This is a genomic window from Helicobacter vulpis (genome assembly GCF_003660395.1).
GTDB classification, from domain to species: Bacteria; Campylobacterota; Campylobacteria; order Campylobacterales; family Helicobacteraceae; genus Helicobacter; species Helicobacter vulpis.
Window position 1 is genome coordinate 1 of sequence record NZ_QXQT01000002.1, and the last position, 56,505, is coordinate 56,505.

Below are 56,505 nucleotides of genomic sequence, written 5' to 3' on the forward strand. Positions count from 1 at the left end.
AGGGGGGAGAGGGGTTTTAGGGGGGCTTGGGGCATGGGTGGGGTAGAGCGCGCAGAGGGGCTCTAGGGCATCTAGATCTGCGAGGCTAATTTGCTGGGTTTGGTATTGGAGATAGGGTTGTTGGCTGGTGTATCCTAGTTTGAGCCCCCATGACAATTCTTGCGTGCTCTCCACCACAAAACCCCCATAGTGGGGCCCAAAGAGGGTTTCTAAACTCAAGGTGGGCTCTAACACAACCCCAATGCGATTGCCCAAGGCCATTTTCCAAAGCGCGTGGGCCACCCCTTGCGCGTTGAGGGCGTAAGCAGATAGGACAACGCCCTGCACGATGTGCGCATGCAAGGTGTGAAAAATGGCTTCTAAATCGCAGGGCAATCCGTGCGCGTCCAATGGCGGGCTGATGAGATAGAGATGGTGCCCAGGGGCTTTGAACTCTGGGCTAATAAGATGGGTGCTCTCTTGGGCGCAAAAGGCAAAGCAGATAAAACTAGGCGGGACGCTCAAATCTTCAAAACTCCCACTCATCGAATCTTTGCCCCCAATGCAGGCGATCTGCAGCCTCTGCTGGGCCAAAAATGCCCCCAACAACACCCCGGCCACCTGACCCCATTTATGCGCCTGTGTACCCAAGGATTGAAAATACTCTTGAAAACTCAAGTAGATGTCTGCAAACTCAGCCCCGCACGCGATGAGTTTGCACACGCTCTCCACCACCGCCATATACCCCCCTTTGATAGGGTCTTGTGCGCATGTGAAGGGGTCAAATCCAAAGGCCACGAGCGAACAAGTAGAGGTCTCTTCAAAGGGGATGGTGTGCGCCATGGCCTGAATGGGCGTGGCTTGATAACGCCCTCCAAGGGGCATAAAGATCGTGTTACTCCCAATAGTGGAGTCAAATTTTTCTACCAAACCCCGTTGGGACCCGTGGTTTAAATCTGTGGCTAAACGCTTTAAATCCTGTATAAAATTATAATGGGGTTTGGGGGGGGTGGGGGGGGTGGGGATATGCGCTTTGGCAAAACGGCGCGCTCCATGGCTGTGCAATAAAGACATCGGAATGCGCGCCATAAGACGATCATCAAAATACATTTCTAAGTGCTGCGAGGAGGTGATTTGGGCAATGGGGGTACTAAGTACCCCCTCACTCTCACAATAGGCTTGAAAGGTGGCTAAATCCTTGGCCTCTATCAACATGGCCATGCGCTCTTGTGATTCGCTCAAGGCCAAATCAAAGGGGCTTAAACCCGTGTACTTAGTGGGCATGGCATGCAAGTGGATACGCACCCCATTAGGGGCTAGCTCAGGGATGGCCACACTCACCCCCCCCGCGCCAAAATCATTACAGCGTTTGATGAGTTGGCAAAATTTTGGGTGGCGTATGAGTCGTTGGAGTTTGCGCTCTTGAGGGGCATCTCCTTTTTGTACCTGTGCCCCGCAAATCTCTAAAGACTGGGCGTGGTGGGCTTGTGAAGATCCGCTTGCTCCCCCCAGCCCATCGCGCCCTGTACGCCCACCTACTAGCACGATCACATCGCCTTCTTGTGCCTCTGCATAGCGCACATGATCTTGGGGGGCACAGCCCACCACCGCCCCTAGTTCTAGGTGTTTTGCCTTGTAGCCTGGGTGGTAGAGCTCTGCTACAAGCCCAGTGGCGATCCCAATTTGATTGCCATAAGCGCTAAAGCCCTCTGAAGCCCCTAGGGCTATTTTGCGTTGGGGGAGCTTGCCTGCTAGGGTGTCAGAAATGGGCTCAAGAGGGTTAGCGCACCCAGAAATGCGTATCCCCGCATAAACAAATCCGCGCGCAGAGAGCGGGTCGCGAATCGCCCCCCCGATACAGGTAGAAGCCCCTCCATAGGGTTCGATCTCTGTGGGGTGGTTGTGGGTTTCGTTTTTGAAAAAGAGATAGTAGGGTTTTGGGCCCTGGGGGGTGTTGCATTGGATAGCCAGAGTGCAGGCGTTGTTCTCCGCCCCCACCACCCACGCGCGCGCGCGATTCTTGGCTTTGAGCGATTTGGCCATGAGGGTGGAGAGATCCATCAAACTAATGGGCTTGTCATGCTGGAGTTCTTGGCGGGTGGCCATGTAGCGCGCTAAAATCTCTTGGGCTAGGGGGTATTCTGCGCTGATCTCTAGCTCTGTATGAAAAGTCGTGTGGCGGCAGTGATCTGACCAAAAGGTGTCTAAGATTTTGAGTTCTAAGAAATTGGGCTTGGGGAGGGTAGCAGCGATGTGATCCAAATCCGCGCGACAGAGGGCTAGATGGTGTTGGGCGATAAAGGCCTCTTTATTGGGGATCGCCTTGAGATCAAAGATGTCTTGGGGGGGGGGTGTGGGGGTGAGCGCGCGCGCACGGGCTAGGGGCAGGGCGACTTGGTGATTTTCTAGAGGGTTGATGAGGTAGTCGCGCACGCGTTGGACATCTGCAGAATTCAAGCACCCATAGAGTTTATAAATGCTGGCATGTTCTACTAGGGGAGTGGGCACTTGGGGGTTGAGCATTTGCAAACAGATCATGGCCGCATGGCTTCTTGGGCAAAACTGCCCCTTGAGAGTTTGGATCGCAAAGTGCGCGCCACAATCGCTAAGATCCAGATCTTCTAAGAGATCGTCCACTTGGGGTTGGCTAAAGACAATGTCGCGCGCGCGCGCCAAATCCTCAGGGGTGATATTCTCCACCAAATAGGCGTTGATGATCGCCACGCGCTCTAATTGTGGGAGGGCCAAGTGCGCGCGCAACTGGGCGCATAAATTTTGGGCTAAAACATCAAAACCCGCTTTCTTTTGCACATAGATAATCATAATTGCCCAATATCGTGGCGGTAGTAGCCATTTTTTAGAGAAATTTGGGCAATACGCGTGTAGCTCAACGCGCGCGCCTGCTGCAAAGTAGGGGCACTGCTGGTAATAGAGAGGACGCGCCCGCCCGCATTGCACAACCCCTGTGCGCTGTGCTTGACCCCTGCAAAGCAAATATCCAATTCTTTAGGATAACTTAAAACATGCCCGATTTCAAAATCTTGAGGGTAACCCTCAGAGGCAAGCACCACACAGCAGGCATGCAAGGGAGCAAAGCGCACTTCTTGTTTGGCAAGTTCTTGCCTAGCGCATGCTTGCATGATCGCTAATAAATCGCTTTGGAGCAGGGGGAGCAAGGTCTGGGCTTCTGGGTCGCCAAAGCGGCAATTATACTCTATCACTTTGACCCCCTGGGCTGTGAGCATGAGTCCAAAGTACAAACAGCCTCTAAAATCTAGCTTTTCTGCTTGGATACCCCTAAGAGTGGGTTCAAAAATCTTTTCTTGACACTCTTTGGCGATTTGGGGGGTGAAATAGGGATTGGGCGCGATGCAGCCCATCCCCCCGGTGTTGAGCCCTTGATTGCCCTCTAGCGCTCTTTTATAGTCCATAGCCGAGAGCATAGGTTTGAGAGTCAAGCCATCGCAAAAGGCCAAGACAGAGGCCTCTTTGCCCTCTAAGCATTCTTCTATGAGCACCCGACACCCGCTCTCCCCAAAGAGGTGATCCACCATTAAAGCCTTGAGATAGGCTAACCCCTCTTCTAGCCCAGAGATCACGCGTACCCCCTTGCCAAAGGCTAGTCCATCTGCCTTGATCACTACGGGAAAATGGCTTTTGGCTAAGAACGCGCTGGCCTCTTGCAAATCCTCAAAGGCGCGATGAGGCGCGGTGGGGATATGGTGGCGTTGCATAAACTCTTTGGCAAAAATCTTGCTCCCCTCTAGCTGCGCCCCGCTTTTTCTAGGCCCAAAGCATGCAAACCCGGCGTCTTCTAGCACATCTACTAAACCGGCTACTAAGGGATTGTCTGGAGCGACAATGATAAAGTCTAATTGTGTTTGCCGGGCGAAGGCAACAATGCCCTTTGTGTCGCTCACATGGAGATTGACACAGTGCGCGTCCATGCCCGCGTTGCCCGGAATGGCAAAGAGTTGGTGCTCAGGGGAGGCAATTTTTTTCAAAATGGCGTGTTCACGCCCCCCCGCGCCGATAATGGCTATTTTCATGCAATCTCCTAATGGTGAAATAGACGCAAAGAGGTGAAGGCCATGACCAACCCCATCGCATCGCAGGCTTCAATCACGCTTGTATCCTGTTTGCTCCCCCCGCTTTGGGCGACATAGCTCACCCCGCTTTGGGCCGCGCGCACAAGGCTATCGCTAAAAGGGAAAAAGGCATCGCTCCCCAAACTCACGCCCTTGATGTCTTTTAAGTAATCTGTGCGCTCTTGTGGGCTCAGGGGTTCAATGGGGTGGTGCAAATGGGTTAAATCTTGCTGTGTGAGCCCGTGGGTCAAATAAGCGTAGATGAGATTGTCCTTAGTGGGGCGGCTCAAATTCTCTTTAAAGGGGAGGGCTAGGACTTTAGGATGCAAGCGCAAATGCCATAAATCGGCTTTGTCCGCGGCGATTTTGGTGCAGTGGATGCGCGATTGTTGCCCGGCCCCCACCCCGATGGCCTGCCCCTGATAGGCCAAACAAATGGAGTTAGACTGGGTGTATTTGAGGGTGATCAAAGAGAGCAACAAGTCTTGTTTAGCATGGGGGGGGAGGTCTTGATGGCGTGTCACGATGCGATCTAAGAGCGCGGGGGTGATGGGCGCGTGGTTGCGTTCTTGTTGCAACATGATCCCAAAGACTTCGCGCGTCTCTAGGGGTGGGGGGGTGTAGTGTGGATCGATTTGCAAGATGAGATATTGCCCCTTCTTTTTTTGTTGGAGCAGGGCTAGCGCGTCTTTGGCAAAGCCTGGGGCGATGATCCCATCTGAAACCTCTTGAGCGAGCATGCGCGCGCAGGTGAGATCGCAGGGGGTACTCAAAGCCACAAAATCCCCAAAAGCGCTCAGGCGATCCGCCCCTCTGGCGCGCGCGTAGGCCGTGGCGATGGGGGAGGCGTTGAGTTGGGGGATATTGTGCAAAAAATAGGCTTGGATACGCGCTTCTTCTAGGGGCTGGGCCCACGCGCTAGAAATGGGGCTGGCGTGTTTAAAAGAGGCGGCACAGGGTTGGTTGCTGATCTCTTGGAGCTCCTTGACCAATTGGTAGGCATTCAGCGCGTCTAAGAAATTGATATAGCTAGGCGTGCCATTGAGCAATTTCAAGGGCAGGGGATCGGCGCTGAGTTTGGCGTGGGCTTGGTGGGGGTTGGTGCCGTATTTAAGGGGGATAGAGGGCATTAGATGTCCTTAGCGTTGAAAATGAGGGTTTGGACTTCATGGGTGTATGCATGCAAGGATTGCACGCAGAGCGCGATTTTGTAGGCGGGGTCTAAATGCTCCCAAATCTGGGTGCCAAATTCTTCTAAGGTGGGTGGGATGGCGATCTCTTTGGGTTCGCCACAAAAAGAGGGCAGGGGGGTGGCGTCATGGGCATAGGTGTGCAACAAATGCCCTCTACCGGGTAGACTTTCATAATCGTAGAAAAAACGCCCGCATGCTAGAGTGTCTGCGCCCTTAAGGGCTTTGATCAAACTCATCTGGTAGCTAAAATGCGAATCTTTGGGTTGGATTAGCGCGCTGATTCTAGGGGTGAAATGGGGCATATCTGGTTCAAAACTTTGGGTGTGCAGGGCTTGGTAAAAACTCTGCCCTGCGCTCAAAGCTTTAGAGATCACTTGGGTTTGGCTGCCATTGCTGATAATGATATAGGGGTGTTGGTGGATGATGGGGGGATAGAAAATCAAAGAGGTGTCCCCGGCATTATGGGGGTCTATCAAGGCGATTTGGATATTCTTGCCCTCTTGAGTTAAGCGGCGGTTTTGACTCTGCGCGCTGCGTCCCATTAAGAAATAAGCTAAGAAGAGATGAATGCCCTTTGGGGCTGTGCCTATTAAGATCCCACGCCCTAAGTAGCGTTGCGCGCCTAATACATGAGCAATTAGCATAAATGTACCCCCGCGCCCTCTTGGACTGTGCCTAATAGGTAGGCTTTTTCTCCCTTGGCATGCAAGAGCGCGATCGCTTCTTGGGCATGGCTGGGGGATAGCACACAGACCATGCCAATGCCCATGTTAAACACACCAAAGGCCTCTTGGGGCTCTAAAGACGCTTGGGTACATAGAAAATCAAAAATAGGGGGGGTGGGGAAGCTAGAGCGCGCAATTTTGGCCCCTAGCCCCTGGGGCAAGGCGCGCGGGATATTCTCAAAAAACCCTCCCCCAGTGATGTGGGCGATGGATTTAAGGGGGATGTGCTTTAAGAGTTGCAAAAGGGGTTGGACATAAATTTTTGTGGGCGTGAGGAGTATTTGGGCGAGGTTTTGCCCCTCAAGGGTGTAGGTGAGTGGGTCAATGCGTCGATCGCTTAAGATTTTGCGCACTAGAGAAAACCCATTGGAGTGCAGCCCGCTAGAAGCCAGCCCGATCAACACATCGCCCGCGCGCACATTCTGTATATTGAGCATTTTAGACTCCTCTACCACTCCCACGCAAAAGCCGGCTAGATCGTATTCGTCCTTAGCATAGAATCCGGGCATTTCAGCCGTCTCTCCCCCTAAGAGTTCGCAGTGGGCTAGGATACAGCCTTGCGCGATGCCCTTTACAATGCTCTCCACCTTGCTAGGTTGGTTTTTATCTAGGGCGATGTAGTCTAAAAAGAACAGGGGTTTAGCCCCCACGCACACAATGTCGTTCACGCACATCGCCACGCAATCTATTCCAATGCTCTCATGTTGATCGAGCAAAAAGGCAAATTTGAGTTTTGTACCCACGCCATCGGCCCCACTCACCAGAACAGGACGCGCCATGCCCTGGGTGTCCAGCGCAAAAAGCCCCCCAAATCCGCCAATTTGGTTGAGGGGTTGGATCTTCGTGCGCGCGATGTGTTTTTTAATGCGCTCTGTGGATTGATAACCGGCTTGGACATCTACACCGGCGCTTTTATAAGAGGTGTGCATGGCTTTCCTTTAGATGTGGGTGGGGGCTTTTAAAGTCGTGGGTTCTGTGGGGGTGGGGGTGGGATAGCCCCCCCCAAAGCAGGCCGCGCAAAATTGATGCCCCTCTAGCATAAAGGCGATGCCCTCTAGGGGCAAATAGGCCAGAGAATCCAAGTCTAGAAGTTTGGTGATTTGGGCTAAATTGTGCTGGTGGGCGATGAGGTGCTCTTGAGAATCCACATCCGTGCCATAATAGCAGGGGTTAATAAAGGGGGGTGAAGAGACGCGCATATGGATTTCTTTAACCCCCACAGCGCGCAAGAGCTTGACAATGCGCCGCGTGGTGTTGCCCCGCACAATGGAGTCGTCAATGAGCACAATGCGTTTACCCCGAATATTGGGAATCACCACATTGAGTTTTAGGCGCAATTTCTCAATGCGTTCTTGTTCTGGGGCGATAAAGGTGCGTGTGATATAGCGATTTTTGATAAAACCCACTGCGTAGGGGATCCCAGATTCTTTAGAATACCCCAAAGCCGCATCGATCCCTGAATCGGGCACTCCCACCACGACATCAGCGTCTGCGGGGTGCATCTTGGCAAGATAGGCCCCCGCTCTCAAACGCGCTAGGTGTACACTCTTGCCCTCTAACATAGAATCCGCGCGGGCAAAATAGATGTATTCAAAAGAGCAGATTTTGCGCGCCGCGCTAGGGACTCGCATGGACTTAATCCCCTGTGGGCTAAAAACGAGTATCTCGCCCGGGGCAATGTCGCGCGTGAAGCTAGCCCCTAGCGCGTCCAGCGCGCAACTCTCTGAAGCGACAATGTCAATCCCTTGAGCGGTTTTGCCATAGCATAGGGGGCGAAACCCAAAGGGATCGCGCACGGCGACAAGCTTATTAGGGGCCATCACCACCAAGCAATAGGCTCCCTGCAAAGAGGGCATGCACGCCTGTATGGCTTCTTCTAGGGTTGCACTCTCAAGGCGGTGTTTGGCGATGAGATAGAGGATCACCTCCGTATCGCTAGAAGTGTGAAAAATACAGCCCTGCAATTCTAATTCACGGCGCAAGGGCAGCGCGTTCACCAAATTACCATTGTGGGCAATGGCTAGGGATTCTTTAATGTGGTTGATGAGCATGGGTTGGGTGTTGATGCGGTTGTTCTCCCCAGTGGTGCAGTAACGCACATGCCCGATACAAACCTCCCCCTTGCCCAGCAAGGCTAGAGTGGACGCGTCAAAAACCTCGTTCACCAAGCCCGTATTTTTGTGGTAGGTGAAATGCCCCCCACAAGAGAGGGCGATCCCACAGCCCTCTTGACCTCTGTGTTGTAGGGCGCATAGCGCGCTGTAAGCCAGCGGGGCGAGGTGAGAAGTTTGGGGCGCAAAGGCCCCAAATACCCCGCATTCTTCTCGAATTTCTTGCATGCTAGGACCTAGTGAGAAACTTTTTGCAAGATCGTCTCATAGGCTTGACACAGCCCTCCTAAATCCTCTCTAAAGCGATCCTTGTCCAATTTTTGGCGCGTTGTGGCGTCCCAAAACCGACAGGTGTCCGGAGAAACCTCATCGCCTAGCACAATTTGCCCCTGGGCATCCTTGCCAAATTCTAGTTTGAAATCCACCAAAATCACCCCCTTAGATTTGAAATAAGCCCCTAAGAGATCGTTGATCTGCAAAGCAAGGGCGCGCAGGGTCTGCAGCTCTGCATGGCTGGCTAGCTTCAGAGCTAGGGCGTGATCGTCATTGATCAGAGGATCGCCCAACGCATCGTTTTTATAGCAAAACTCTAATACCGGGGTTTCAAAGGGTAACCCCTCTTGCAAACCCAAGCGTTTGGCAATGGAGCCGGCCGCAAGATTGCGCACAATCACTTCTAGGGCGAACATGGTGAGCTTTTTGACCCGGGTTTGGGTGGGGCTGAGCTCTTGGAGAAAATGCGTGCTAATGCCCTGTGTTTGGAGATATTGCATCAAGTAGTTGCTAATGCGGTTATTCAACGCGCCCTTGCCCTCTATAGTAGCTTTTTTGAGGCCATTGAAGGCGCTTGCTGCGTCCTTATAATCCACGATGTAGTGCTGGGGATTGGAGGTGGCATAGATTTTCTTGGCCTTACCCTCATAGAGCAAATGGCATGGACTCTCAAGCATGGGATTCCTTATAAAATTGAGATGAAAGGGCGCGATCGTCTTGGAGGATTTTAGCCTCATTGTCGCGGCGCATTTGTTGTAATTTCTTGGCGAGTACGCCCTCATGCAGGGCTAAAATCTCTAGGGCAAGCAAAACGGCGTTTTGTGCGGCGTTGATCCCCACGCAGGCAACCGGTACCCCGCTTGGCATCTGTACGCTGGAGAGCAGAGAATCCAACCCGCCCAAATCCTTTGTGAGAATGGGCAGGGCGATCACGGGTAAAATACTCAAAGAGGCGATCACCCCGGCCAAATGCGCGGCTTTGCCTGCAGCCGCGATGAACACCCCAAAATCGCCATGGGACGCTTGCAAGACAAATTCATGGAGGGCGTGGGGGGTGCGGTGCGCTGAGAGTACATGGACTTCAAAGGGCGCTTGAAAATCCTGCAAGATCGCAATCCCGGGTCTAAGCACCTCTAAATCGCTAGAGCTTCCCATTAGCAGGGCAATTTTTTTCATCAAAGACCTTTAAACTGGTGTGTGTCGCCGCGCGCTCATGCGATGAGTCTTCCTACCAACATCCCCTCTTGATAAGTGTGGCAGATGGCGCGGTAATGTCCGTGTTGTACCTTGTCTAGCGCGCTCTCATTGATGAGAATCTCCCCATCAATTTCTAAACCCCATCGCCTATCGCGCGCGCGCAAAAAGAGCCCATCCTCACTCAAGCCCTCTACAATGACTTCAATGGGTTGGTGCAAGAGTTTTTGCATGGACGCTTGGACCTGCTTTTGCACGCAGGCGTTGATGGTGTCTAGGCGTTGGTTGACCACCCTATCAGGCAAAGAGGGCATGTGATAGGCGCGCGTGTTCTCTTCTGGGCTAAAGGCAAAGAGATTGATGCGATCAAAGCTAAAGCTTTCTAAAAACTCTTGCAAGATCGCCATGTCCTCTTCGCTCTCACCTGGATGCCCTAGCAATAGCGTGGTGCGCAAAAAGCTCTCCGGGATACTTTTCATGTGGGTCAAGAGTTTTAGATGGGCTTGGGTATTGGAGTTGCGGCGCATGGTTTTGAGCATGGCATTGGAGATATGCTGGATGGGCATGTCAAAGTAATTGGCAAAAATGCGCGAATGTGCGATGGTGTCTATGAGGGCTAGGGTGGTGGTGCTAGGATAGAGATAGAAGATGCGCGCGCTCTCTATGGCTTGCTGGGCATCAATGGCTTTAATGAGAGAAATGAGCCCGTCTTTAACCCCCTGATCGCGCAGATAAGAGCTCGAATCCTGGGCGATAAAGCTAATATCGCTAAAGCCCTGTTTGGCAAGATCTTCTACTTCTTTCAAAATCTGGGCAATTTGCTTGCTTTGCAAAGCTCCCTTGAAGCTAGGGATCGCACAAAAACTGCATTGTTGGTTACACCCCTCTGAGAGCTTGACATAGGCATGCACCTTAGAGCCCGTGATGACGCGCGCATTTTGCGCCCCTGCCAAAAACACGCTAGAAGAAAACGCGCTCTGCTTGGCTTTGATGAGTTGATCGATGCGATCATAATCCCCCACGCCTGTAAAAATGTCTATTTCGGGCAATTGCGCTTGCAACTCTTCTTGATAGCGTTGAGTCAAACACCCACTAGCCACCACCAACGCGCCCTCTTTGCGCGCGCTAATGGCTTCTAACAAAACCTGTATGCTCTCCTGTTTGGCAGAAGTGATAAACCCACAGGTGTTCACGATGATCACATCGGCTTGGCTAATCTCTTGGGTGAGCTCATAATGGGCTAGTTTGCCCAACATCACCTCACTATCCACCAAATTTTTAGAACAGCCCAAAGAGATCAAATAGAGTTTAGGGCGCAAGAGAACCTCCTTGTAAATCCACTTCCCAAAAAAAATCAATCCAAGAGCGCGCTTCTTTGAGCACGAAATCGGCTTGAAAACGCGCGCTTCTTTGAGCAAAGAGCACCGCGCTTTTAAAGCACACCTGCGGGTATTGTGCTTGCAAGACCTCCATCACGCCCTTAAAACTCTTCCCGCTGTCCACAATCTCATCTACAATGAGCACCTGTTGGTGCTGGGGTTTCAAGCAGGGTACATGCGCGATCTCTAGTGCGCCCTGTGTGCGCTCTGCGCTATAAGAACTCGCGTTGATCCCATAGACCGCCTTAATATCCCAATACAGCCCTAGAAAGTGCGCCAAAGTCATGCCCCCTCTTAAAATCGCGATAATGGCTTGGGGCTTGAATTGCTCTTCTACTTGTTTGGCTAGGGCTAACACATCTTGCTTAAAATCGCTATAGCCATAATACTGAGTCATGATCCTCCCTAGTAGTAATGCTGCATAAAGGCGCGCATTGCTTCGCCCTCAAAACGCGCCCGCAAGCCCAAATCCACCAAACTCTGTTCTAGGGCGTTGAGCACCCATGCGATCTCGTGTACGGCAATGATCCCCATATGGTTAATGCGCAAGAGCAAGTCTTTGAGATGATCCTGCCCCCCTGCCACCACCACGCCATAGGTTTTCAAGCGCTTTCTGATCTCTAGGGCGCGTTCATGGTAAATCGTGCTCATGCTCAATGCCGGATTCTTGGGGTAAATTGACAAGCCTAACGCTTTGAGCGCGTGCGCGCTAGCTAGCGCGCGCTGGGCGGTGTTGGCAAAGAGGGCTTTAAAGCCCCCCAATTCAGCAACGCATGTAAAGTAAGTTTGCAACGCCATCACATGCGAAATGCCTGCGGTAAAAGCGGTGGTGTTGTGTTGCTGTTTTTGCAATTCTAAGGCTAGGTTGAAATAATACCCATGGGGGCGCAGTTGGCAAAGAGCATGCGCGCTCAGACCCATAAAGCTCAAACCCACCGGCAACATAAACGCCTTTTGACTCCCCCCAATCAACACATCTACATGGGAGACTTCTAAGGGTTCTACGCCTAAGGCGGTGATCGCATCCACAATCACTAGAAAATTAGGATCATGCCCCTTGAGAGCCGCGCTAATCTCCTCAAAATCCAAACGCAAACCCCCAGAAGATTCGCACACCTGCAAGGCGATCGCCTCTAAACTGGGGTGCGCTTGCACGAAAGCCAACACCTCTTGGGCGCTAATGGGGGTGTCCCAAGGGCTTTTGATCTCTAGGTAGTTGATGTGGTGCGCCTGAGCGATTTTAACAAAGCGTTCTCCAAATTTGCCATTATTGAGCACTAAGAGCTTGGGTTCATGGCTATGGGCGCTCACAAAGGTACATAAACTCGCCTCCATCGCGCCCGTCCCGCTGCTCACCAAACTAACCACCTCTTGCATGCCCATCATCTCTTTGAGTTGCGCGCGCACTTGCCCAAAGGCTTGTTCAAATTCCTGAGTGCGGTGGTGTGGGGCGGGCTGGCTTAGAGTACGCGCAATTTGGGGCGCAATGGGGGTAGGGCCGGGGGTGAATAGTAGGGGTTGCAAAATGTCCTCTCGTGTCAAAATAAACCAAATTATACTACAAAAGGGTGTATAATGCGCCAAAAAGGCATGCCATGCGCGCTCTGTTCCTTGTTCTGTTGTTGGGCTCATGGGGCATGGGGGCTTCTTTACAAGAAATTAAGGACACGATTCACAAAATGGCGATTCACCAAGCGGACATGCACCGCAATATCGCCATTTTGAACGATCGGCTTGGTAACCTTGTCTTGGACATCCGCGCCCATAGGGCAAAGTTAGACCCCAATACCAGCGCGCAAGTGGTGGAGATTTTCAAAGAAAACGCAGTGTTATTTAGGGTCTTGCAAGATTATTACGCACACAACGATGCGCTATTTGACTACCTAGCGGGGGTGTTACAGGGCTATAGGAGCATCGCTGCAGACATGGCAGGTAGCACGCCCTTGCAAAAATTCATGCCCTTGATGAATCAAATTCTCTCCCAGCTCCAAACTATGGTGGTGTTGGAAAAACACTTGGATACCCTCACCAACTAGACTTAGGCCCTTGTTGTTGCAACATCTGTAGCAAGTTAGAAACCCCGCCCTTGGCGCTGAGTTTTTTGGCCAATTGGGCGGCTTGTTCAAAACGCTTTAAAATGCGGTTGATCTCAGCCACTTCCAAGCCCGCCCCCTGTGCGATGCGCTTTTTACGGCTGCCATTGAGCAAATGGGGGTCTTGGCGCTCTTTGGCGGTCATAGAAGAAAGCATGGCTTTAATCTTCTTAAGCTCGGTGGAGTTTTCTAAATCTGTCCCTTTGAGCGCGCTCGCCACATTGCCCAGCCCCGGGATCATAGAAACAAGCGCGCTGAGCGAGCCTAATTTCTTGATTTTCTCCACCTGTGCGACAAAGTCATTTAAGGTAAACTGCCCCTTTTTGAGCTTTTTAGACAAGTCCTTAGCTTCTTTGGGGTCTAGTACACTCGCGGTTTTCTCCGCTAAAGTGATAATATCCCCCGCTCCCATCAATCTATTGGTGATGCGCTCGGGCACAAAGACATCTAAATCCGGGATTTTCTCCCCATGCCCGATGAAGCGCAAGGGGAGTTTGAGCTGGTAGGCGATGCCTAAAGCGACCCCACCCTTGCTATCGCTATCAAATTTGCTCAAAATCACCCCGCTAATGCCTATCTGCTCGTGAAAAGTGCTTGCAGATCGCACTCCATCCTGCCCACTGAGCGCATCTGCGACATAGAAGACCTCATGGGGCTGGAGTAATTCTTTTAAGGCTTTGAGTTCCTCCATCAAGGGCTTATCAATGGCTAAACGCCCCGCGCTATCTACAATCATCACATCAAATTGCCCCTCTAGCGCACGCGCTAAGGCCCCCTTAGCAATATGCAACACCCCCCCCTCTTGGTGAAACACTTCTACCTCCACCTGCGCGCCCAACACCTGTAATTGCTCCACAGCGGCTAGGCGTTCTAAATCGCATGCCACTAACAAGACCTTCTTTTGGCGGGTCTTGAGATAGTGGGCGAGCTTGCCACAGGTGGTGGTTTTACCCCCCCCTTGCAAGCCACACATCAGCACGATCGTAGGGGGTTTAGAAGCATAGACAAACCCGCTACCACTCCCAGGCACGCTCAAAATTTCTAGCAAACCCTCTTGCAGGGAGTCTAAAAATTGCTGTTTGCCAATGCCCTTGTTTAGAGTTTTCTCTTTGATCTGGGCGATGAGTTCTTTAACGACCTTGTGGTGTACATCGTTGCGTAAGAGCGATTTTTTCAGTGCGTCTAGGGCTTTTTCTAGTGCCTGTTGATCGTCTTGAAAACGGATTTTATTGAGGGCATTTTTAAACGATTCGCTTAACGCTTCAAACATGATCATCCTTTGCGCTCTCTAAAAGTGTGAGCTCGTTTTGTATTTGGGATTCTTTTTGGGCGATCTCTTGGGCGCGCGCGCGCAAATTCTCTAGCAACACCTGAGGGGCTTTGGCTAAAAATTGTGGGTTGTCCAAATTGAGTTTGGCTTTTTCTTTCTCTAACTTGCCCAATTGCGCTTTGAGGCGCTCTTGCAACGCGCGCACATCCACTCCCTTTAAGCTCACATGCACGCTCACCCATTGCCCCACATCGCTCAGAGCCCCCTGGGGTTTGTTTTGCACCATCGCCACACAATCGATCTTAGTGAGTTTGGCGATGAAGCCCAGGGCTTGCGAGTCTAAAGAGAGCGGGCTTTGTATAAAGCCCTTTGGCAGGCGCGCGATGCCCAACAAGACTTTCAAACGCCTAAAAGCCGTGCAGCCCTCTTTGATGGCTTCAAACACCTTTTCTAACTCCAAATCGCGTTCTGTATTCTTAGGATAGGGGGCTAGCATGATGGAGGGGGCGTTTTCTAAAGAAGTGCCCTCTAGGTGGTGGTAAAGGTATTCGCTCACAAAGGGCATGAAAGGGTGTAGGAGCTTGAGCGCGTCCTTAAAGACAGCCATAAGCGCGTGGATGGTAGCGCTTTGCTGATCTGCTTTGAGAAACTCTAACATCCAATCGCAGAACTCCCCCCATAAAAAGCGATACAGCAGGCGGGCTGCATCGTTGAAACGATAACTTTCTAGGGCTTGGCGCACTTCTTTGGTGGTGGCATGTAATCTAGAGCGCGCATAAGCCCCTAACATGCTCTCCCCGGCTTGTGTGCCCAATTCTTGGGCGCGCTTGGAGAGTAGGAGCGTGGCGTTGTAGAGTTTGTGGGTGAAGTGGCGCGCTTGCTCAATGCTTTCTTTAGAAAGGAGCAGATCGCGCCCCTGCACACTGAGCATGGCTAAGGCAAAGCGCAAACTATCCACCCCATCTTTAGCGATGATCTCTAGGGGGTCGAGCACATTTCCCTTACTCTTGCTCATCTTCTCACCCTTTTCATCGCGCACTAAGGCGTGCAGATAAATATCTCTAAAGGGCAAAGCCCCCAACAAGCTCTCCCCGGCTAAGAGCATGCGCGCCACCCAGAAAAACAAGATGTCAAACCCGGTAACCAACACGCTATTAGGGTAAAAATCTTGCAAATCGCGCGCGCTAAAGAGTTCTTCGGGCATGCCCTCTTGCCCCCAACCCAGAGTGCTAAAGGGCCACAACGCCGAGCTAAACCAAGTGTCTAGCACATCGGGGTCTTGGCTCAAGTGCAAATTGCCACATTGGGGGCAGTGGGTGGGATCGTCAATGCTGACAAATTGATGGTGGTTAGCGCAAGTAAAAACGGGGATGCGATGCCCCCACCAAAGTTGGCGGCTAATACACCAATCGCGCAACTGCTCCATCCACGCGTTGTAATTATTGCGCCAAGTGGAGGGGAAAAACTGCGCTAAACCCGCCTTGACTTTCTCAATCGCGCCCTGCGCCACCTCTTTTTTGACAAACCATTGTTTAGAGATATAGGGTTCGATGGTGTTGTTGCAACGATAACACTTGCCCACTTGGTGGGTGTGCGCTTCAATTTTTTCTATAAAGCCTTGCGCCTGCAACGCCTCTACAATGGCTGGGCGCGCTTTTAGGCGTTCTTGCCCGGCAAACTCTAGCGCATGCGTGTTCAAAATGCCATGGGTATCAAAGATCACCAAGGGTTCTAAATGGTGGCGTTTGCCCACTTCATAGTCATTAAAATCATGTGCGGGGGTTACTTTAACACAGCCTGTCCCAAAGTTAGGATCCACATAGGCATCGCCAATAATGGGGATAGAACGCCCGCTCAAGGGCAAAATTGCATGCTGCCCGATGAGGTGCTGGTAGCGCGAATCTTCTGGATGCACCATCAAGGCGACATCTCCAAAAAAGGTTTCTGGGCGCGTGGTCGCCACCACCACCACCCCACCCCGCTCTAAGCCATAGCGCAGATAATAGAGTTTGCCCTCTTCTTGGGCGTATTCTACTTCAATATCCGCTAGCGCGCCATCTTTAGTACACCAGTTGACCATGTAGAAATCCTGTACAATCAAGCCGCGTTCATACCATTCTTTAAACGCCGCGCGTACAGCCCTCTGCAAGCCCGTGTCCATGGTGAAGCGCAAGCGACTCCATGCACAACTCAAGCCTAACTCTTGCATTTGCGCGCTGATTTGGTGCGCGCAAGCTTGCTTCCACTCCCAAACCTTTTGCACAAACGCCTCACGCCCGATCTGCTCTTTGTGTACACCCTGAGCCAAGAGCTGTTTTTCTACGACATTTTGGGTGGCGATCCCGGCGTGATCTAATCCGGGTTGGTAGAGTACGCGATAGCCATCCATGCGCTTATAACGCGCTAAGATGTCTTGTAAACTCAAGGTGAGGGCATGCCCGATGTGCAAACGCCCGGTGATATTGGGCGGGGGCATCATCAGTACAAAGGGTTGCCCCTGTGCGCCCACTTCAAAATAACCCCGCTCTTTACACAACTGGTAATAACGCTTCTCTAAGCGCAGATCAAAGGGAGGGAAGTCCATTAGGATCCTTGTTGGTAAATCTCTTGGAGTTGCCACAACACGCTGAGGCGATGGGGCAGATAGCTTTTATGCCAACTCTTAGCGTCTAAAAAATTGAGATAATGTTGGGCGACCTGCGCTTGAAAGGCAGACGAATTAGGCATTTTGGCTAGGATCACATGGTAGGGCTTGTGCGCGCCTAGCGATTCAAAGCCCTCATAGAGCGCGTTAAAATCGGCGTTCTCCAAGCGCAAAAACGCGCCCACGTCCAATAACATTTCTTTGCTTTGGGCTTCTAAAGAGCCCTGGGCGTAGGCGAGCACAAAGAGAAATTCTACTAATTTCAAGCGTTTCTTATACTCCCCATGCGCGGCCTCTAAGAATTGCATACATAGGTTTTCTAGATCGGGTTTATTAGGGGTGTTGTAGAACTCTTGTAATTTCTCCAAAGCGATCCCGCTATTTTGGCTTAAATCCGTTAAAAACAGGGCGATCAAGGCTTCTTTAAGAGGGCTACTGGGCATGTTGGCTGTGGCACGCCCTAGCAAGAGTGTTACCACCCCCGATTCGCTCTCTTTTAAGCTCTCTTCAGGGTTGGGTAGGGGGTAGAGATCCAAGGTCTCTATAGGTTCTGCATTGGGCGTGGGGGCGTGTAGAGGGTTTTTTAGATACTCTTGCAAGGTGTAGTACAAGTAGAGCAAAATCACCGCCACTGCCACTACTAAAATCACTTCTATCATCGCTTCACTTTAAAAGAATTTATGATCTGGTCGTTTGTGTTTTTCGCGTTGTTCTTTATAATCGCGCTCGGTCGCCGCTTGCGAAATGCGCTTTTTCTCGGCACGCTCTTTGTTCTTGAGTTCGCGCTTGCGCTCGTAATTGCGTTGCAATTGCTGGATATAATCCTCGCGCTTTTCTGGGGATTGGAAGGTGATAGGCTTGAGCAACAAGAGCACTAACACAAAAACAAAGATGAGCAAGGAAAGCTCTGCGGATTCTTCACCATTGATGCCATACCAGCCCATACCAAGAGCCATTGCAAAGAGAATCTTGAGCCCTAATTGCAACGCGCCCCCTTATAAAAAATTAAAGGGTTGTTGGTGCTCATGCAAGCCTAAAACTTGTGCATTGTCTTCACCCATACCCAGCAAAGTTAATTGGGGCAGATAGAGCACGCTGGTGTTGTCGTGATCCCGGCTATACGCCTTAGAAGCCCTTTTGGCCATGGTGTCTAGCATGTGGAACTGGCTGACTGAAGTGGTGAGCAAAAAGTCCGCACCCAAGTCAATGGCTTCATAGCGCAACGCACCAAAGCGCTCTAGGGCTAGGGGAGCGTTGGTGTCTAATAGGTGGGTGATACTTTGTTTGGCAAATAAAGGAGTGTGGCAAGCCAAGCCCAAAGATTGGAAGAGCGCGTGGTAATTGCAATCTTCACAAGCAAAGAGCACGCTAGAAAAACCCGTAAAAACACTACTGAGCGTGGGGATATTCTCCAACAAATAGGCGTTTAAATAGACTAAGGAGGCTTGCTGGTACTCTAAATGATAGGGGGCTAGGTGTTGGTTGACCTTTTCTCTGAGCGTCTCCTCTGTCAAGAGCTCTTGAGCATAGAGCGCGTTGGCATAGGCATCTTGATCGCATAAGAGCAAGGGCACGCCCATTTTTTGCGCCAAAGCCATGTTGTAGGCGTTCGCGCTTAAAAATTTCTCCAAATCTCCCAAACGCCCCCAATACCCCCCATCAAAACAACATTCTGCCTCCAACACACGCAAATTCAAGCGCGCTAACAACGCCTTAGCGCTCTGCAATAGGGGCGCGCTATTGTAGGTTTTTTCATAGCCGTTGAAGAGCAAAAAATCCCCTTGAACTTGAGAGGTTTGAGGGGTTTTGAGTTGATACTTGCTCTCTAAATTTTTGCCAATATGCGCCCATATATTGTTGGCAATGGGGCAATTAGAAGCCTGAATGAGCCATTTTTGCAAGTCATAAATTTCTTGCTCAATGCGATCGCTGGGCGGGTAGAGGTAGGGTTTGGGGCTGACAAAGTTCATCACGCCGTATTTGCTATCAGCAATGCTTTGCAAGAGGTCTTTAGAGCGGTGGGGGTAACGCCCCATCAACCACTTGACATACAAAAAGAAACCATCGCCATAATAGCCCTCATGGTAGCTAGGTTGGACAAAATTAATATTGGTGTATCTGGCTAATTCATGGCGTTCTTCTTGGGTGAGAAAGGGCGCGCTGTGTAAAAAGCGTTGGTAATCTTTCAAGATCGCCTCCTCGTCCATACACAAGTCATGGCGGGCGTATTTCAAGCTCAAGGGCTCGAGCACCCACTCCTTGCCAAATTGTGCGATCAAGTCTAGCACTCTAGCGTCTTCAAAAACCGCCACTTGGTTAAGGCGCACGCCCAAGTGCATGCGATCGTAGCTAAAATCTTGCAAAGGGATATGTGCCAGCACATCGCTTAGATGCCAATCTAGGGCGTATTCCACTTGGGCTAGCTGGTAGGAAGGATTATAATCCTTGCGCGCATCAAATCTAAAAACCTTGATCTGCAGCTTTAAAACACTCATTCTTTACCTTGTAAGGCGCGTAGGGCTTTTTGATTTCTAGGATCAGCTAGAAAGGCATCCTTAGAATCTTGGATTTGCGCTTGTCCATCATCGCCAAAAATGCTTGTCGCGTCCGAGCGGTTGAAGAGCACCACATTGGAGTCGTTTTTATCTTTTACGATGATCTGTACAATGCCTTCTAGGGCAATGCTCACCGTGGTTTCAATATTGTCCCCCAAGCCCGCTTCAAAGCTAATTTCTTGGCGCAAACGCCGAATTTTCAAACTCTCAAAGGTGTACCCGGCCAGCACAAAGAGCACGAAATTTCCAAAACTCTCGAACAAATCGGGGGGCAAAAGGGGTTCAAAGCGTACCTTAGAGAGATCGCAAAACACGCTGAAGTTCACGCGGTGGCCGTGCAGGAAATAGAGATGATCCAAGCAATGCTGGTTAGCCATGGCATTGTAGCGACCGCTCAAGTCTCTCAAAGCAACGCCTCAAATTCAGATAACATTTTTTCCACCTCGCCCATGCCAATTCTCCAAAACTCTTTGTCTTGAATGTCTAGCCCAAACATGCCCACCAGCTCTTCAGGGCTTTGGCTACCCCCCTTGCTCAAAAAATTCGTGTAGGTCTCTACAAATGCCTTGCGCTCGGCTGGGGTGTTTTGCTGGCGGTAGAGCCCAAACAACGCCAACACCAGCAATTGCCCATAGCTATAGGCGTAACAATAAAAGGGGGAGTGGATGAAATGGGGGATATAGCTCCACCAGCGCGCGTAATTCTTGGTGAGCTTCACACTCTTACCAAACATCTTGGCGTTTTCTTCCTGCCAAATGGTGTCAAAATCCTGCGCCTTGAGCTCCTCTTGCGTGGCGTGGATGCGGCGCTCAAAATTGGTCATCACAACCTGCCTAAACATGGTTGAAAACATGTCCTCTAGTTTGCCCGCGTAAATGTCCTTGAGCTCCTTCTTGTCTAGATTCTGCTTCAGGCTTTCAAATAATAGCATCTCTCCAAAGACGGAGGCAGTTTCAGAAGTGGTTAGAGGGGTGTTGGTGTTGAAATAGCCCACCTCTTTACTCAATTCTTGATGAATCATGTGCCCAAATTCATGCGCAATTGTGAAGACAGAGCGGCGGTTGTTGGTGAAGTTGAGCAACACGAAGGGGTGCGCGCTGGGCACGGTGCTAGCGCTAAATGCCCCGCCCTGCTTGCCGCTCCTAGGGTGCGAATCCACCCAGCCATGCGCGAGAGCATTTTCCACAATGGCGGCAAATTTAGGTGAAAAGTTCTTATAAGCCTTGAGCACTTGATCAAGAGCTTCTTGGTAGGTTACAGGGCTTTCTTTGGTGTCTAGAGGGGCGTAGCGATCGTAGTCTTTGAGTTTATGGCCTAAAATTTTGGATTTGATTTTGTAGTAGCGTTGCACTAAAGCTTGGTTGTCATTGACAATCTCTAGCATGCTATCCACGCTCACTTGAGAGATTTGGTTAGAAAGGTGGCGGAAACTCTCCGGACTTTCATAGTGGCGCAATTTATTGGCGATGTGCAGACCTTTGCGCACCATATTGAGCACATAAGTGAGCACCAACTCATTTTTCTTAAGAGCCTTGGTCAAAGCTTTTTGGGCTTTTTTGCGCAATTTGCGATCTGGGTTGTGCAACTCTGAAAGAATTTCCTCCTCGCTGATGATCTTGTCTTGGAAGGGGATTTTCAACGCAGTCAACGCCTTGTCAAAAAGATTAGAAAACGCGTCCACGCCCACGCTAGAAGTGGCTAGCAAAATCTTTTCTTCAGGTAGGCTCAAAATATGAGACTTTTCTTTCAAGAGCAGGCGCAAAGTGTAAGCGTACTTGGGAGTGGCTTGGATCAACTCTTCTTGTTTAGCGCTATCCAAAGCACAGAATTCATTGTCCACGAATAGGAGATGTTGTGCGATGTCGTTGCACAACATCTCGTATTTGGAATACAAATCGCTTTTATCCGTGTCGCTTGCAAAGACCAAAGACACATAGGCCATCGCCCTAGAAATGCCCTCGCTCAGTTCCTCATAATCCTCCATCGCTTTTTTAAAACCGCCCGCTTCCAGCTGGCTGAAAGCACTGGCGTATTTCTTCTCATAAGCTCTAACTCTCTTGTCTAAACTAGCGATGTGCTTGTCTAAATCGTCCAAGTCTTTAAACAGCGCGCCTAAATCCCAGCGGTGCTCTAGAGTGCTTGGAGTTTTGGGGTCTTGTGTGGAAGGTTTCTTACTTGTCTTGGTTGGACTCATCGGCATTCCTTTTTTGGGTGGTTTAGAGCTATTCTAACATGATTTGCCATACTTGGGCTAATTTTTAGAAGCTTCCTTATGAAAAATGAAATTGGCTAGGGAATCTAAGTATTTGAGCATAAAGGGCGTGGCAAGCATAGAGAAGATGATCATAAGAACCAAGAATTGCTGGATATCTTGGGGGAGGACATGGATAATGCCTTTCTTGTGCAAGAAAGCTAGCAGTCCTTGGTGTTTTTGCAAAGTTAGGACATCTTGCTTGCTAGCTGTTAAGAAAACTACCAATGCAAATTCTCCAATCTGGGCTAGAGATAGGGCTGTTTTGATAGAACTCTTGGTGTCCCTAAAGAAGCGCAAGAGAAAGTACAAGATTGCAATCTTGAGCACCATCGCGATACTGAGCAAGAGCACCACGGCAAAGAAATTTTCAAACAAGAATTTCAGATTAATTTGCATCCCCACGGTAACAAAGAACAGCCCCAAAAAGATATTTTTTAAGGGGGCAAATTCGTCCTGCACTTTGACGCGGTAACGCGACTTAGAAATCGCCATGCCCGCTACAAACGCCCCTAGCGACATTGAAAAGCCAAAAAAGTGGCTCAAACTCGCCGCGCCAAAAACAATGAGCAAGATTGTTGCCATGAATAACTCAGGCAGGCGACTCTCAGCAGCCAAACTGAGTATTTTAGTGGCGGCTTGTTTGCCGGGTAATAGCAGGATAGAGAGAATGATCCCCGCAGAGATCGCCGTTTTGATCAAAAGCTTGACAAAGTTTGCGTGCGCATCCCCCATGAGCATCAAGATCAAGAGCATGGGGATGGCAGCGATGTCTTGAAAGATCAAAATCCCCACCACGATCTTGCCCACTGGGGTGTTGAGCTGCTTGCTCTCTTCAAAGAATTTGAGCACGATGGCAGTTGAGGAGAGAGAAAAACCCATGCTCACCACCAGCGAAAAGCCCCATGAAGAACCCATCACATAGTACCCAAAAACCATGAATATGAGAGAAGTAACCACCACCTGCAACCCCCCAAACACCAGCACTTCCTGCTTCATGGTCTTGAGTTTGTCAAAATTGAACTCCAGCCCAATCATGAACATTAAAAAGACAATTCCAAAATCCGCAATTTCAGAGAGAGATTCAAAATCCTCAATATGAAAAATCGCCACAATAATGAGCCCTGTGAGGATATAGCCAATGATGATGGGCATGTCTATGCGCTTGAGCAAGAGACCACTGACCACACTCAAACCCAAGCTCGCAACAATTACATATAGGGGGTGTATTTCCATAGGTTATCCATTAAAGCAATGCTTAAAAACTCGCATTATATAATAAACCGACAAATAGGGAGAGTATGTGTGGAAAAGACAATCGCTTTGGCTAGTGTTTATGAGCTACAGGGGTTAAAATCCCAAGCGTTGGAGATTTATAAGAATGTCCTAGAAAAAGACCCTCGAAATAAAGAGGCTTTGCAGGGTTGCAAGCGTTTGACTCAAACCCCAACTACCCCCTGTACCCCGCGCGCGCAACTCCAGCAATACGCGCCCTTGCAACGCTTTGAGATGCAAAAAATGCAAAAATTATTTATCCAAGCCGAACAACCCGCGCAATTGCGCGCTATCGAACAATGGTTAATGCAATGGAACTAAGAAGTATTGTCTCTCAAACTCTGGATGAAATCGGTCAAAAAGAGCCCGCAACACCCAGCCCTAAGCCTCTTCCTGCGCGTGTATCCCAAGAGGAACAGGCTTTTCTAAGGGATTTGGAACAAAAAACCCTCCTCTTATTTGAAGGGCTTAGAGCGCACCAAATTAAAGATTTGCCCACTAAATTAGACTTGGTACTCAATTATTTGCAGTACCAACTTTACGTAGTACAAGAACGCCTCAAAACCTACCAGCAAGACTAAGAAAAATAGCTAGGAGGCTGGCTTTTAAAGGCGTTTTTTTGCACCCTTGAGACAATGCTTGCCACCAAATCGGGCGCATACCCTAGATCGCACAGCACTCTAGGCTCGATGTGTGTAGGGCGATCCCAACGCGCGCTGATCTCTGCTAAGAGGGGGTCAATGAGCGCGTAGCTAAAGCCTAAATCTAGTTCATCGCTCTGCCCGCTATAGAGATCCGCGCTGGGGGGTTTGTTTAAAATATTTGCAGGGATTTCTAGGGCACGGGCTAGGGTGTAAACCTGGCTTTTAAACAGGTGGGCAATGGGGTTAATTAGCCATGCCAAATCCCCAAAAAGCGTGCCATAGCCTAGCATGATCTCACTCTTATTGCTTGTACCCACCACTAACGCCTCAATCTCCATAGAAAAATCATAGAGCAAGTTCATGCGCATGCGCGCGCAGAAATTGCCCAGCCGTCCTAAACTCGCGTTAGGGTTATTGGCTTTAAATAACGCTTCATAAGGCGCAATGGGGCGTTGTGTATAGGGGATATTAAAATGCTTACACAGCGCGATCGCATCTTGTAGCGCGCTAGAGGGGTGGCTTGCGGGCATTAAAAGGGCGTGCGTGGGCAGGACTTTTTGGCACAACACCCCCACTAGCGCGCTATCCACCCCCCCGCTCATCCCCACTAAAAAGCGCTTAAAGCCCCTTTGTGCGCTTTGGGTTTGTAAAAACAAAAGGAGTTGATCTAGGGTGTTTTTCATCTAAAACTCCGGCAAAAATTTAGCGCATCTGGGATTGGGGGTGGCATCTCCAGAGGCTGCACCATACAATAGGGGACTACAACCCAAGTAATAAACCTTGCCCTTGCGATCTTGGATGGTAAAACTCCCGCCCGCATCAATGTCAAAGGTGTATTTCTGCCCCTCTAAGACAAAACTCCCCGTGATGTAGCAGGGGAATTGCTCGTAGTCTATATAGGGTGAGCTCTCATAGGTTTCACTTCTCTTAAAAAACTTTTTTAAGCTCTTGGGGCTAAAGTGCCATGCCAAACACCGCTTGGCAAATTCTTCTCCCTCTCTAGCGATGATTTCTTTTCTGTCTTGCTCGTTGTGTCCTACTTTCACCGGATGAATCACAATCTTTTGAATTTGATCAAAACTCTTTGTCCATAGCCCGCAGTCCTCCCCCAAAACGTGATAACATTCTTTAACTCGAGCTGAATCTAGGGCGTGTGTAAAAGAGCCTGCCAAAATACCACAGATGAATATCTTAATAGCATGCATTTAAAAATCCGGCAAAAATTTAGCGCATTTGGGATTAGAAACAATGTCCCCAGAGTCATTATACCGCTCAAGGTTACAACCCAAGTAATAAGTCTTGCGCTTGGAATCGTGAATCTCAAAATACCCGCCCCCATTAATCTCAAAGGTGTATTTTTGCCCCTCTAGCATAAAACTCCCCGTGATGTGGCAAGGGAAATAGTCATAGTCATGACGGGGTGAGCTATCCTCATAGGTTTCACTTCTCTTAAAAAACTCTTTTAAGCTCTTGGGGTTAAAGCGCCATGCCAAACACCCCTTAATCTCTTCGCTTCCCTGCTCCGCTTTAATTTGCTCTTGAGTAAGCTCTATTTTTGCCGGATGAATCACAATCTTTTGAATCTGATCAAAGCCTTTGGTCCATAACCCGCAGTCCTTGCCCAAAACCTCATAGCATTCTTTAACTCGAGCTGAATCTAGGGCGTGGAGCACAGACATCAGCATCCCCATGAGCAACACCCCTGCAAGTTTCTTTGTTTTTAAGAGTTTTTGCATGCCATCGCTTCTTGCACGCTGGCTAGGTCCTTATCCCCCCGCCCGCTTAAATTGACAACCATTAGAGTCTCTTGCGTGCAAGTTTGGGCGATTTTTAAGGCGTAGGCTAGCGCGTGCGCGCTCTCCAAAGCCGGGATAATTCCCTCTTCTTGGCACAGACACACAAAAGCATCCAAAGCTTCTTGATCGCTAATTGCCACATACTCCGCCCGCCCGCTGCTCTTCAAATAACTATGCTCTGGTCCTACGCCTGGATAATCCAGCCCTGCGCTCAAGCTATGACTTTCACAAATCTGCCCCTGTACGTCTTGCAAAATATAGGTTTTGCTTCCATGCAAAATCCCCACACTCCCTCGACACAACACCGCGCCATGCTTAGAAGTCTCCAACCCTAAACCACCCGGCTCCACGCCAATAAGGCGTACCTGTAAGTCTGGCAAAAAGCCAGAGAACATGCCAATGGCATTAGACCCCCCACCCACACACGCGATCACCATGTCGGGCAATCTGCCCTCCTTTTCTAGAATCTGCGCCCTAGTTTCTGTGCCGATCACGCTCTGAAAGTGTTTGACCATGCGCGGGTAAGGATGTGGGCCTGCGGCCGTGCCTAATAAATAATGCGTGTTAGGATAGGAACTTGCCCAATCGCGTAAGGCTTGGTTGATCGCGCTTTTGAGTGTCGCACACCCGCTGTGTACTCCCACCACCTCAGCCCCCATCAAGCGCATGCGAAACACATTTTGTTCTTGGCGTTGCATGTCTTTTGCCCCCATATACACCACGCACTCTAACCCCAATAGCGCGCACGCGATTGCGCTGGCCACCCCGTGTTGCCCGGCACCCGTCTCGGCGATAATGCGCTTCTTGCCCATATTTTTTGCCAGCAATGCCTGCCCTAGGGCTTGGTTGGTCTTGTGTGCCCCGCCATGGATGAGGTCCTCGCGCTTTAGATAGAGTTTCACCTTGGGGTTTTTCACAATATTTTTCACTGGAGTGAGCGCGCTAGGACGCCCCACAAAATCGCGCAAAAGAGTCTTAAAACTCTCTTGAAAGGCGCGATCGCCTACACATTCTTCGAACGCTTCGCCCAATTCCTGCAGTGCGGGGACAAGGATTTCTGGCACAAAACAGCCCCCAAACTCCCCAAAGTATGCCTGTGATTCTGACATTCAATACTCTCTTAACATGTGGGATATTTCTAAGATTTTGATCCGACTCTTTTTACCCGGAGAATCCTCTACCCCCGAATTGACATCCAAGCCCAACGCGCCAACGTTTAAAGCATCTTTAAGATTATGCGCCCCAATCCCCCCAGCTAGCATAAAGGGCTTGGCTTGCGTGTCTAAAATCTCCCAAGCAAAGCACACTCCATTGCCCCCCGCCCGCACGCCCTTGCTATCATAAAGAATTAAGTCCGCGCCATTGTCTACATTCGTATCTAGGGTACGCGCGCTTGGGTCCACACTGTGCACCTGCCAAATGGCGCAATCCAAACAAGCTTTGAGCAAACTAATTTGTTGCGCGTCATAATTTCCATGGAGTTGCACCACGCTCAAGCCCAAGAGCTGGGCAGTATGGATGATCACGCTAATATGCGCGTCTACAAAGACACCCACAAATTTTAAACCACGTACCTTGCGCACCAATTTAAGGGCTTTTTTGGGTGTGATATAACGGGGTGAAATGGGGCAAAAGATCAAGCCCCCATAGAGGAAATGGGCTTTGTAGGCGCGTTTTGCGTCCTTTAAGCGGGTTAACCCACAGAGCTTATGCGCCCCATAAATAAGTTGTACACACGCTTGGTGTAAATCAGGCGCGCCCATCAACGCGCTCCCCACTAAAAAACCATGCACCTTAGGGGCTAGCGCTTTGATTTGGGCATGTGTGCTAAAGCCAGATTCGCTCACCACCACATGCCCCTCGGGAATGAGAGCGCGCAGGGTGTTCGTGGTGTTTAGATCCACCTTGAGAGTGTGTAGATCGCGATTGTTGATCCCAATGATTTGCGCGCCCAATTCTAGGGCTCTTTGCACTTCCTTAGTGTTGCTCACTTCGCACAACACGGCCATGTTTAGGGTGTGCGCTAGGGTAGCAAGTTGGTGGTATTGCGCATCTTCTAGTGCACTTAACATGAGCAAAATCGCGTCTGCACCCATGTGTCTAGCCAACTTGACTTGAAAGGGAGTGAGGATGAAATCCTTACACAAAATTGGTTTGTCTGTGCGCTCAGAGACAAAATGCAAATATTGGTAAGAACCCTTGAAATACGCCATATCAGTGAGTACGGAAATGCAAGTGGCAAATCGATTATAAACTTTGACAATTTCTTCTAAGTGGAATGCCGCGCGGATCAAACCTTTAGAGGGTGAAGCCTTTTTACATTCCAAAATAAAACTGGTGCGTTGCTCTAAAAGGGCCTGTTTAAAATCTCGATGGCTTAAGGAAATCTGCGTGGGCAAATTGTACATTTTTTCCAACAGCGCGATCTCTTGGGGCTTGTGCGCCAATATCTCTTGCAAATTAGGCATGGCTGGCCTTGATAATTTTTTGTAGATGTCGATACGCCTGCGCGCTTTCTAAATGGGCTAGGACCATTGCAACCCCTTCTTTAAAACTAGCCGCCTTACCGGCCAAGTAGAGCAAGGGCGCGCTATTGATCGCGATGCTGGCTTTATGAGCCTGCGTTGCGCGCCCTTGCAAAATGTCCAAACAGATTCGCGCGCTGTTCTCTAAGTGATCGCTGCACAACGCTTCTAGGGGATAAGAATTTAGCCCAAAATCCTTAGGGCTCAAGCGGTATTGTTGGATTTGTTTATCCTGTAAGGCGCATACTACACTTTCCCCATGCAAGGCGATCTCATCCAATCCCTCCCCATGCACCACCAACGCGCGCTCTATGCCCAACTTGCTCAAAGCGCGCGCCATGGGCAAGCATAACTTAGGATCATAAACTCCTAAGAGCTGGGCTTTTGGGGCTAAAGGGTTGATGAGCGGCCCGATGAGATTAAAGATCGTGCGGGTTTTGAGCTCTTGGCGCACCTTAGTCGCATGGGCAAAGTGAGGGTAAAACAAGGGCGCGAAGAGAAAAGTAAAATTGGTCTTTTGTAAACAAACTAGGGCTTTTTTCAAATCCATGCCAATATTCACACCCAAAAACTCGAGCAAATCCGCGCTCCCCCCCGCCCTAGAGCTGCTCTTATTGCCATGTTTAGCCATGGGTACCCCCATAGAGGCACACACCAGCGCGCTAATGGTGCTGACATTAAGAGTGTTGGCCCCATCACCCCCCGTGCCACAATTATCATAACATAGTGTTACGGGTTGCTTGGGTTGTAACTGCAAACAAAAGCGCGCCGCGCTGGTGATCTCGCGTGCGCTCTCAGGTTTCATCTTTAAAGCGATCAACACCGCGCTCAATTGTACCGCGCTCAATTCTCCTTGTATGATGGCACTAAAAAGTTCCCTGATCTGCGCGTCCGTGAGACTTCTTTTTTGATAGAGCCGCTCAAATACGGCCTTTAAACCAGATTGCATGCTCAAAAACTCCTGCTAGATGCAACATTGTAATACAAGAGAGCAAATAAGCGTCATCCCAAGTTAAACTTCCCTTTATCTGAAGCGCGTTAGAATACCCCCCGCCTTTCATCAATTCACACACGCCCCGCCTTAAAGTGATCAAGCAGGGGGCGTGGCGGCAAACTTTAAGGAGACATCTATGATCACCATGAAAGATTTATTAGAGTGTGGGGTGCATTTCGGGCATCAGACAAGGCGTTGGAATCCTAAAACCGCGCGTTTTATCTTTGGGGTGCGCAAGAATATCCACATCATTGATTTACAAAAAACTTTGCGCTACTTTCGCTATACCTACAATGTGGTGCGCGATGCCAGCGCAGAGGGCAAGACTATCATGTTTGTAGGCACTAAAAAACAGGCTAGCGATGCGCTCAAAGAGTATGCGATGCAAGTCAATGTGCCCTATGTGAATTACCGCTGGTTAGGGGGTATGCTCACCAATTTTAGCACCATTAGAAAATCCGTGCGCAAGCTAGAAATCATGGAGGACATGGAGACTAGCGGGCAGATAGACCTGCTCACCAAAAAAGAAAAGCTAATGATCTTGCGCAAGAAAGAGAAGCTTGAAAAGTATTTAGGCGGAGTGCGCCACATGAAGCAAATGCCTGATATGATGTTTGTGGTAGATGTGGTGAAAGAAAAAATCGCGGTGGCTGAGGCTAGGCGACTAGGCATCCCCATTGTCGCCCCCCTAGACACCAATTGCGACCCGGATTTAGTGGATTACCCCATCCCGGGCAATGACGATGCGATTCGCTCGATTCGTCTGTTCTGTAAAGAGATGGCAGAGGCGATCACAGAAGGGCGCGAATTGGTGGGCAGACCCCAAGAAAATCTTGAAGAGGTTGAACATGTGAGCGCGCAAGAGCGTCAAGAGGTGTTAGAAGAGGTGTATCAAGAAGGAGAACAAGATGAGTCAAATTAGTGCCGCGCAGGTAAAGCAATTGCGCGAAATGACGGACGCGCCCATGATGGATTGCAAAAAGGCGTTGGTAGAGTGTGGGGGGGATTTGGACAAAGCCATCGAACACCTGCGCCAAAAAGGCTTGAGCAAGGCGGTTAAAAAAGCCGATCGCGTGGCCTCTGAAGGCGTGATCGCTCTAGAAGTGGATGCCCAACAAGCCACCATGCTAGAAATCAATAGCGAAACGGATTTTGTGGCTAAAAACGATCACTTCAAGGCGTTGGTGTCTAAAAGTTTAGAGGTGGCTAAGACACAGGGGGTAGAAAGTGTAGAGGCGTTGTACCAAGCCCCTGTAGAGGGGCAGACCTATGAAGCCTATCTGCACAGCGCGATCGCCAAAATTGGTGAAAATATTGTGCTGAGGCGTTTAGCCCAGCTCAAAGCAGGGGGGCATGAAGCCTTGAATGGGTATTTGCACGCCAACCACCGGGTGGGCGCGATCGTTAAAATCGCCCACACAAACCCAGCTCATGCTCATAAACTCAAAGAATTAGCCCGCCAGATTGCCATGCATGCCGCAGCGATGAAGCCAGTTGTGCTAGATTATCATGCCTTTAGCCCTGAATTTATCACACAAGAGAAGTTAGCTTTAGTCGCAGAGCTAGAAAAAGAAAACGAGGAGCTCAAACGGCTGGGCAAACCTCTAAAACACATCCCCACCTATGTCAGTCGCGTTGAGCTCACCCCTGCTGTGTTGCAAGCTCAAGAAGAGGCGTACAAACAAGAGTTAAAAGAGCAGGGCAAGCCGGAGAAAATCTTTGATAAGATCATCCCGGGCAAGATGGAGCGTTTTATCGCGGATAACACCCTTTTAGATCAACGCTTGACTTTACTAGGGCAGTTTTTTGTCATGGACGATAAAAAGACCATCGCACAGGTGTTAGAAGAAAGGGGCGCAGAGCTAGAGGACACTCTGAGCATTAGCGCCTATGTGCGCTTTGAGGTGGGCGAAGGCATTGAAAAGAAACAAGAGGACTTTGCTGCCGAAGTGGCAGCACAGATTAGCTAATGGATCGCTATCTTTTTACCTCTGAATCGGTTACAGAGGGACACCCGGACAAAATGGCAGATCAAATCAGCGATGCCATCTTGGACTACATCATTGAGCGTGACCCGCACGCACGCGTGGCATGCGAAACCCTCTTAGCCAATGGCTTTTGCGTGATCACTGGTGAGCTTAAAACCCGCGTCTATGCCCCTATGCAAGAGATCGCCAGAGGCGTGGTGCGCGACATTGGCTACACGGACGCGCTCTATGGCTTTGATTACCGCAGCGCTGCCGTGCTCAATGGGATTGGCGAACAAAGCCCAGACATCAATCAGGGCGTGGATCGCCCCGATGGCGAGGTGGGGGCAGGCGATCAAGGCTTGATGTTTGGCTATGCATGCGATGAGACCCCCTCTTACATGCCCCTAGCCATTGATTTAGCCCATGCCATCACGCGCGCGCTAGCCCAAGCTAGAAAGAGCGCGGTCTTGCCTTTTTTACGCCCGGATGGCAAGGCGCAGGTTACTATCCAATACGAGGGGCACAAACCCGTAGGGATCAATACCATCGTGGTTTCTACCCAGCACTCCCCTGAGATCGATCAAAAACGCCTTAGAGAAGCCGTCATTGAAGAGATTGTCTATAAGGTGTTGCCTAAAGAGTTTCTCAACGACAATATCACTTACCACATCAACCCCACGGGTAAATTTGTGATCGGCGGACCACAGGGCGATGCGGGTTTGACGGGGCGTAAGATCATCGTAGACACCTATGGGGGGAGTTGCCCGCATGGCGGGGGGGCGTTTAGCGGCAAAGACCCCTCTAAGGTGGATCGCAGCGCGGCGTATATGGCACGCTACATCGCCAAAAACTTGGTGGCAAGTGGGGTGTGCCATAGAGCCACCGTGCAACTCGCCTATGCGATTGGGGTGGTAGAACCCGTGTCTGTCTATGTCAACGCGCATGGCACAAGCGCGTACAGCCCTGAACAGCTAGAGGCTTGCGTGCGCGCCCTTTTCAAACTCACGCCCAAGGGGATCATGCAAAGTCTCAATCTCTTACGCCCCATTTATCGCCAGACCGCCACTTATGGGCATTTTGGACGCGAGGGCTTTAGCTGGGAGAACACAGACAAGGTAGAGGCGATTATAGAGTATTTTAAAGCCAAGTCTTTAAAGGCATGATTTAGGGGATTGCTTTGGATTCTCAAACATGCTAGGGCTTTTACAAACATTTTGGGTTGTCTGTGTCCTTAAAATATGTCAATGGCGGGGTGATGAAAGCAAATGCTAAGAATCACCTAGACGCTTACTACACTAAACCCGCCATCGCCAAAGAGCTGTTTAACGCCACTCAAGAAATCATTGCTAAACACGAAAACCTAGACAAATACACTTGGCTAGAGCCCAGCGTGGGGGAGGGATGTTTTTACGATCTCTTACCCGAAGCTAAAATTGGGATTGACATCAACCCCACTAAAGAGGGCGTGATTTGTGCCAACTTTTTAGAGTGGGAGCTGCCCCAAAAGCCCCTAATCGTGATTGGCAACCCCCCCTTTGGGCATCGGGGGGTTTTAGCCCTAGAGTTCATCAAGCACGCCAAGAGTGCGGAGTTTGTGGCCTTTATCTTGCCCATGTTTTTTGCCAGTCTAGGCAAGGGGTCGGTGCGCTACCGGGTGCAAGATTTGTATTTATTGCATGAACAAAGCCTGCCTAAGAACTCTTTTTATTTGGCTCATGGCAAGGAAAAGCAAGTACGCTGTGTGTTTCAGATTTGGAGCAAGAATCACAAAAACCCCAAGAGCGAGTTTAATTGGTACCGCCACAAGAAAGGCGAACCCTTTAGCCATTTACTCAAAGTTGTAACGGTGTCCTTAGCCAAAAATAGAGAGTGTGGCAAGGCGTGGATTTTTGAGAAAAAAGCCAATTTTTATCTCTCCAGCACCTTTTTTAAACAGACTGCCGTTGTGCCTGAGTTTGCGCAAGTGAATTACAAAAGCGGAATCGCTATCATCTACCACGAAAACGCCCCTAAGGACAAGTTAGACGCGCTCTTTTTAAACGCCAATTGGTGTCAATACAGCTCTTTAGCTACGAATGGTTGCAGGCATATTGGCAAGGCGCACATTTACCAGCTTTTAAAAGATAAAGGGTTTAGTGAAAATGAACATGCATGAGATTTTACTAACGCTCATTGAGCGTAAATACCAAGAGATTAAGGAAAAACAGCAAACCGGCATGTTTGAAGGGGAAATTCAACGATAATCCTTGCAAAATAGAAAAAACAGATCTATACGGATTTAGTGGTGGAGACCACATTTTTGTTTCGTGTAAGGACAAAATAGCAGTGGGTGATCCAAAAGCAGCTAAATATGCCAAAGACCATGAAAACGAAGAGAGGGACTATAACCTATTGAAAAACAACTGCCATGGTTTCACTGCGGAGTGTTTTACAAGAAACGAGCAAAATGAGGTTCGTATTAGCAAACCTGACGATGTTGGGGAAAATCTAGGCATGGACTGCTGGCGGTGGTGGAAGTATAAGTAGCCTTAAACACCCACGCCTTAACTTGTGCGTGGGCGATAGGCTAATAAGGGTGAAATTTTACAAAGGAGCAAGATGGGTATTTTGGATTTTATGGCGGGGCTGGTGGGCGTATCCGCGCAAAATGCGAGTCGCAACACCCCACAGAGTATCATCATTGATGAGGAAACCGCCAAACATGTCAGGGGGAGCGGGGACTCTAAAGCGAGCGATTTTGGCTACTCTTCTTGGATTTTCTATTACAAAAAAATACGCTACCCCAACAAAGACAAAGAGGAGCTTGAAAATAAGGTTCTCCCATGCTGTCAATATTGGTGTTCTAGAGATGCCGATCGGGGGGCGCATGTGAAAATTGAGGAGCTGTATGGAGGGAAGTGGTGGATTGTGCCGGTGTGCTCTAGCCATAACCCCCGTACTGATGAGGAATTTAATGTCAAGGCAAACACCATAGCTATTAGACACCCTAAAAAATGATTTTTGAAGCTCAATAGAGAATCTCCTAGTAGCGGTGTGGAAATCATGCCCACACTCTGCTAAGAGTTTATAGCACGGGGTGCGTTAGCAAGAACCTTCTAATTGCACAACTCTATTCCAAGTGGCGATCACCGAGTCCGGATTGAGCGAGAGGGAGCTAATGCCCTGCTTGACTAGAAACTCTGCCACCTCAATGTAATCGCTGGGGGCTTGCCCGCAAATCCCACAATACTTGCCATGCCTTTGGCACGCCTCAATGGCGCGCTTGAACATCTCCAACATCACCGGATTGCGCTCATCAAAGACATGGCTGACCAACTGCCCGTCCCGATCCACGCCCAAAGTGAGCTGGGTTAGATCGTTGGAGCCAATGGAGAAACCATCAAAGAGAGACAAGAAGTCATCAGCCAAGATCACATTCACGGGCAATTCGCACATGATATAAATATCTAGCCCATTTTTGCCCGACTCTAGCCCATTTTTGCGTAAAATTTCTAAGACTTTTTTAGCCTCCTCAATGGTGCGCAAGAAGGGGATCATAATTTTCATATTGGTTAGTCCCATCTTTTCACGCACCATGCACAAGGCTTCACACTCCCAAGCAAAGGCTTCCTTATAAAGGTCTGAATAATAACGACTCGCCCCCCTAAAACCTAGCATGGGGTTTTCTTCATGGGGTTCATACGCGCTCCCCCCCAGCATGCGCATGTATTCATTGGATTTAAAATCGCTGGTGCGCACAATCACCGGTTTAGGATAAAAGGCAGCGCTAATCATCCCCATCCCCTCGGCAATCTTTTTGACAAAAAAGTCCTTAGGGCTTGCATACCCGGCGATCAAATTCTCTAGCTGATCGCGCTCAGGCACGCTTTTATTGTGGTGTAAATCCACTAAAGCTAGGGGGTGGGCTTTGATTTGGTTGAGCATGATGAGCTCCATGCGCGCCAACCCCACGCCGTGATTGGGTAATTGAGAGAATTTAAACGCCTTCTCTGGATTGCCAATGTTAAGATAGATTTTAGTCTTGGGTTCTTGCAGCGCGTCTAAAGCGATACGCTCCACTTCAAAGGCATGCGCGCCCGCGTAAATATAGCCCGTCTCCCCTTGCGCACAAGAAATCGTAACCTCCATGCCCGTATAAAGCGATTCGGTCGCCCCAATCGCCCCCACAATGGTGGGCACGCCAATCTCTCTAGCCACAATGGCGGCATGGCAGGTGCGCCCGCCCCGATTGGTAACTACCGCGCTTGCTTTTTTCATGATGGGCTCCCAATCTGGGTCGGTGTTGTCGGTTACTAAAATCTCGCCCTCTTTGAAAATATTCATGTGATCGAGACTATTGATCACGCGTACCTTGCCTATGCCGATCTTGCCCCCGATGGCTTTGCCCGTGAGCAAGACCTCTTTGGGCGCATTGCTTTTAAAATGGTATTTTTCATACACCTTAGCGCTTTGTTTGAGACTTTGGCTCTGCACGGTCTCAGGGCGCGCTTGCACGATGAAGATCTCCCCACTATCCCCATCTTTTGCCCATTCAATGTCCATAGGGCGGTACTGCCCGGCTTCTTTGGTGTAGTGCTCTTCAATGATAGCCGCATCGCGCGCGAGGTTCAAAATATCGCTATCGCTCAAAGAAAAGCTAGCTTGTTCTTTAGGGGTGGTGGGGATGGTTTTGGTGGGGTGTTCGCTCCCCCGACTCGCATACACAATCTTTTTGACTTTATCGCCCAGTTGGCGCTTAATAATGGGTTCTTTGCCTTGCGCTAGAGTGGGCTTAAAGACATAAAACTCGTCCGGATTGACCAACCCCCCCACCACGCTCTCCCCCAAGCCCCAAGAAGAAGTGATAAAGACCGCGTCTTTAAAGCCGGTTTCCGTGTCAATAGAAAACATCACCCCCGCGCTCGCCTTGTCCGCGCGCACCATTTTTTGCACCCCCACACTCAAAGCCACCTTCAAGTGATCAAACCCCCTAGAAGCGCGGTAACTAATGGCGCGATCGGTAAAAAGCGAGGCTAGGCATGCCTTGATGTAGTGAATCAATTCTGTTTTGCCCTTCACATTTAAATAGGTGTCTTGTTGCCCGGCAAAGGAGGCATCGGGGAGATCCTCCGCAGTGGCAGAAGAGCGCACCGCGACATCGGCTTCACGCATGCCATATTCATCACTGAGCATTTTGTACGCCTGTAAAATCTCATCGCGCAAATCAGCAGGGAGGGGCGTGCCAAAGATGAGATCGCGAATCTGTTTGGAGCGCATTTTGAGCACATCTAATTCGGTCGCGTCCACGCCCTCCAAGAGGGCTACAATCTGTTCTTTAATCCCCCCTTTTTCTAAGAGATACCAATAGGCATCGCTGGTGATGGCAAAGCCATTAGGTACTTTAATGCCACTGGGCACGAGTTCTTGAAACATTTCCCCAATGCTGGCATTCTTGCCCCCAACTAAGGCGACATCTCTGTTATTGATCTCTTTGTAAAGTTTGATGTAGCGCATAAGACCCCTTTGTGGTGTGATGTAGAAATTATAACATGGGCGTATCTAGCCTAAGCTCTACCATGCCCCTAATAGCGTTGGTGGCATAAATTTTATCTGCCCGCTTCAAGTCCTCTAAACTCAACTCTTTAGGGGTGCAACGCCCCGCCTCAACCAAGCGTGTAACTCCTACTCCCTTTAATAACCCTGTGCCAAATTTGGGGGTATAGAGTTGCCCTTCTAACTCTAAAATAAGATTGCTGCGCGCCCCCTCTGTAAGCTTCCCTTCAGAGGTGTAGTACAACACATCAAAACAAAGCCCCTCTTGGATTTGCGCGCGCGCACTCTCATACCACGGGGTGTAGGTGGTTTTATGGGTTAAAAAATCATTATGGGGGTCTAAAGGTTTAGGAGCTAAGAGGAGTTTAGTACTTTTTGGGGGTTCTAGGGGGCTGTATTCTAGGCTATGACTGCCATCTTTATGCCACTCTAGGCGTAAAATCCCATCTTGGGTAGGTTGGTAGTGTTCTAGCCAACGATCATAGGTGAAGTTAAAATAACGCGCGCTATTTTTTAGACGCTGGGCGTGTAAATCTCTATGGCAAATTTCTAAGTGGCGCACGAGCATGGTTTCAATGAGGCTAAACTCCATTTTAGGCAGAATAAAGAAACTCTTTAAATAACACTCTTGGTATTCAGATTCTAGCTGGCTAGCCTGTGTTACACCACTGCCCACGCACAAAGTGTAGGTTTGACTCTGCGCGGGCGCACACATGGTGCGGATAGGCACATTAAAGAGGGCTTGGTGTGCGTCCACTACCCCAATCGCCCCACAATACACGCCCCGATCATGCTTTTCTAAATCCTCAATCAAACGCATGCTTTTTTGTTTAGGTTCGCCAGTTACAGAGCTAGAGGGGAAGATCGCCTGCAAAAGGGGGAGAAGTTGGGGGTTTTTAAGCGTGCCCACTAAAGTAGAAGTCATCTGAAAGAGGGTTGGGTGCGCCTCTACTTCGCAAAGTTTGGTAACTTCTATGTTGTGCGCGATTTGAGCGAGTTCTTGGGCGAATAAATCCACCACCATCGTATTTTCATGGCGGTTTTTAGGATCGCTTTGTAAAAACTCCCGGTTGTGTGCGTCTTGTTCAGGAGTAATACCGCGCGCGATTGTGCCTTTCATAGGTTTAACGCGGATGCTTTGTTTGCCATAATCCACATCAAAGAAAAGCTCGGGCGAAAAACTTAAGATAGTTTCAAAGGGGCTTGGTAAAAAAGCGCAATAAGGGGTGTGTTGGTTGCGCAAAACTTGCTCAAAAATGGCGCGGGGGGTGGTGTGGGTTTTAAGGTGCAGGGGCAAAGTCAAGTTCACCTGCGCACATTCGCCATCTTCAAAGGATTTTTGAATCGCCTTGAATTGTGCGGCATAGGTGTTAAAGTCTATAGGTGTGTCAATTTGGGGGTAAAAAACCATGTTTTCTAGGGGCTTGGGGGTGTAGGTTTGCCTCTTGGCAAACTGGGTAAAGTAGGCGATGGGGGTGGTGCTTTTAGAGGCGCTTAGAGCGTGGTAATGCACATAACCTACAAAATAGCCGCTATGGCGTTGTGTGTCTATTTGGGCGAGCAAGTCCTGCAACTGCTTGCTATCAAAGGCACTTAAACTTTGCAAGGGGCTATGGTAATAAAACTCCCCAAAAATGGCTTCTTGCATCTCAATCCTTGTAGATGGCATGAAATTTTTCTAGTAAAAAGGCGGGGTTATAACCCATTTTGGCTTGGCGCAAACCCTCAATGCCTAAATCCTCTTCGCGATTGACTAGGGGGCAGTCTTTAAAAGCATGGGCTAGGAGTTGTTGGTTGATCATCTGATAAGCCCCGCGCACGCGTGGGTCGGCTTTTTCAATGTGAATCACCGCCATCTGTGCGCTGATTCTCTCCCCAAAACTCAAGCCCACGATGCGCCCTTCTACCACGATCACGCCCCCCTGTAATTGCAGCTCCTCAAAGACTTCTAGCGCGTTTAAAATCCCCTGATGTTCGTATTCTAAGGCTTCATCCACCTGCCCTAAGGCGCGCCATTCACGCAGGGCGCTCACAATCTGATCGCGATTGTGCGCGCTGATAGGCTCATAGGTGAAATGGGGATATTCCTTTAAAAAGGCGTTGAGATGATTCTTTTTTTTGTGAAACTTCTTGCCTTGTAGGGCGATGAGTTCGGCGGTGTGGTAGATATAATCAAAGCGATCCCGCTGAGGCTCAATGTCAAAGGCATCAGGCAAGAAACTCTCTAATTGCGCCCTCTGCTCTGTTTGCAAGGCTCTAAACTCTAAAACTTCGTGATGGGCTTTGGTGTGGGCTAAAAGCTCTGTAATTGCCCCCTTCTTATCCCCCGCCCCAATGGGGTAGAAATAAAAAGGGGGTTGTTTGGGGTATTGTGTGCGAATCACCACACAGCCACACACGAGGGCTAGGCGAATATCCCTAGTGCTTTGCCACAAATACAAATTGGTAAAATTCACATCCGACACGCTCAAGCTATCCTCTTGTAAATGCGTGTCTAGCAGCCCTTTTAGCTCTAAACTCAAGGGTTTAAACTCCACTTTTTCTCCGTGTAGTAGAATAAGCACCCAAGCATAGAGGCGCTAAAGGGGTGGGTAATTCTAGGTCTGCGTTGGCTTCTAGTAAGCACCCTAGTGGCGTGGCTGAAAAGTAGGGGTCCTTGCAAATCTTTAAAAGGGCTTGTACTTCTTGTTGCGCTGTGGGGGCAAACCACCACGCCTTGCGTGTGGGGTTGTTTTGTGCTAAAAAGCCAAAACGCCCCACCAACAAGCACCACACATTAGCGATTCTAAAGCTATGCGCGATTTCTAGGCGTTGTTGTGCAATATGCCCCGCTAAAGCTTTGAGCCCTTGCGCGTACGCGTGGCTAGCGCGCACCTCTAAAAGCCCATAATCCACGCCCTTGAGCAAAATCGCCTCAAAAAGCACTAGGGGATTGTAGAGTTTTAATTTAAACTTCTGCCCTAAAAGTCTTCTAGCCGTGCTGGTGTGGGCGCTAACCCCCACTTGTTCAGGATGGATTAGCCCCCTTGAGATGCCTAAAATCTCTGTATAAACGCTCTCTAATTGCCCCCCCACTTGGGCGTAAATTTGGGCTTCTCTAGCGGGGTTGTAGATGGGTAAGTTTTGGGCGCGCTTGTGTTGGGCAATACGCCTAGCCACCTCAAAGCGTTTGGTGAGCAGAGCGCTAATTTGGGCATCCAGCGCGTCAATTTGGGCGCGTTGACTCTCTAGGCTGCTCTCCTGCAAACAGGCGCGCTCATCTGCCACAAGGCTAGAAAACTCTTCTCTAGCCCTAATCACTTTGAGCACCCCCCCCTCTAGGGCGAGTTCTAAAATCTTAGGGCGGCTATTGTAATGGCTAGCCATGCTCGCCCCATAAGCCCCCACCTGCTTGAAGAGTAAAATATCCCCTTTTGCCACTCCTCTTAAAGCCACTCCCTTTAAAAAGCAATCCGTGCTCTCACACACTGGACCCACGATGTCATAGATCGCCTCTGTGCCCTCTTGGGCGTTAAGCACCTCTATAGAGTGGCGCGCTCCATAAAGCGCGGGCGCAAAAAATCATTCATCCCCGCGTCCACCACCACAAAGTTTTTCTTAGCCCCGGGCTTGACATACTGCACTTGGGTTACCAACACTCCACTATCTGCTACAATCCTGCGCCCGGGCTCACAGATTAAGGTTAAGTCTAGTTTTTGCGCCGCGCTTTTAAGGGGCTGGGCGTAATCTAGGATACTAATAGCACCCCTCCCCTCATCCACGCCTAACCCCCCGCCCATGTCTAAAAACTTGAGTTCTACCCCGCTAGCGATCAAAAAACGCGCTAAGGCGCTCATCTTTTGGCTCGCCTCTTTGATCGGTTCTAACTCAATGAGTTGGGAGCCAATATGACAATGCAAGCCCACCGGTTCTAAAAAGGGGGATTGTTTGGCAAACATGAACATTTGCACGGCTTCTTTTTCCTCCACCCCAAATTTATTTTCCCATAGACCGGTGGAGATGTGGGGGTGGGTTTGCGCGTCAATATTAGGATTGATGCGCACGCTGATTCGTGCGGGGGTGTTGCTCTCTGTAGCGATGCGCTCGATGAGTCGCAATTCCTCAAAGGACTCCACATTCAAGAATAAAATCTTGCTCTCTAGGGCTTCTATAATCTCGCTCTCTAGCTTGCCCACCCCGCTAAAGATGATCTTATAGGGGGGGATGCCCGCTAAAAGCGCCTTGCGCACCTCATAGATAGAAACACAATCCCCCCCCGCCCCCAAGCGCGCCAAATGGGCTAACAAGCTCAAATTAGAATTGGCTTTCAAGGCGTAACAGATGAGGGATTTAGCCCCGCTAAAGGCGTTTTTAAAGTCTAAAAACGCTGTTTTGATTTGATCAAAATCGTAGAGATAAAAGGGGGTGGGGTGTGTCGCCACAATGGGCGCGATGTCTAAATTCAAGAGATTTTCTTTGCTTCTAACGCCTTGAGCGCGTGCGCTTCCCCAATTTCAAAGGCTTTTTTATTCAGCTCTGCCACTTTAGCGGGCACTTTGGCAACCATCGTTTCAATCACTTGGGCGCGATCCACGCAATCCATGAGGGTGATAGTGATGGCTAGGGCAACCACAGATTGGGTGATGATATTGCCCACCTCATCTTTGGCGATGCTGATAATGGGGATTTTATAGAGTTTAAACTTGGCTTCATCCTCTGGGGTGGGGTGTACTAAGTTGGGATCAACCACCACCACGCCCCCCTCTTTGACATCGCCTTTAAAAAGGTTGTAGCTGCTTTGCGCCACAGAGAGCATAAAATCAATCTCTCCCTCTTTGGCATAGGGGTAAATGATCTGTGCAGCGCTCAAAATAATGTCCACTTTAGTAGGGCCGCCCCTCACTTGGCTCGTGTAGGTAGAAGTCTTTGTGCCAAAGCCCCCGCTAGCGATCTTAGCTTCGGCTAAAATCTCCCCCGCCAACAAGACCCCCTGCCCGCCCACGCCTGTAAAACGCAATTCTAAACTCATGGCTAGCTCCTCTCTTTCTTAGAAGCTTTGGCGATCACGCCTTCATAAGCCTGACAATACTCCATTTTAGAAGTGTCTTGTTTGAGTACACCAGTGGGGTACTTGCCCTCCCTCTCCTCAGGGCTTAACGCCTCGTATTGGCGTTTGCTCACCAAGCGGGATTGAATCCATGCCAAAGTTTGAGCCGCTTCGCCCATTTTGTTTTTGCGCCCCAAATTGATATGGCAATTGCTATGCACATCCACAAAGCTAAAGCCCTTATGGCTAAAGCCCTCCGCTAGCGTGCGCTCCAATCTTTTAGGGTCTAACACACTCTCGCGCGCGACAAAGCTCGCCCCGGCTGCCATCGTGACTTCACAGGGGTCAAAGTGGTTATCAATATTGCCACTTTGGGCGGTAACCGTCCACATCCCATTAGGGGTGGTGGGGGAGGTTTGCGAATTGGTGAGCCCATAGATGAAGTTATTGACCAAGACCAAGTTCAGATCAATATTGCGCCTGCAGGCATGGATGGTGTGGTTGCCGCCAATGGCAAAGCTATCCCCATCTCCAGAAACCACGATGACATGTTTTTTAGAGTTGGCTAACTTGATCCCAGTGGCGTAAGCCAACGCGCGCCCATGTGTGGTGTGCACGGTGTTGCAATTCACATACGAGCTCATCCGCCCGCTACACCCAATCCCACTCACCAAGCACACATCGTCCATATTCCAGCCCAAGCTATCAATGGCGCGGATAATGCACTTCAAGATCACCCCATCCCCACAGCCCCAACACCATAGCGTGGGGGTTTTATCCACACGCAAATACTCATCATAATTAAACGCCATTTATAGCTCCTTTATTTTGCGCGCGATCTGTCTGGGGGTAAAAGGTCTGCCATCGGCTTGTAGCAACGCCTCCACTCTGCGCCCCATAGCATGCTCAATTTCTAAAACATACTGCCCCTTATTGAGCTCGACCATGAGGATTTTCTCAAACCTTTTACCCAATTCTTCTAGCTGTTTGCGCGGGCTAGGCCACAGAGTGAGCGGGCGAAAAAAGCCAATTTTTTTAGCATACCCTTGTGCTTTTAAATCCCTTAGGGCTTCTTTGATAGCCAGCGCGCTAGAACCATAGCCAATAATAAGCACCTCTGCGTCCTCTAAATCCATCTCTTCATTTTTACTAAGAATGTCTAATTTAGAGTCAATCTTGTGAAAGAGTCGCTCGATGAGCGCGCCCCCAATTTGGGCGTCTTCGGTGGGGAAGCCAATGGGTCCATGGTGTAGCCCCGTGATGTGGTAGCGGTATCCCTTAAAAAAGGGGTTGAGAATGGCTGACTCGTCCATGGGCACGCCATAAGGTTGGTAATCCTTAGGGTCGCCCTCAAAGACGCGCCGATTCACTATGCCCTCTTGCACCTCCTGTAAATCGGGTAATTGCACCCTGCCATACATGTGTCCAACGGTCTCATCTAAAAGCAAGAAGACCGGAGTCATGAGCATTTCTGCCAAATTGAAAGCGCGGATCGTTTCGCTATAGATTTCTTCTAAATTGCCCGGAGCCAAAGTTACGGATTTAAAATCCCCATGAGAGGGGTGTTTTAAAAAATTCACATCCCCTTGAGCGACCCTTGTGGGCATCCCTGTGGAGGGACCTGAGCGCATGACATCTACGATCACAAGGGGGGTTTCTGTCATGAACGCATAGCCGATCTGTTCTACTTTGAGAGAAATCCCCGGCCCCGAACTAGCTGTCATCGCCTTCACCCCGCTCATGCTAGCCCCTAGCGACACACACACCCCCCCAATCTCATCCTCCATTTGGATAAAATGCCCCCCGTGGGCGGGCAAGAGTTTGCTCATCGCATGCATGATGTCTGAGCTAGGCGTGATAGGATAGCCTCCAAAGAAGCGACAACCCGCCTCAATGGCGGCTTTAGCGACTAAATCATTGCCATCAGAAATCACCTCCCTCATTGACCCCTCCCCTGCGCAATCGATTCTTCTAAAAGCATGTAATGATTAGCCCGCACTCTCACGCCTCTCTCTTCTGCCTCTTTGGACACTTTAGCAAATTTAAACTCTTTCTTCTCCGCGACATAAATGGCAAAGTCCGGACACCCCAGTTCGCATTTACAACACCCAATGCAACTTTCTGGGTAAGCCACCTTAGCGACCTTGCCTAGAATATGATCCAAGCGCACACCCATGCCAAGCACCCCAGCCGGACACACCGACACGCATAAATCGCAACCCTTACAACGCGCCTCATTCACCCAAACGGGCACGCCTTGGGGGGCTACCATCTTAGACATCAACACTCCTTGATACACAGACAGATTTGGAGGCTCGATCTTAGCATTTTAATGTTAAAGATTGGTAAGGTTAAGAACTAAATTCAGATTGGCTCTCCACATTCTGCAGCCAAATAAAGACTTCTACCACGCTAGAATACAACTCAGGGGGGATGGGGGTGTCTAGGCGCACATCTAACAAGGATTGTACCAACGCCTCATTGCAAAACAAGGGTACATCAAAGGCCTTGGCTTTCTCTATGATGGCGCGTGCAATCTCCCCCACCCCACTAGCCACCACCTTAGGCGCGCTATCCCGCCCCACATTGTAAGCCAACGCGACCGCTTTAGGGAGCGCCATCAATACCCCATTACGATCGCATCCACATCGCGCCAACTTAAGGCAGAGCGGGGCGTTTTGCCCAAGAGATGCGCCACAGAGCGTACCAAGAGATCGCTTTCTAAATTCACCCGCCGCCCTTTTTTGTAGCTAGAAAATAGGGTATTTTCAAAGGTGTAGGGGATGATGCTCAGGCTAAAGCTCTGGGTGTCCAGCGCGCTAAGGGTGAGGCTCACACCATCTAGGGCAATCGAACCCTTGGGGATACAGAGTTGCAAAAAATGCCTAGGGGCTTGGACTTGCACACAAACCTGATTGGCATCGGGTTTGATGGCTGCGATCGTGCCAATCCCATCTACATGCCCTTGTACAAAATGCCCATCAAGGCGATCGTTTAACTTTAAAGCCGGCTCAATGTGCACGCGCGCATGGGGGGAGTAGTTTTCTAGGGCGATTTGGGTTTGGGTGTGCGCGCTGAGCTCTAAGGCAAAGCCCCCCTTAAAAAGCCCAATCACGGTCAAACACGCTCCATTGACCGCGATGCTATCGCCCAGCTTGGGACAATAAGGGCTTAAAATCTCTAAGACATTATGGCTAAAAGCTTTGATAAGGGCAATCTGGTGGATGACTCCGCTAAACATAGAGTTTCCTTAATAGAGATTTAATGCATATCTTTTAGGATTATAATATAATTTCGTAGAATGAGTTCTAGTGTTTAGAGGGGAGGGCCATCTCCATAGCTTTAAGGGTATTTCCAATAGGGTGCGCGTAGGCGGTAGAAATGAGCCTAGTGGCCTTTAGATACATGGTAGATCGCAAGGAGATGATCAGAGCTATAACAAGCCGGCAAGCGCGGTATGCGCGAAGCCGTTGCGCAGTAGTTGCGGTAATACCCGGCGCAACGGGGTTAAACATTCTGTTCAACCCCGGCATGTATCAAAAAGGCGTTTTTGGCGATGCAAAAGATAGCTTTGTATCCATTGAGAACATCATCCTTACGATCAAGGAGAAACAATGGCATTAAAACCTTTGGTTTTAGAAAAGAGGGTATTTACTTTTAGAGACGGACAACGCGTAGGACTCAACGAACCCACATTGCTCCCTGCAAAAGAAGTCAACGGCTCAATGACGAGATCGCCCGTATCTCACCGCCAAAAAACCCTTACCACTGACTCAGAAACCATCTATCTTAGAAACAATGATATTCCTTTAGTTATTTAACCACTAATTGTGAAAAAGTTTGATTGATTGGCATAATTTCAACGCTGTTGATATTGACATGCAATGGTTGTTTGTAAATCCACAGCACAATATTTGCAATATCTTGTGGCTTGAGAGTTGTTTTGTTCTCATAGACAGCTTTAGCTTTTTCTCTATTACCTTTAAAGCGCACCAAACTAAAATCTGTTTCACTGCAAAGACCTGGCTCTATATTGCTTACTCTAATTTTAGTCCCAATTAAATCCGCTCTTAAGTTTAAAGAAAATTGTTTTACAAAGGCTTTGCTAGCGCCATAGACATTGCCTCCAAGGTAGGGATAAGTTCCTGCAATAGAACCGATATTAATGATGGTTCCGGCATCGTTTTTAACCATTGAGGGCAATACAAGGCGGGTTATGCGTAATAACCCATTGATATTGGTTTCTACCATAGTTTCCCAATCGCTTAAATCGCATTCAAATGCTTTTTCTAAGCCTAAAGCTAATCCGGCGTTATTGATTAAACAATCAAGTTGTTTTGTTGTAGAGAAAATCTTATTGATCGCCTGTTGTGTGGCATTTTTATCTTGAATATCAAAGCATAATGGGATAAAACTCTCGCGATAGCCATTTTGCAATTCTTCCAAAAGTTCTATGCGCCGACCTGTCCCAAAGACAATAAAGTTCTCTTCTAAGAAAGCTTTAGCAATTGCTAATCCAAGTCCAGAAGTCGTACCAGTAACCAAAATATACTTTTTCATAGCCCGTTTTTTCCTTGTTTGCTAAATAAGAATTGCTTTTATTGTATCAGAATAAAGAAAATATTACTAAGGGTGTTACTAAAAAGAATAATATGAATAAGGCAACTCTGTGAATAATTGTGTTATATGAAGAGGCTTTAAGATACGTTGAAGCGCATAAGTTGGTTGAGAAATATGCATTGCTGTGTGATGAATTCCACAAAAACGATTTTATAGTAACAAATTTGGAGATAGATACAGTGCTTCCAAAAACTCTTATTGATAATGGTTTTGTGGACAACAATAAGATTAGGCAATCGGTTTTAAGGGCTCATGTCGATAAACATTGCATCTGGAATATATCCTGTTGTGTACGAAGGTGAAAACAATGGTCAGTTAATTCGAAATGTATGTCCCACGATAAAGGCGCAAGAGCATATTAGTTCTCATGGTTCTCAATATGATTTTTTCCCGTGTTGATAATCAAAATTTACCAATTACTGGAGAATGTTGTGATGACAATATTGGTAAATGTCCAAATTCATTAAGTTTATTGGCGTTAAGGAGTCAAGAAAATGTATACACAAGTACCATACTGTTAGATGATATTTTAAGCTTATTGGATGCCAGTACCATTGACGTACTTCAAAGGCCAATTTTTGTAGTTAGGTGTCCAGGTTCATTTGAATGTGACAATATTTTCGTGAATAATTTACCATTGCTATGCGAGTTAGGCGGAAAGTTTTATTCTCGTTTTGATTACCATAATATATCAACAAAAGATAGTAGGGGAGTGGTGGCATTGGAAAAGTTTAAGAGTGTTTCTTTGGAAGAAAAATTATGGAAAAGATTTTTACTCGAGCCGGGTCAAGTTATAGTGTTTAATAATCAAAGAACGCTTCATACTAGAAATAAATTTTCTCCCAAATTAAATGGTGAAGATAGTGTGGTTATCGAGATTATTTGGGGTTTTTGAAAAGCCAGTTTCTACGATGTTTGTGTCAAAAAAATGTGGGCATCATCTTAAAATAAAGGCCTAATTTTGGTTTATGTTGAAAGTAGTTTGATTTCTGATTTCTTGTGGATTGGTATATTATTGTTGGTTGTTGCCTCATTTGTAGCTGGTTATATCGACTCGATATCTGGGGGAGCTGGTTTAATATTGATTCCGGCCTTTATGCTGGTTGGCTTACCACCTCAACTAGCTTTGGAACAAGAAAAATTAGTTAGCACTATAGGCACATTAGCTGCAATAAGAAACTTTGTTAAAAAATAATTCTATCGTATGGAAAATAGCGTTTTATGGAATAATTGCATCTCTTGTTGGAGCTTTTGTAGGAGCAAAAGCCATACTCATTTTGGATTCAGGTTATTTCTCATGTTATTGTTTGTTTTCTTCCGATAGGTCTTTTGATTGCGTTTGTAAAAGGAAGATTTAACCCTAGAGATCAAAGCCAAGAAAATATTTCTATTTCTATACCTAGAACATTGAGTTGTTGTTTTGTTGTTGGTTTTTACGATGGTTTTTTTGGTCCTGGGACTGGTAGCTTGTTTATTATTATCTTAGTTTTATTTAACCGATTAAATTTATTGCAATCATCAGCTACATCAAAAATTTTTAATTTCTCATCAAACATTGGAGCTTTTATTGTTTTTCTTATAGGTGGTCATATGAACTTTTTAATTGGCGTTCCTATGATTATTGCAAGTTTGCTAGGCAATCATTTTGGCAGTGTTCATGCAATAAAAACAAGTGGTTTGATTGTTAGAAAGGTGTTATTTATTACAGTTTTGTTAATGATAATTACTTTGATAGTTCAATTTATAAAAAATAATGCAGTTTAAGCCATTGAGATTTCCATATTGCATAGCTTATAACTTCTCCCGTTTTCTAGTTTTTGATTGCATTCCCTGATCTTTCTATCCAGCTGTGTTGTTTTTGTATGAAGGTCTCTTGTTTTTTTTGTTCCACTCGCTTTAAAAGTCGTTCATTCTTTGCGCACAGCAAACCCCTTAAAATAGATTGGCATCCTCGCTGGACAAGCCGGCAAGCACGGTATGCGTGAAGTCGTTGCGCAACCCGGCTATGGGGATGGCAAAGACCAGCGTATATGGATTGCGTGGGTGGGTTTTATTTTTGCCCAAATAGAGCGCATTTTAAAGCCGGGTGGGTATTTCTTTAGCTTCATTGATTGGCGCATGTTGCCCGCCCTTTCTGATAGTATCCAGTTGGCAGACTTGGCCTGGCGGGGTATCATTGTGTGGGATAAGGGTCGTTCTGCTAGACCCTTTCCTAATGGCTTTAAACAACAATGCGACAAGCCGGACTTAAGCAGAATGCTTAAGTCCGTTGCGCAGCTATGGTTATATATCCGTGTACGGCGCAACGGGACGCAGTATTCTACTGCGCCCCGGCTAGCCCAAAAGCCCCTAGAGGTGCTCAAGCATTGTTTAGAAGTCTTGCCTAGGGGCTCAGTGGTGTTAGATTGTTTTTGTGGCTCAGGGAGCACAGGGGTGGCATGCGCGCAATTGGACTTAGATTTTATTGGGGCGAGCCGGCAAGAAACAGACGAGCCGGGGTAAATCAGAATGATTTGCCCCGTTTACGAGCACAAGCTTAAGCCCGTTTGCGAGGGCAGAAGAGTGCGGAGTATGCTAAGATCGCGAAAGAAAATTTAGCAAAAGCACTAGATAGGGGGTTGTTTAATGAGCTTTAAGCGTGTGGGCTTAAGAAGGCTTGTTTTATTTTTGGCTTTTGCGTGGGTTTTAGGGGGCTTGTTCGTTTTGCCCGCAAACATCTTTTATTGGTCAAAGGAGACAATAATGTTAGATCAGTGGGTTTTTTCTGTGATTGTGTTTGGGGTAGGTTTTGCGTGCATATGGTTTTTTTCCAAGCATTAGGCGGGCTAAGATGTTCATGCGCACGCAGGTGAGCGTCTTGTCAAGTCTAGGGCTTTTTTTTGAGCGCGTGCGCGCCTAGGGTGCTCTATAAAGATGTCTATGTGCCCACGCCCTGTAACATTGCCAAGCCCACTAGACCGCCTAAGGATTTAGGGTTATTGGAGTATGTGAAAGCACTCTTGATCTACACCGAGGGGCTAGAAAAAGATTTGGAGTTTTGCAGCAGACCCCCGCGTGTTAACACGCCAAAAGGCGAGCCGGTGCAAGTAGAATACTTACTCCGTTTGCGAGTGGAGCGCGCAAGTTAGCCAAGCAAGATTTACGCCCCTTAAAACCCGCGCGTTAACCCGTCATAAGAGAGCATAAATCTAGCCGGGGGGGGGGGGGGTAGAATACTCTCTCCGTTGCACGCTAATGGTTTTATAACAACAGAGGCAAGCGTGCCGCTTGCCCGGCGCAACGGTCTAAGCGTCCCGCTTAAGCCGGCTAGTGTTGTATAGGCAGTAACCCTTTAGAAAAGTTGGCTAGGGGGCTAGATCACTTAGTGCGTAATGGGGAGCTTAAAACAAGCCCCACAGGCATTAAAACCATTGTTGTACCCACAAAAGAAGGGGAATTTAGAGTAGGCCTGCTCAGGGGTGGTCTGGCAAGGGGGACAATACATGGGTGATCACGGCCTATGAGTACAAACGCCCCCTGTAGAGACTTTCGGCCAATCTACAGGCCCTAAAGATGTTTCTAAAGGGTCTGAGCATGGGCATCTTGCCCAGAAGGACTTAGACAAGGATAGCACACCCCCCTTAAAGAGAATCCAAAGGTACAAGAACTCTTGACAAAGGCTTATGACAAGTGGGATCGAGGCGAGGTTAGACCTGAGCAGATGGGGTTACAAGAAGCCATCCAAGAGCTCTTAGGCGGGGCAGTTTATAAGCCCCAGTTTAACAACGATGTCAAGGCGTTTTTAAAACATAGCTATGGGCATAGTGATTTAAAATTTGTGCTAGATAGATACCGCGTTGATGCTTATGGCGATGGCATCCACGCCCAGATACAGGGCACCCCCTATTTAATAGACAACCCAGACTATATCACTCAGGGTAAAGATGGCAATTTGATGTTTCTTAAAGAAGTGAGCCCCGATCATTATATGGGAGTGGGGTTAGATATGGGCTTAGGACGCAGAGGCACGCACAATAAGGGGGCTTGGGGGTTACTCAATAGAAAGGGGAGAAAACCTATTGAGGGAGCGCTTAAGCCCACGCAGAAGGGCTATAGCCAAGAGCAGTTGGCACAATTTGATGAGGGAAGGGCTTGGGGGTGTTTGTTTGCCCCCCAATTTTATCTCTGTGTAACCCTCTATTTTACAAAGTACCCATTATCAAACGCCAAGCACTCACACCATGTGTTAAAAACTGCTTAAGAATCAGAGACACTCCCCCAATAGCGGTAAAAGTGCCAATGTTTGAGGCCTAAATCCCCATTTTTTACTCTAAATATGAAAAATTCCCATCGCTGTCTATCTCTCCCCGTTTGCCAACACAAGGGTTTTGAAATGCCCTCATGCGTTTTAAATAGCTCGCCCCTCCGTCCATCCAAAGACCCATTGCCTCATCATCTTTTAAATATCCGCTTTTTGCCAATGAGATTGCAAACCTAGACTGCATGAAATGTTGTGCTATCTTTTGATAGTCGGTACTGAGACAACCTTTATAGCGTTCAACTTCTTCTATCCCACGCCCCACTTGCCTGCTAATTTTTTCAGCTGTGCTTAAATGGATTAAAAGTTCGGGCAACACCACATAATGCCTGCAGGTGAGTGCCACAAATTTTAATAATTTAATGTGCTCACCTAATTTATCCATTACAGACATTGCCTGTGTCGCCATTAATTTACAATCATCATTGTCGTTTGGGTATCTAGACTGCAAACCTATCTCTGAAGAGTAAAAAAGGCACTCAGAACCTATTTTGGATAACATAAGAGCACAACGCCCACTGCCTAACTTTGCGCCTTTTTCAAAATATATACACGCATCTTTTCGGCTGTCCCTACCAACTAAAATTCCTAATTTTTCGTATGCATCCGCATAACCCAAATCAATGGCTTTTTGGTGGAGTTGCACGATTTGGGTATATATTTCGCCACCATCGGCTATATCATCGTTGTAAGAATAATACCAATGATACCAATACAAGGTTTCTCCCCACAAAGCGTAAGCTTCCTCATCGCCTTTTTCAGCCTGTATCTTTAACAGCTCAAGAGCTTGTTCATAGTATTGTCTTGTAATTTTTTCATCTTTATTGAAGACAGGCAATCGTGCCCCCTAAAGATGTGGATGCATTTTGGCATTATCACATCTTAGATACACAGAAGTGCGCTCAGGATTGTCAAGAGATTTTTGGCTACTTCTTGCACCACTTCCCTTATTTTGGCATGCGTGGGGACCAAGACGCGCAAAACCTCCAAGATTCTTGGAATAGTACATGCCAAAAATACCTTGCACGCTTTGGCATGCCCTCTGCACTCGTGCAAAAAAAGTTTGGCGCGCTACGAGCAGATGTCCTAACTGCGGTAGATCTAATGAAGGTGTATTTCTGGAAGCACAAACTAGCTAGGGCGGTCTAGATTCTACTGTGCATGGGGGTTTAGTTATAGGATAAGGGGGATGATAGCATAGATAGACTAACATGCCAGCCAAACCCTAAAAGGGCTACCATGCAATGGCTTCAAAACGCTATCACCCATGGCATCGTGGCAAAGCTACCCCTCTATTATTGGCAGGGGCTGGCTATCTTACGTGTTTGTGATTTTTATCTCCCTGTCTACACAGATTTTACAAGCTGGGCATGCGCCTTAGGGTGAATGGGGTTTTATTATCCGCTTTGGGGGCATTATGAGGGCAAGGGGTTGCAACTAGCATGATTTTGGGCATAGATGAAGCAGGGCGAGGGTGTTGGTGTGGAAGCTTGTTTGTGGCGGGGGTGGTTTGCACGCAGAGTGTGGCTAACGCGTTTGTGCGCTTAGGACTCAAAGAGAGTAAACAACTCAGTAGAACCAAGCGCTTCACATTTGCCACACAAATCACCCAAGATCAGCGCATCCAAAGCGTGGTGGTGGCTAAAAGCGCGTTAGAAATCGATAGCAAGGGCTTGCGCGTGTGCATGCAAGAAGCCATCACACAGATCATTTTGCAGTTACCTACAACCAAGCATGTACGCCTAGATGGCAACACGCTTTTTAAGCTTGCATTTGAACACTTAGAGAGTTTTCAAGCCATCATTAAGGGAGATGATCAAATCTCCCAAATTGCGATGGCTTCCATCTTGGCTAAGGCGCATAAGGATAGAGAAATGCTAGAGTTAGATCAATCCTACCCTCATTATGGTTTTGCCAAACATTGTGGTTATGGCACGCGCGCGCATGCCCTAGCCATTGCCAAGCACGGACTTATTGACGCGCATCGCAAGAGCTTTAAAATACCCAAGTCTCATTAGGTGGACGCGCACGTTTTGAGATAAGCTTTTACATTCTCAATGGTGCCCGCGACAAGTTTTTTAATGGTGTCGCCATAACCCCACGCGATGTGGGGGGTGAGCAAAAGTTTATGTTGGATACTGGGGTCTAAAAAGGGGTGATTGGCGCGCATGGGTTCTTGTTCAAACACATCGGTACCGTAATAGAAATCTTGGGTTTTGAGTGCATGGGCGCACTCTTCCTCGTGTACAATCCCCCCACGCCCCACATTGATCAAGATCGCTTTCTCTTTTAAAAGGGGCAAATTAGAGGCGTTGATGAGATTATGGGTCTGTGCGTTGAGCGGGGCATGGATAGTGATCACATCGCTAGTTTTGAGCAGGGCATCTAGGGACCTTTGGGGGTGGGTGTCATCCTGATTGCGCCCACTTGTGGAGGTGTAGCTCACATGCGCGCCAAAACTACTAGCAATGCGGGCGACACTCTTGCCAATAGCACCCAGCCCAATAATCCCCCATTGCTTATTTTCCAGAGCGTATAGATCCTTGTTGAAATGGGTGAAAAGCTGGCTTGTGCAATACTCCCCGCTTTTGCAATAGCGATCGTAATAGGGCATGTTGGATAGAAATGTAAAGACCAGCGCGAAGGTGTGCATGGTAACGCTGTGGGTGGCATACCCCTCTACATTCTTGATTTGGATACCCAATTCTTGCGCACAGGCGTGATCAATAATGTTAGTCCCCGTGGCGGTTACACAGATGAGCTTGAGTTTGGGCAAGCTCCTCAGCGTGGGTGCGTCCATCACAACCTTATTGATGATGACAATCTGGGCATCTTGACAGCGCTCTAGTACCAATTCTTGAGGTGTACTAGGATAAGAGATCAAATCTACAAATTCTTCTAGGGGGGCGAGTTTGTTGGTACGCCCTAAAGAATCCCCCTCTAACATCACCGCTTTAATTTTCATCTGCTCTCCCTTATGCGCCAACTTCCATGCGCTGGGCTACTTTGTCGCTGGCTTCTTTGATCTTCTCCATCAAGGCCTTGCTCTGCTCAGACAATTCCACGGTTTTATCTGAAGCCTCCATCCCGGCCGTGATATGCCCCACCACTTGGGAAGTGATCTCACGAATCGAGCCGATGATCGCCCCGATCTCTGCGACCGATTTGCCCGTTCTCTCGGCTAGTTTGCGCACTTCATCAGCCACCACCGCAAACCCGCGCCCATGTTCACCCGCGCGCGCGGCCTCTATGGCGGCGTTCAAGGCTAATAAATTGGTTTGATCGGCGATGTCTTTAATGGTCTGGGTGATAGAAGAGATGGATTCAGATTGCGCGCTCAAGGTGTTGACTAAATCCGTGCTATTGCGCATGGTGTCTGCGACACTTTGGATATTGGCAGTCGTCTTTTCTACCATCGTGCTCCCCTCATCGGTGAGCCGTTGGTTCTCCTTAATGAGCTCTAAAGTCATGGCCAGTTTGTCCTTCGTGTTGTCCTCTTTTGTGGTAACATCGCGCGCGATTTTGATGATTTTATACACCTTGCCCTGATCGTCAAAGACGGGGTTATAAGTGCCCTCCAAATACACCACTTTCCCGCTCTTAGTGATGCGCTTAAAGGTGGAGGCTATAAACTCTCCGGCGCGCAATTTGTCCTGATTATTCTTGTAAGTGGAGGTTTTGGTGTATTCGGGGTCGCAAAACATGGCATGGTACTTGCCCTTGACCTCATTGAGGGTATAGCCCATTAATCTCAAAAAATTCTCATTGGCATCAAGTACATTGACTTGGGGATCAAATTCCACCATCAACATCGAGCGATTCACGGCATCGTAAACCGCTTTCAAATCATTATGTTCTAGCACCCGAGGGGTAACATCGGAGGCGAATTTTAAGATCTTGTAGAGCTTGCCTTGAGCATCCACTACGGGCGTGTAACTGGCCTCTAAGAAGACAACCTTACCCCCCTTAGCGGCGCGTTTAAAAGTGCCACATCGGTGTTGCCCGGATTTCAAAGTATCCCAGTGTGCAGAATATTCCGAACTGTTCACATGTTCGGGGTCGCAGAACAAAGAATGGGGCTTTCCCTTGATCTCCTCTAAAGAATAGCCCATGAGATTTAAGAACTTCTCATTGGCGCTGATGACCTTATGATCGAGATCAAATTCCACCATCGCGCAGGATTTATTAATGGCTTCATGGACGGCTTTTAATTCGTGGTGCTCTTCAGTTACGCCGCGCGCGTTTTCATTGTCTTTTCTCTTGAAAAGCATGAGAGACTCCTTTCTTAAAGATAATTCCTATTATTATAAGACTCATTAAGGACGACATACCTTAACTATGCCCATTGTATTACATCTCTATTAACATTACTACAATCGTAGAGTAAGTAATATCGGCAGTCCTTAAGGGGCAACGCGCCCCAACTGGGGGGGGGGGGGGGGGGGAAGGGGTGCCAGATCATTAAAAAATCACACTTTTAGGGTCTAACTCATCCCCATAGACAGGTTTGAGAGTCGCGTCATATGCCTCTTTGATAAACCCGCTCTTAATAAGAGTGTCGATCTCTTTATCCAACCACTCTAACAAAGTTTTATTACCCTTCTTCACTGCGGGGGCGATCACCTCTTGATCCCCCAAACTGGGGATTCCCACCTTGAACTCGGGGTTTTTCTTCACCCATGCAAATAAAAGCGTGTTGTCATGGGCTAGGGCTACCCCGCGGTTGTTCTTGAGCGCTAGAAAGGTTTCGGTATTTTGATCGTATTTGAGCAAGGAAATGCTAGGATAGTTTTTAGAAAAGTAAAAATCCGCTGTAGTGCCCTTGTTCACAATCAAGGGCTTGCCCTTGAGATCGTCCACACTCTTGATCACCCCATCTTTAGAGACCACCCCCAAAGCAACCTTCATATAGGGTTTGGCAAAATCCACCACCGCCTCTCTCTCCTTAGTTTTGGTGAAGTTGGCCATGATCACATCCACTTTTTTAGACTTCAAAAACTCCACCCTAGCGGCCGCTTCTACCGGGATAAACTGGATTTTATTTTCATCGCCCAAGAGATCTTTGGCCATGCGTTTGGCGATGTAGACATCAAAACCCTGATATTGTCCCTTGCTATCCACATACCCAAAGGGAGGTTTGTCGCTAAACACCCCTACCTTGAGCACCCCACGCTTTTTAATGAGCGCAAGGGCATCTTTTTTGGCCTGTGTCTTATGATCGGAACATCCCGCTAGGGCCAAACCCACCACCGCCAACAAAATTCCAAAACCCTTGGCCCATGCCCGCATCTAATTCTCCTTAAAATGAAATTAAAAAAGACCTTTCTAGCATAAGAAACTCAACAATCCCCTAAGAAATTAAAAATTTCTAAAAATTTCTGCGCGCGTTCAGACTTTGGATTTTCAAAAAAGGCATTTGGATCGTTTTCCTCCACCACCACGCCCTGATCAAAAAACACAATTCTATGCGCCACTTTGCGGGCAAACTTCATTTCATGGGTAACAATAACCATACTCATGCCCTCATGAGCTAACTCTAAAATGACTTCTAACACCTCTTTCACCATCTCAGGATCGAGACTAGCGGTAACCTCATCAAAGAGCATGATCTCTGGTTGCATGCACAGCGCGCGCACAATGGCCACTCTTTGCTTTTGCCCCCCGCTTAACTCTCGCGGGTAGGCCCCCTTTTTGTGTTCTAACCCCACGCGCTTTAAAAGGGCGATCGCCTGCTCTTGCACTTCCTCTTTGGCGCGTTTTTGCACCTTGAGAGGGGCTAATAAAATGTTTTGCAACACGCTTAAATGCGGGAATAATTCGTAATTTTGAAACACCATGCCAATCTTTTGGCGTATTTGATTCCAATTGGTCTTGGGCGCGCTGATCTCTTGATGATTAAAGAAAATCTGCCCCCCTTGGATTTCTTCTAAGCCATTCAAACACCTTAAAAAGGTGCTTTTTCCACACCCACTAGGCCCTAAAATCACCACCGCCTCCCCCTTGTTGAGACTAAAATCAATGCCCTTTAACACCACATGATCACCATAATACTTTTGTAATTGGATGGTTTG

The 56,505-nt window shown here is 48.5% G+C and carries 60 protein-coding genes and 1 pseudogene (1 of these 61 only partly in view); 19 read left to right on the plus strand and 42 right to left on the minus strand.

Annotation, left to right across the window (positions count from 1 at the left end):
* From EAO38_RS00720 to EAO38_RS00770, 11 genes are all read right to left on the minus strand, one after another.
* Positions 1-2,802 (minus strand): AIR synthase-related protein (locus EAO38_RS00720; protein ID WP_121020334.1); only part of this gene is annotated, 2,802 nt, incomplete at its 3' end.
* Positions 2,799-4,028 (minus strand): phosphoribosylamine--glycine ligase, encoded by a 1,230-nt coding sequence (purD, locus tag EAO38_RS00725; protein ID WP_121020335.1) that lies wholly within the window; start codon positions 4,026-4,028, stop codon positions 2,799-2,801. The genes EAO38_RS00720 and purD, both read right to left, overlap by 4 nt.
* 8 nt (positions 4,029-4,036) lie before the next feature.
* Positions 4,037-5,197 (minus strand): phosphoribosylaminoimidazolecarboxamide formyltransferase, encoded by a 1,161-nt coding sequence (locus EAO38_RS00730; protein ID WP_121020336.1) that lies wholly within the window; start codon positions 5,195-5,197, stop codon positions 4,037-4,039.
* Positions 5,197-5,904: an IMP cyclohydrolase gene (locus EAO38_RS00735; RefSeq protein ID WP_121020337.1), complete on the minus strand. Its 708-nt coding sequence runs from the start codon at positions 5,902-5,904 to the stop codon at positions 5,197-5,199. Before EAO38_RS00735 ends, EAO38_RS00730 begins: the two co-directional genes overlap by 1 nt.
* A complete protein-coding gene (gene purM / locus EAO38_RS00740; RefSeq protein WP_121020338.1) occupies positions 5,898-6,914 on the minus strand; it encodes a phosphoribosylformylglycinamidine cyclo-ligase in 1,017 nt (338 codons plus the stop codon). The genes EAO38_RS00735 and purM overlap by 7 nt, the downstream gene beginning before the upstream one ends.
* 9 nt (positions 6,915-6,923) lie before the next feature.
* Positions 6,924-8,324 (minus strand): amidophosphoribosyltransferase, encoded by a 1,401-nt coding sequence (gene purF, locus EAO38_RS00745; protein ID WP_121020339.1) that lies wholly within the window; start codon positions 8,322-8,324, stop codon positions 6,924-6,926.
* Between the two features lie 8 nt (positions 8,325-8,332).
* A complete protein-coding gene (purC, locus tag EAO38_RS00750) occupies positions 8,333-9,046 on the minus strand; it encodes a phosphoribosylaminoimidazolesuccinocarboxamide synthase (protein WP_121020340.1) in 714 nt (237 codons plus the stop codon).
* Complete coding sequence (purE, locus tag EAO38_RS00755; RefSeq protein WP_121020341.1) at positions 9,039-9,545, minus strand: 5-(carboxyamino)imidazole ribonucleotide mutase; 507 nt, start codon at positions 9,543-9,545, stop codon at positions 9,039-9,041. Before purE ends, purC begins: the two co-directional genes overlap by 8 nt.
* A 35-nt stretch (positions 9,546-9,580) precedes the next feature.
* A complete protein-coding gene (rimO, locus tag EAO38_RS00760; protein WP_121020342.1) occupies positions 9,581-10,882 on the minus strand; it encodes a 30S ribosomal protein S12 methylthiotransferase RimO in 1,302 nt (433 codons plus the stop codon).
* Complete coding sequence (locus EAO38_RS00765) at positions 10,872-11,339, minus strand: phosphoribosyltransferase (protein ID WP_121020343.1); 468 nt, start codon at positions 11,337-11,339, stop codon at positions 10,872-10,874. Before EAO38_RS00765 ends, rimO begins: the two co-directional genes overlap by 11 nt.
* Positions 11,340-11,347: 8 nt before the next feature.
* Positions 11,348-12,466 carry a pyridoxal-phosphate-dependent aminotransferase family protein gene (locus EAO38_RS00770; protein WP_235852447.1) on the minus strand — a complete coding sequence of 373 codons (1,119 nt, stop codon included), beginning with the start codon at positions 12,464-12,466 and terminating at the stop codon, positions 11,348-11,350.
* Positions 12,467-12,537: 71 nt separating this feature from the next.
* Between EAO38_RS00770 and EAO38_RS00775 the strand changes: the two genes are divergently transcribed.
* Entirely contained in the window at positions 12,538-12,978 is a 441-nt protein-coding gene (locus tag EAO38_RS00775) for a hypothetical protein (RefSeq protein ID WP_162982643.1), read from the plus strand.
* Here the strand turns inward: EAO38_RS00775 and ffh are convergent.
* From ffh to EAO38_RS00815, 8 genes are read right to left on the minus strand one after another with little or no spacing between them, the layout of a single operon-like run.
* Positions 12,968-14,305 carry a signal recognition particle protein gene (gene ffh, locus EAO38_RS00780; protein WP_121020346.1) on the minus strand — a complete coding sequence of 446 codons (1,338 nt, stop codon included), beginning with the start codon at positions 14,303-14,305 and terminating at the stop codon, positions 12,968-12,970. The genes EAO38_RS00775 and ffh overlap by 11 nt on opposite strands.
* Complete coding sequence (locus EAO38_RS00785) at positions 14,298-16,889, minus strand: valine--tRNA ligase (protein WP_121020347.1); 2,592 nt, start codon at positions 16,887-16,889, stop codon at positions 14,298-14,300. The genes ffh and EAO38_RS00785 overlap by 8 nt, the downstream gene beginning before the upstream one ends.
* Positions 16,889-17,608 (minus strand): TerB family tellurite resistance protein, encoded by a 720-nt coding sequence (locus EAO38_RS00790; protein ID WP_121020348.1) that lies wholly within the window; start codon positions 17,606-17,608, stop codon positions 16,889-16,891. Before EAO38_RS00790 ends, EAO38_RS00785 begins: the two co-directional genes overlap by 1 nt.
* Positions 17,609-17,617: 9 nt before the next feature.
* Positions 17,618-17,935 (minus strand): hypothetical protein, encoded by a 318-nt coding sequence (locus tag EAO38_RS00795; RefSeq protein ID WP_121020349.1) that lies wholly within the window; start codon positions 17,933-17,935, stop codon positions 17,618-17,620.
* 9 nt (positions 17,936-17,944) lie between these two features.
* Positions 17,945-19,444 (minus strand): DUF5644 domain-containing protein, encoded by a 1,500-nt coding sequence (locus EAO38_RS00800; protein WP_121020350.1) that lies wholly within the window; start codon positions 19,442-19,444, stop codon positions 17,945-17,947.
* Positions 19,441-19,911, minus strand: a complete 471-nt coding sequence (locus EAO38_RS00805) for a hypothetical protein (protein WP_235852448.1) — start codon at positions 19,909-19,911, stop codon at positions 19,441-19,443. The genes EAO38_RS00800 and EAO38_RS00805 overlap by 4 nt, the downstream gene beginning before the upstream one ends.
* Positions 19,908-21,698, minus strand: coding sequence for a M3 family oligoendopeptidase (locus tag EAO38_RS00810; protein ID WP_121020351.1), 1,791 nt, complete (start codon positions 21,696-21,698; stop codon positions 19,908-19,910). Before EAO38_RS00810 ends, EAO38_RS00805 begins: the two co-directional genes overlap by 4 nt.
* A gap of 57 nt (positions 21,699-21,755) precedes the next feature.
* The gene (locus tag EAO38_RS00815; protein ID WP_121020352.1) at positions 21,756-22,991 is read right to left on the minus strand and encodes a cation:proton antiporter domain-containing protein; all 1,236 of its coding nucleotides are present in this window, start codon (positions 22,989-22,991) and stop codon (positions 21,756-21,758) included.
* 69 nt (positions 22,992-23,060) lie between these two features.
* On the opposite strand from EAO38_RS00815, the gene EAO38_RS00820 reads away from it, so the two are divergent.
* A complete protein-coding gene (locus EAO38_RS00820) occupies positions 23,061-23,351 on the plus strand; it encodes a hypothetical protein (RefSeq protein ID WP_121020353.1) in 291 nt (96 codons plus the stop codon).
* Positions 23,342-23,611, plus strand: coding sequence for a CiaD-like domain-containing protein (locus EAO38_RS00825; RefSeq protein WP_121020354.1), 270 nt, complete (start codon positions 23,342-23,344; stop codon positions 23,609-23,611). Before EAO38_RS00820 ends, EAO38_RS00825 begins: the two co-directional genes overlap by 10 nt.
* On the opposite strand, the gene nadE is transcribed toward EAO38_RS00825, so the two are convergent.
* The 6 genes from nadE to trpD form a co-directional block, all read right to left on the minus strand.
* Positions 23,608-24,357: an NAD(+) synthase gene (gene nadE / locus EAO38_RS00830; protein ID WP_121020355.1), complete on the minus strand. Its 750-nt coding sequence runs from the start codon at positions 24,355-24,357 to the stop codon at positions 23,608-23,610. The genes EAO38_RS00825 and nadE overlap by 4 nt on opposite strands.
* On the minus strand, positions 24,358-24,786 hold the full coding sequence (locus EAO38_RS00835; RefSeq protein WP_121020356.1) for a hypothetical protein: 429 nt from the start codon (positions 24,784-24,786) through the stop codon (positions 24,358-24,360).
* Positions 24,787-24,879: 93 nt separating this feature from the next.
* Entirely contained in the window at positions 24,880-25,410 is a 531-nt protein-coding gene (locus tag EAO38_RS00840) for a hypothetical protein (protein ID WP_121020357.1), read from the minus strand.
* Positions 25,395-26,579 (minus strand): tryptophan synthase subunit beta, encoded by a 1,185-nt coding sequence (gene trpB, locus EAO38_RS00845; protein ID WP_121020358.1) that lies wholly within the window; start codon positions 26,577-26,579, stop codon positions 25,395-25,397. The genes EAO38_RS00840 and trpB overlap by 16 nt, the downstream gene beginning before the upstream one ends.
* Positions 26,580-27,938, minus strand: a complete 1,359-nt coding sequence (gene trpCF / locus EAO38_RS00850) for a bifunctional indole-3-glycerol-phosphate synthase TrpC/phosphoribosylanthranilate isomerase TrpF (protein WP_121020359.1) — start codon at positions 27,936-27,938, stop codon at positions 26,580-26,582.
* The gene (gene trpD, locus EAO38_RS00855; protein WP_121020360.1) at positions 27,931-28,944 is read right to left on the minus strand and encodes an anthranilate phosphoribosyltransferase; all 1,014 of its coding nucleotides are present in this window, start codon (positions 28,942-28,944) and stop codon (positions 27,931-27,933) included. The genes trpCF and trpD overlap by 8 nt, the downstream gene beginning before the upstream one ends.
* Positions 28,945-29,125: 181 nt before the next feature.
* Here trpD and rpsB point away from each other — a divergent pair, with 181 nt between their 5' ends.
* From rpsB to EAO38_RS00885, 5 genes are all read left to right on the plus strand, one after another.
* Entirely contained in the window at positions 29,126-29,911 is a 786-nt protein-coding gene (rpsB, locus tag EAO38_RS00860) for a 30S ribosomal protein S2 (RefSeq protein ID WP_199767623.1), read from the plus strand.
* Positions 29,898-30,959, plus strand: coding sequence for a translation elongation factor Ts (gene tsf, locus EAO38_RS00865; RefSeq protein WP_121020361.1), 1,062 nt, complete (start codon positions 29,898-29,900; stop codon positions 30,957-30,959). The genes rpsB and tsf overlap by 14 nt, the downstream gene beginning before the upstream one ends.
* Positions 30,959-32,122, plus strand: coding sequence for a methionine adenosyltransferase (gene metK, locus EAO38_RS00870; RefSeq protein WP_121020362.1), 1,164 nt, complete (start codon positions 30,959-30,961; stop codon positions 32,120-32,122). The genes tsf and metK overlap by 1 nt, the downstream gene beginning before the upstream one ends.
* A 92-nt stretch (positions 32,123-32,214) precedes the next feature.
* Positions 32,215-33,114: an SAM-dependent methyltransferase gene (locus tag EAO38_RS00875; RefSeq protein WP_121020449.1), complete on the plus strand. Its 900-nt coding sequence runs from the start codon at positions 32,215-32,217 to the stop codon at positions 33,112-33,114.
* A gap of 443 nt (positions 33,115-33,557) precedes the next feature.
* Positions 33,558-33,956 carry a hypothetical protein gene (locus tag EAO38_RS00885; RefSeq protein ID WP_121020364.1) on the plus strand — a complete coding sequence of 133 codons (399 nt, stop codon included), beginning with the start codon at positions 33,558-33,560 and terminating at the stop codon, positions 33,954-33,956.
* An 84-nt stretch (positions 33,957-34,040) separates the two neighbouring features.
* Here EAO38_RS00885 and ppsA read toward each other — a convergent pair whose 3' ends face one another.
* The 11 genes and pseudogenes from ppsA to ribE form a co-directional block, all read right to left on the minus strand.
* The gene (ppsA, locus tag EAO38_RS00890; protein WP_121020365.1) at positions 34,041-36,452 is read right to left on the minus strand and encodes a pyruvate, water dikinase; all 2,412 of its coding nucleotides are present in this window, start codon (positions 36,450-36,452) and stop codon (positions 34,041-34,043) included.
* 28 nt (positions 36,453-36,480) lie between these two features.
* Complete coding sequence (locus EAO38_RS00895; RefSeq protein WP_162982644.1) at positions 36,481-38,139, minus strand: bifunctional chorismate-binding protein/class IV aminotransferase; 1,659 nt, start codon at positions 38,137-38,139, stop codon at positions 36,481-36,483.
* A 1-nt stretch (position 38,140) separates the two neighbouring features.
* The gene (locus EAO38_RS00900; RefSeq protein ID WP_121020367.1) at positions 38,141-39,028 is read right to left on the minus strand and encodes a DUF2156 domain-containing protein; all 888 of its coding nucleotides are present in this window, start codon (positions 39,026-39,028) and stop codon (positions 38,141-38,143) included.
* On the minus strand, positions 39,018-39,758 hold the full coding sequence (locus tag EAO38_RS09065; RefSeq protein WP_407927402.1) for a chorismate mutase: 741 nt from the start codon (positions 39,756-39,758) through the stop codon (positions 39,018-39,020). The genes EAO38_RS00900 and EAO38_RS09065 overlap by 11 nt, the downstream gene beginning before the upstream one ends.
* Positions 39,759-40,924, minus strand: a pseudogene (lysA, locus tag EAO38_RS09070) (diaminopimelate decarboxylase); the annotation flags it as partial.
* A gap of 8 nt (positions 40,925-40,932) precedes the next feature.
* Positions 40,933-41,499, minus strand: coding sequence for a 2-oxoacid:acceptor oxidoreductase family protein (locus tag EAO38_RS00910; protein ID WP_104751825.1), 567 nt, complete (start codon positions 41,497-41,499; stop codon positions 40,933-40,935).
* Positions 41,500-41,501: 2 nt separating this feature from the next.
* Positions 41,502-42,329 (minus strand): 2-oxoglutarate ferredoxin oxidoreductase subunit beta, encoded by an 828-nt coding sequence (locus EAO38_RS00915; protein ID WP_121020368.1) that lies wholly within the window; start codon positions 42,327-42,329, stop codon positions 41,502-41,504.
* The gene (locus EAO38_RS00920; RefSeq protein ID WP_121020369.1) at positions 42,330-43,460 is read right to left on the minus strand and encodes a 2-oxoglutarate synthase subunit alpha; all 1,131 of its coding nucleotides are present in this window, start codon (positions 43,458-43,460) and stop codon (positions 42,330-42,332) included.
* Complete coding sequence (locus EAO38_RS00925) at positions 43,457-43,798, minus strand: 4Fe-4S binding protein (RefSeq protein WP_104751828.1); 342 nt, start codon at positions 43,796-43,798, stop codon at positions 43,457-43,459. Before EAO38_RS00925 ends, EAO38_RS00920 begins: the two co-directional genes overlap by 4 nt.
* Positions 43,799-43,868: 70 nt before the next feature.
* Complete coding sequence (locus tag EAO38_RS00930) at positions 43,869-44,138, minus strand: EscU/YscU/HrcU family type III secretion system export apparatus switch protein (protein ID WP_121020370.1); 270 nt, start codon at positions 44,136-44,138, stop codon at positions 43,869-43,871.
* On the minus strand, positions 44,138-44,758 hold the full coding sequence (gene ribE, locus EAO38_RS00935; RefSeq protein WP_121020371.1) for a riboflavin synthase: 621 nt from the start codon (positions 44,756-44,758) through the stop codon (positions 44,138-44,140). Before ribE ends, EAO38_RS00930 begins: the two co-directional genes overlap by 1 nt.
* A 140-nt stretch (positions 44,759-44,898) precedes the next feature.
* On the opposite strand from ribE, the gene EAO38_RS00940 reads away from it, so the two are divergent.
* On the plus strand, positions 44,899-45,141 hold the full coding sequence (locus EAO38_RS00940) for a hypothetical protein (RefSeq protein WP_121020372.1): 243 nt from the start codon (positions 44,899-44,901) through the stop codon (positions 45,139-45,141).
* On the plus strand, positions 45,132-45,338 hold the full coding sequence (locus tag EAO38_RS00945) for a hypothetical protein (RefSeq protein ID WP_121020373.1): 207 nt from the start codon (positions 45,132-45,134) through the stop codon (positions 45,336-45,338). Before EAO38_RS00940 ends, EAO38_RS00945 begins: the two co-directional genes overlap by 10 nt.
* Here the strand turns inward: EAO38_RS00945 and EAO38_RS00950 are convergent.
* The gene (locus tag EAO38_RS00950) at positions 45,331-46,077 is read right to left on the minus strand and encodes an SDR family NAD(P)-dependent oxidoreductase (protein WP_121020374.1); all 747 of its coding nucleotides are present in this window, start codon (positions 46,075-46,077) and stop codon (positions 45,331-45,333) included. The genes EAO38_RS00945 and EAO38_RS00950 overlap by 8 nt on opposite strands.
* Positions 46,078-46,516: 439 nt before the next feature.
* Between EAO38_RS00950 and EAO38_RS00955 the strand changes: the two genes are divergently transcribed.
* From EAO38_RS00955 to EAO38_RS00980, 6 genes are all read left to right on the plus strand, one after another.
* The gene (locus tag EAO38_RS00955) at positions 46,517-47,032 is read left to right on the plus strand and encodes a Fe(II)-2OG oxygenase family protein (RefSeq protein WP_162982645.1); all 516 of its coding nucleotides are present in this window, start codon (positions 46,517-46,519) and stop codon (positions 47,030-47,032) included.
* A 66-nt stretch (positions 47,033-47,098) separates the two neighbouring features.
* Complete coding sequence (locus EAO38_RS08975; protein WP_205588315.1) at positions 47,099-47,332, plus strand: TSUP family transporter; 234 nt, start codon at positions 47,099-47,101, stop codon at positions 47,330-47,332.
* A 107-nt stretch (positions 47,333-47,439) separates the two neighbouring features.
* A complete protein-coding gene (locus tag EAO38_RS08980) occupies positions 47,440-47,901 on the plus strand; it encodes a sulfite exporter TauE/SafE family protein (protein WP_268877804.1) in 462 nt (153 codons plus the stop codon).
* Between the two features lie 213 nt (positions 47,902-48,114).
* On the plus strand, positions 48,115-48,639 hold the full coding sequence (locus EAO38_RS00965) for a site-specific DNA-methyltransferase (RefSeq protein ID WP_121020376.1): 525 nt from the start codon (positions 48,115-48,117) through the stop codon (positions 48,637-48,639).
* A gap of 377 nt (positions 48,640-49,016) precedes the next feature.
* The gene (locus tag EAO38_RS00975) at positions 49,017-49,265 is read left to right on the plus strand and encodes a hypothetical protein (protein ID WP_121020378.1); all 249 of its coding nucleotides are present in this window, start codon (positions 49,017-49,019) and stop codon (positions 49,263-49,265) included.
* Between the two features lie 521 nt (positions 49,266-49,786).
* Positions 49,787-50,377 (plus strand): hypothetical protein, encoded by a 591-nt coding sequence (locus EAO38_RS00980; RefSeq protein ID WP_121020379.1) that lies wholly within the window; start codon positions 49,787-49,789, stop codon positions 50,375-50,377.
* A gap of 64 nt (positions 50,378-50,441) precedes the next feature.
* Here EAO38_RS00980 and EAO38_RS00985 read toward each other — a convergent pair whose 3' ends face one another.
* Positions 50,442-51,272 carry an SEL1-like repeat protein gene (locus EAO38_RS00985; protein WP_121020380.1) on the minus strand — a complete coding sequence of 277 codons (831 nt, stop codon included), beginning with the start codon at positions 51,270-51,272 and terminating at the stop codon, positions 50,442-50,444.
* A gap of 2 nt (positions 51,273-51,274) precedes the next feature.
* On the opposite strand from EAO38_RS00985, the gene EAO38_RS00990 reads away from it, so the two are divergent.
* The 3 genes from EAO38_RS00990 to EAO38_RS00995 all read left to right on the plus strand — a co-directional run bounded on the left by EAO38_RS00990 (position 51,275) and on the right by EAO38_RS00995 (position 52,452).
* Entirely contained in the window at positions 51,275-51,583 is a 309-nt protein-coding gene (locus EAO38_RS00990; RefSeq protein ID WP_205588317.1) for a glycine-rich domain-containing protein, read from the plus strand.
* Positions 51,584-51,673: 90 nt separating this feature from the next.
* Complete coding sequence (locus EAO38_RS08835; protein WP_162982646.1) at positions 51,674-51,820, plus strand: hypothetical protein; 147 nt, start codon at positions 51,674-51,676, stop codon at positions 51,818-51,820.
* A 56-nt stretch (positions 51,821-51,876) separates the two neighbouring features.
* Positions 51,877-52,452, plus strand: coding sequence for a ribonuclease HII (locus EAO38_RS00995; RefSeq protein ID WP_121020381.1), 576 nt, complete (start codon positions 51,877-51,879; stop codon positions 52,450-52,452).
* On the opposite strand, the gene EAO38_RS01000 is transcribed toward EAO38_RS00995, so the two are convergent.
* From EAO38_RS01000 to EAO38_RS01015, 4 genes are all read right to left on the minus strand, one after another.
* Positions 52,449-53,399 (minus strand): D-2-hydroxyacid dehydrogenase, encoded by a 951-nt coding sequence (locus EAO38_RS01000; RefSeq protein WP_121020382.1) that lies wholly within the window; start codon positions 53,397-53,399, stop codon positions 52,449-52,451. The two genes, EAO38_RS00995 and EAO38_RS01000, sit on opposite strands and share 4 nt — an antisense overlap.
* A 10-nt stretch (positions 53,400-53,409) precedes the next feature.
* Positions 53,410-54,705 (minus strand): methyl-accepting chemotaxis protein, encoded by a 1,296-nt coding sequence (locus EAO38_RS09385; RefSeq protein WP_121020383.1) that lies wholly within the window; start codon positions 54,703-54,705, stop codon positions 53,410-53,412.
* A 190-nt stretch (positions 54,706-54,895) separates the two neighbouring features.
* Positions 54,896-55,723, minus strand: a complete 828-nt coding sequence (locus EAO38_RS01010; protein WP_121020384.1) for a cysteine ABC transporter substrate-binding protein — start codon at positions 55,721-55,723, stop codon at positions 54,896-54,898.
* A gap of 50 nt (positions 55,724-55,773) precedes the next feature.
* Positions 55,774-56,505: the 3' portion of an amino acid ABC transporter ATP-binding protein gene (locus tag EAO38_RS01015; protein ID WP_121020385.1), read on the minus strand. It continues 12 nt past the right edge of the window; only the last 732 of its 744 coding nucleotides appear in the window; the start codon falls outside the window, past its right edge; the stop codon is at positions 55,774-55,776.

Coding starts and splice junctions, on each gene's coding strand:
- EAO38_RS00885 (WP_121020364.1), top strand. CDS start 33,558: ATGGGTATTTTGGATTTTATGGCGGGGCTGGTGGGCGTATCCGCGCAA.
- purD (WP_121020335.1), bottom strand. CDS start 4,028: ATGAAAATAGCCATTATCGGCGCGGGGGGGCGTGAACACGCCATTTTG.
- trpB (WP_121020358.1), bottom strand. CDS start 26,579: ATGTCAGAATCACAGGCATACTTTGGGGAGTTTGGGGGCTGTTTTGTG.
- ribE (WP_121020371.1), bottom strand. CDS start 44,758: ATGTTTAGCGGAGTCATCCACCAGATTGCCCTTATCAAAGCTTTTAGC.
- nadE (WP_121020355.1), bottom strand. CDS start 24,357: ATGAAAAACACCCTAGATCAACTCCTTTTGTTTTTACAAACCCAAAGC.
- EAO38_RS00735 (WP_121020337.1), bottom strand. CDS start 5,904: ATGCTAATTGCTCATGTATTAGGCGCGCAACGCTACTTAGGGCGTGGG.
- EAO38_RS00825 (WP_121020354.1), top strand. CDS start 23,342: ATGGAACTAAGAAGTATTGTCTCTCAAACTCTGGATGAAATCGGTCAA.
- EAO38_RS00925 (WP_104751828.1), bottom strand. CDS start 43,798: ATGTCTAAGATGGTAGCCCCCCAAGGCGTGCCCGTTTGGGTGAATGAG.
- EAO38_RS00815 (WP_121020352.1), bottom strand. CDS start 22,991: ATGGAAATACACCCCCTATATGTAATTGTTGCGAGCTTGGGTTTGAGT.
- EAO38_RS00930 (WP_121020370.1), bottom strand. CDS start 44,138: ATGGCGCTCCCTAAAGCGGTCGCGTTGGCTTACAATGTGGGGCGGGAT.
- EAO38_RS00875 (WP_121020449.1), top strand. CDS start 32,215: ATGAAAGCAAATGCTAAGAATCACCTAGACGCTTACTACACTAAACCC.
- EAO38_RS00950 (WP_121020374.1), bottom strand. CDS start 46,077: ATGAAAAAGTATATTTTGGTTACTGGTACGACTTCTGGACTTGGATTA.
- EAO38_RS00765 (WP_121020343.1), bottom strand. CDS start 11,339: ATGACTCAGTATTATGGCTATAGCGATTTTAAGCAAGATGTGTTAGCC.
- tsf (WP_121020361.1), top strand. CDS start 29,898: ATGAGTCAAATTAGTGCCGCGCAGGTAAAGCAATTGCGCGAAATGACG.
- EAO38_RS00955 (WP_162982645.1), top strand. CDS start 46,517: ATGATTTTTTCCCGTGTTGATAATCAAAATTTACCAATTACTGGAGAA.
- EAO38_RS00965 (WP_121020376.1), top strand. CDS start 48,115: ATGCGTGAAGTCGTTGCGCAACCCGGCTATGGGGATGGCAAAGACCAG.
- trpCF (WP_121020359.1), bottom strand. CDS start 27,938: ATGCCTAATTTGCAAGAGATATTGGCGCACAAGCCCCAAGAGATCGCG.
- EAO38_RS08835 (WP_162982646.1), top strand. CDS start 51,674: ATGCAATGGCTTCAAAACGCTATCACCCATGGCATCGTGGCAAAGCTA.
- EAO38_RS00895 (WP_162982644.1), bottom strand. CDS start 38,139: ATGCAAGAAGCCATTTTTGGGGAGTTTTATTACCATAGCCCCTTGCAA.
- purC (WP_121020340.1), bottom strand. CDS start 9,046: ATGCTTGAGAGTCCATGCCATTTGCTCTATGAGGGTAAGGCCAAGAAA.
- EAO38_RS00995 (WP_121020381.1), top strand. CDS start 51,877: ATGATTTTGGGCATAGATGAAGCAGGGCGAGGGTGTTGGTGTGGAAGC.
- EAO38_RS00730 (WP_121020336.1), bottom strand. CDS start 5,197: ATGCCCTCTATCCCCCTTAAATACGGCACCAACCCCCACCAAGCCCAC.
- EAO38_RS00920 (WP_121020369.1), bottom strand. CDS start 43,460: ATGAGGGAGGTGATTTCTGATGGCAATGATTTAGTCGCTAAAGCCGCC.
- EAO38_RS01010 (WP_121020384.1), bottom strand. CDS start 55,723: ATGCGGGCATGGGCCAAGGGTTTTGGAATTTTGTTGGCGGTGGTGGGT.
- EAO38_RS09385 (WP_121020383.1), bottom strand. CDS start 54,705: ATGCTTTTCAAGAGAAAAGACAATGAAAACGCGCGCGGCGTAACTGAA.
- EAO38_RS01000 (WP_121020382.1), bottom strand. CDS start 53,399: ATGAAAATTAAAGCGGTGATGTTAGAGGGGGATTCTTTAGGGCGTACC.
- EAO38_RS00910 (WP_104751825.1), bottom strand. CDS start 41,499: ATGAGTTTAGAATTGCGTTTTACAGGCGTGGGCGGGCAGGGGGTCTTG.
- EAO38_RS00775 (WP_162982643.1), top strand. CDS start 12,538: ATGCGCGCTCTGTTCCTTGTTCTGTTGTTGGGCTCATGGGGCATGGGG.
- purM (WP_121020338.1), bottom strand. CDS start 6,914: ATGCACACCTCTTATAAAAGCGCCGGTGTAGATGTCCAAGCCGGTTAT.
- EAO38_RS00945 (WP_121020373.1), top strand. CDS start 45,132: ATGGCATTAAAACCTTTGGTTTTAGAAAAGAGGGTATTTACTTTTAGA.
- rpsB (WP_199767623.1), top strand. CDS start 29,126: ATGATCACCATGAAAGATTTATTAGAGTGTGGGGTGCATTTCGGGCAT.
- purE (WP_121020341.1), bottom strand. CDS start 9,545: ATGAAAAAAATTGCCCTGCTAATGGGAAGCTCTAGCGATTTAGAGGTG.
- EAO38_RS00940 (WP_121020372.1), top strand. CDS start 44,899: ATGAGCCTAGTGGCCTTTAGATACATGGTAGATCGCAAGGAGATGATC.
- purF (WP_121020339.1), bottom strand. CDS start 8,324: ATGCAAGAAATTCGAGAAGAATGCGGGGTATTTGGGGCCTTTGCGCCC.
- EAO38_RS00840 (WP_121020357.1), bottom strand. CDS start 25,410: ATGCAAAAACTCTTAAAAACAAAGAAACTTGCAGGGGTGTTGCTCATG.
- ffh (WP_121020346.1), bottom strand. CDS start 14,305: ATGTTTGAAGCGTTAAGCGAATCGTTTAAAAATGCCCTCAATAAAATC.
- EAO38_RS00810 (WP_121020351.1), bottom strand. CDS start 21,698: ATGAGTCCAACCAAGACAAGTAAGAAACCTTCCACACAAGACCCCAAA.
- EAO38_RS00790 (WP_121020348.1), bottom strand. CDS start 17,608: ATGATAGAAGTGATTTTAGTAGTGGCAGTGGCGGTGATTTTGCTCTAC.
- EAO38_RS00800 (WP_121020350.1), bottom strand. CDS start 19,444: ATGAGTGTTTTAAAGCTGCAGATCAAGGTTTTTAGATTTGATGCGCGC.
- metK (WP_121020362.1), top strand. CDS start 30,959: ATGGATCGCTATCTTTTTACCTCTGAATCGGTTACAGAGGGACACCCG.
- EAO38_RS00785 (WP_121020347.1), bottom strand. CDS start 16,889: ATGGACTTCCCTCCCTTTGATCTGCGCTTAGAGAAGCGTTATTACCAG.
- ppsA (WP_121020365.1), bottom strand. CDS start 36,452: ATGCGCTACATCAAACTTTACAAAGAGATCAATAACAGAGATGTCGCC.
- trpD (WP_121020360.1), bottom strand. CDS start 28,944: ATGCAATCTGGTTTAAAGGCCGTATTTGAGCGGCTCTATCAAAAAAGA.
- EAO38_RS00915 (WP_121020368.1), bottom strand. CDS start 42,329: ATGGCGTTTAATTATGATGAGTATTTGCGTGTGGATAAAACCCCCACG.